Origin of the sequence: Dyella flagellata, from assembly GCF_030160275.1 — a bacterium.
GTDB lineage: Bacteria > Pseudomonadota > Gammaproteobacteria > Xanthomonadales > Rhodanobacteraceae > Dyella_B > Dyella_B flagellata.
Map to the genome: position 1 here is coordinate 56,440 of NZ_BSOA01000050.1, position 57,671 is coordinate 114,110.

38 protein-coding genes, 1 pseudogene and 1 riboswitch (2 of these 40 only partly in view) are annotated in these 57,671 nt (G+C 62.9%); of the genes and pseudogenes, 25 read left to right on the top strand and 14 right to left on the bottom strand.

Going from position 1 to position 57,671, the window contains the following annotated elements; genetic code table 11:
• From glnA to QQJ96_RS21655, 9 genes and pseudogenes are all read left to right on the top strand, one after another.
• Window positions 1-825, top strand: the 3' portion of a protein-coding gene (glnA, locus tag QQJ96_RS21620; RefSeq protein WP_284334110.1) for a type I glutamate--ammonia ligase. The gene continues 585 nt to the left of window position 1, outside the view; 825 of the gene's 1,410 nt are visible here — the last part of the coding sequence; the start codon falls outside the window, past its left edge; its stop codon occupies window positions 823-825.
• Window positions 826-948: 123 nt separating this feature from the next.
• The gene (locus QQJ96_RS21625; protein WP_284334111.1) at window positions 949-2,709 is read left to right on the top strand and encodes an alpha-L-fucosidase; all 1,761 of its coding nucleotides are present in this window, start codon (window positions 949-951) and stop codon (window positions 2,707-2,709) included.
• A 142-nt stretch (window positions 2,710-2,851) separates the two neighbouring features.
• A complete protein-coding gene (locus QQJ96_RS21630) occupies window positions 2,852-3,667 on the top strand; it encodes a sulfotransferase family protein (protein WP_284334112.1) in 816 nt (271 codons plus the stop codon).
• A 70-nt stretch (window positions 3,668-3,737) separates the two neighbouring features.
• A pseudogene (locus QQJ96_RS23635) lies at window positions 3,738-3,875 on the top strand (ESPR-type extended signal peptide-containing protein); the annotation flags it as partial.
• 66 nt (window positions 3,876-3,941) lie between these two features.
• Window positions 3,942-8,588: a hypothetical protein gene (locus QQJ96_RS21635; protein ID WP_284334113.1), complete on the top strand. Its 4,647-nt coding sequence runs from the start codon at window positions 3,942-3,944 to the stop codon at window positions 8,586-8,588.
• Between the two features lie 337 nt (window positions 8,589-8,925).
• Window positions 8,926-10,209: an MFS transporter gene (locus QQJ96_RS21640; RefSeq protein WP_284334114.1), complete on the top strand. Its 1,284-nt coding sequence runs from the start codon at window positions 8,926-8,928 to the stop codon at window positions 10,207-10,209.
• Window positions 10,206-11,204 (top strand): helix-turn-helix domain-containing protein, encoded by a 999-nt coding sequence (locus QQJ96_RS21645; RefSeq protein ID WP_284334115.1) that lies wholly within the window; start codon window positions 10,206-10,208, stop codon window positions 11,202-11,204. The genes QQJ96_RS21640 and QQJ96_RS21645 overlap by 4 nt, the downstream gene beginning before the upstream one ends.
• Before the next feature lie 172 nt (window positions 11,205-11,376).
• Window positions 11,377-12,192: a sulfotransferase family protein gene (locus tag QQJ96_RS21650; protein WP_284334116.1), complete on the top strand. Its 816-nt coding sequence runs from the start codon at window positions 11,377-11,379 to the stop codon at window positions 12,190-12,192.
• Between the two features lie 108 nt (window positions 12,193-12,300).
• Window positions 12,301-18,564, top strand: coding sequence for an ESPR-type extended signal peptide-containing protein (locus QQJ96_RS21655; protein ID WP_284334117.1), 6,264 nt, complete (start codon window positions 12,301-12,303; stop codon window positions 18,562-18,564).
• Between the two features lie 56 nt (window positions 18,565-18,620).
• On the opposite strand, the gene QQJ96_RS21660 is transcribed toward QQJ96_RS21655, so the two are convergent.
• Window positions 18,621-19,103, bottom strand: a complete 483-nt coding sequence (locus tag QQJ96_RS21660) for a GNAT family N-acetyltransferase (protein ID WP_284334118.1) — start codon at window positions 19,101-19,103, stop codon at window positions 18,621-18,623.
• A 152-nt stretch (window positions 19,104-19,255) separates the two neighbouring features.
• Between QQJ96_RS21660 and QQJ96_RS21665 the strand changes: the two genes are divergently transcribed.
• The 4 genes from QQJ96_RS21665 to QQJ96_RS21680 all read left to right on the top strand — a co-directional run bounded on the left by QQJ96_RS21665 (window position 19,256) and on the right by QQJ96_RS21680 (window position 25,295).
• On the top strand, window positions 19,256-20,905 hold the full coding sequence (locus QQJ96_RS21665; RefSeq protein ID WP_284334119.1) for a multicopper oxidase family protein: 1,650 nt from the start codon (window positions 19,256-19,258) through the stop codon (window positions 20,903-20,905).
• Window positions 20,906-21,111: 206 nt separating this feature from the next.
• Window positions 21,112-23,148, top strand: a complete 2,037-nt coding sequence (locus tag QQJ96_RS21670; RefSeq protein WP_284334120.1) for an alkaline phosphatase family protein — start codon at window positions 21,112-21,114, stop codon at window positions 23,146-23,148.
• Window positions 23,149-23,279: 131 nt separating this feature from the next.
• Complete coding sequence (locus QQJ96_RS21675; protein ID WP_284334121.1) at window positions 23,280-23,729, top strand: DUF3617 domain-containing protein; 450 nt, start codon at window positions 23,280-23,282, stop codon at window positions 23,727-23,729.
• 213 nt (window positions 23,730-23,942) lie between these two features.
• Window positions 23,943-25,295 carry a hypothetical protein gene (locus QQJ96_RS21680; RefSeq protein ID WP_284334122.1) on the top strand — a complete coding sequence of 451 codons (1,353 nt, stop codon included), beginning with the start codon at window positions 23,943-23,945 and terminating at the stop codon, window positions 25,293-25,295.
• 60 nt (window positions 25,296-25,355) lie between these two features.
• Here QQJ96_RS21680 and QQJ96_RS21685 read toward each other — a convergent pair whose 3' ends face one another.
• The 5 genes from QQJ96_RS21685 to QQJ96_RS21705 form a co-directional block, all read right to left on the bottom strand.
• Window positions 25,356-25,736 (bottom strand): PDZ domain-containing protein, encoded by a 381-nt coding sequence (locus tag QQJ96_RS21685; protein WP_284334123.1) that lies wholly within the window; start codon window positions 25,734-25,736, stop codon window positions 25,356-25,358.
• 110 nt (window positions 25,737-25,846) lie between these two features.
• Window positions 25,847-29,035 (bottom strand): efflux RND transporter permease subunit, encoded by a 3,189-nt coding sequence (locus QQJ96_RS21690; protein ID WP_284334124.1) that lies wholly within the window; start codon window positions 29,033-29,035, stop codon window positions 25,847-25,849.
• Between the two features lie 200 nt (window positions 29,036-29,235).
• Entirely contained in the window at window positions 29,236-32,418 is a 3,183-nt protein-coding gene (locus QQJ96_RS21695; RefSeq protein ID WP_284334125.1) for an efflux RND transporter permease subunit, read from the bottom strand.
• A 377-nt stretch (window positions 32,419-32,795) separates the two neighbouring features.
• Entirely contained in the window at window positions 32,796-34,694 is a 1,899-nt protein-coding gene (locus tag QQJ96_RS21700; RefSeq protein ID WP_345782722.1) for a TonB-dependent receptor domain-containing protein, read from the bottom strand.
• A 133-nt stretch (window positions 34,695-34,827) separates the two neighbouring features.
• A riboswitch (cobalamin riboswitch) is annotated at window positions 34,828-35,053 on the bottom strand.
• Between the two features lie 121 nt (window positions 35,054-35,174).
• Window positions 35,175-35,927 (bottom strand): GntR family transcriptional regulator, encoded by a 753-nt coding sequence (locus tag QQJ96_RS21705; RefSeq protein WP_284334126.1) that lies wholly within the window; start codon window positions 35,925-35,927, stop codon window positions 35,175-35,177.
• Window positions 35,928-36,118: 191 nt separating this feature from the next.
• On the opposite strand from QQJ96_RS21705, the gene zwf reads away from it, so the two are divergent.
• The 5 genes from zwf (at window position 36,119) to QQJ96_RS21730 (ending at window position 41,863) form a co-directional block, all read left to right on the top strand.
• Entirely contained in the window at window positions 36,119-37,609 is a 1,491-nt protein-coding gene (gene zwf / locus QQJ96_RS21710) for a glucose-6-phosphate dehydrogenase (RefSeq protein WP_284334127.1), read from the top strand.
• Window positions 37,606-38,298: a 6-phosphogluconolactonase gene (gene pgl / locus QQJ96_RS21715; protein ID WP_284334128.1), complete on the top strand. Its 693-nt coding sequence runs from the start codon at window positions 37,606-37,608 to the stop codon at window positions 38,296-38,298. The genes zwf and pgl overlap by 4 nt, the downstream gene beginning before the upstream one ends.
• A gap of 159 nt (window positions 38,299-38,457) precedes the next feature.
• Window positions 38,458-40,266 carry a phosphogluconate dehydratase gene (gene edd / locus QQJ96_RS21720; RefSeq protein ID WP_284334129.1) on the top strand — a complete coding sequence of 603 codons (1,809 nt, stop codon included), beginning with the start codon at window positions 38,458-38,460 and terminating at the stop codon, window positions 40,264-40,266.
• Between the two features lie 26 nt (window positions 40,267-40,292).
• The gene (locus QQJ96_RS21725; protein ID WP_284334130.1) at window positions 40,293-40,943 is read left to right on the top strand and encodes a bifunctional 4-hydroxy-2-oxoglutarate aldolase/2-dehydro-3-deoxy-phosphogluconate aldolase; all 651 of its coding nucleotides are present in this window, start codon (window positions 40,293-40,295) and stop codon (window positions 40,941-40,943) included.
• A gap of 284 nt (window positions 40,944-41,227) precedes the next feature.
• A complete protein-coding gene (locus QQJ96_RS21730) occupies window positions 41,228-41,863 on the top strand; it encodes a hypothetical protein (protein ID WP_284334131.1) in 636 nt (211 codons plus the stop codon).
• 41 nt (window positions 41,864-41,904) lie between these two features.
• On the opposite strand, the gene QQJ96_RS21735 is transcribed toward QQJ96_RS21730, so the two are convergent.
• Both QQJ96_RS21735 and QQJ96_RS21740 read right to left on the bottom strand, forming a co-directional pair.
• Window positions 41,905-42,360: a GNAT family N-acetyltransferase gene (locus QQJ96_RS21735; protein ID WP_284334132.1), complete on the bottom strand. Its 456-nt coding sequence runs from the start codon at window positions 42,358-42,360 to the stop codon at window positions 41,905-41,907.
• Between the two features lies 1 nt (window position 42,361).
• Window positions 42,362-42,754 carry a rhodanese-like domain-containing protein gene (locus tag QQJ96_RS21740; RefSeq protein WP_284334133.1) on the bottom strand — a complete coding sequence of 131 codons (393 nt, stop codon included), beginning with the start codon at window positions 42,752-42,754 and terminating at the stop codon, window positions 42,362-42,364.
• A 79-nt stretch (window positions 42,755-42,833) separates the two neighbouring features.
• Between QQJ96_RS21740 and ftrA the strand changes: the two genes are divergently transcribed.
• Entirely contained in the window at window positions 42,834-43,829 is a 996-nt protein-coding gene (gene ftrA, locus QQJ96_RS21745) for a transcriptional regulator FtrA (protein ID WP_284334134.1), read from the top strand.
• 77 nt (window positions 43,830-43,906) lie between these two features.
• Window positions 43,907-45,487: a S10 family peptidase gene (locus QQJ96_RS21750; RefSeq protein WP_284334135.1), complete on the top strand. Its 1,581-nt coding sequence runs from the start codon at window positions 43,907-43,909 to the stop codon at window positions 45,485-45,487.
• On the opposite strand, the gene QQJ96_RS21755 is transcribed toward QQJ96_RS21750, so the two are convergent.
• Window positions 45,484-46,008, bottom strand: a complete 525-nt coding sequence (locus tag QQJ96_RS21755) for a dihydrofolate reductase family protein (protein ID WP_284334136.1) — start codon at window positions 46,006-46,008, stop codon at window positions 45,484-45,486. The genes QQJ96_RS21750 and QQJ96_RS21755 overlap by 4 nt on opposite strands.
• 91 nt (window positions 46,009-46,099) lie before the next feature.
• On the opposite strand from QQJ96_RS21755, the gene QQJ96_RS21760 reads away from it, so the two are divergent.
• The gene (locus QQJ96_RS21760) at window positions 46,100-46,471 is read left to right on the top strand and encodes a nuclear transport factor 2 family protein (protein WP_284334137.1); all 372 of its coding nucleotides are present in this window, start codon (window positions 46,100-46,102) and stop codon (window positions 46,469-46,471) included.
• Here QQJ96_RS21760 and QQJ96_RS21765 read toward each other — a convergent pair.
• From QQJ96_RS21765 to QQJ96_RS21785, 5 genes are all read right to left on the bottom strand, one after another.
• Window positions 46,459-46,851 carry a VOC family protein gene (locus tag QQJ96_RS21765; RefSeq protein WP_284334138.1) on the bottom strand — a complete coding sequence of 131 codons (393 nt, stop codon included), beginning with the start codon at window positions 46,849-46,851 and terminating at the stop codon, window positions 46,459-46,461. The genes QQJ96_RS21760 and QQJ96_RS21765 overlap by 13 nt on opposite strands.
• Window positions 46,852-46,893: 42 nt before the next feature.
• Window positions 46,894-47,652 carry an AAA family ATPase gene (locus QQJ96_RS21770; protein WP_284334139.1) on the bottom strand — a complete coding sequence of 253 codons (759 nt, stop codon included), beginning with the start codon at window positions 47,650-47,652 and terminating at the stop codon, window positions 46,894-46,896.
• Between the two features lie 615 nt (window positions 47,653-48,267).
• On the bottom strand, window positions 48,268-48,492 hold the full coding sequence (locus QQJ96_RS21775) for an addiction module protein (RefSeq protein ID WP_284334140.1): 225 nt from the start codon (window positions 48,490-48,492) through the stop codon (window positions 48,268-48,270).
• Window positions 48,493-48,518: 26 nt separating this feature from the next.
• Window positions 48,519-52,976, bottom strand: coding sequence for a DEAD/DEAH box helicase (locus QQJ96_RS21780; RefSeq protein WP_284334141.1), 4,458 nt, complete (start codon window positions 52,974-52,976; stop codon window positions 48,519-48,521).
• A gap of 191 nt (window positions 52,977-53,167) precedes the next feature.
• On the bottom strand, window positions 53,168-53,980 hold the full coding sequence (locus QQJ96_RS21785) for an AraC family transcriptional regulator (protein WP_284334142.1): 813 nt from the start codon (window positions 53,978-53,980) through the stop codon (window positions 53,168-53,170).
• 269 nt (window positions 53,981-54,249) lie between these two features.
• Here QQJ96_RS21785 and QQJ96_RS21790 point away from each other — a divergent pair, with 269 nt between their 5' ends.
• The 4 genes from QQJ96_RS21790 to QQJ96_RS21805 form a co-directional block, all read left to right on the top strand.
• A complete protein-coding gene (locus QQJ96_RS21790; RefSeq protein ID WP_284334143.1) occupies window positions 54,250-54,507 on the top strand; it encodes a hypothetical protein in 258 nt (85 codons plus the stop codon).
• Window positions 54,508-54,593: 86 nt separating this feature from the next.
• Window positions 54,594-55,058 (top strand): MarR family winged helix-turn-helix transcriptional regulator, encoded by a 465-nt coding sequence (locus QQJ96_RS21795; RefSeq protein WP_284334144.1) that lies wholly within the window; start codon window positions 54,594-54,596, stop codon window positions 55,056-55,058.
• 151 nt (window positions 55,059-55,209) lie between these two features.
• Window positions 55,210-56,649 (top strand): efflux transporter outer membrane subunit, encoded by a 1,440-nt coding sequence (locus QQJ96_RS21800; RefSeq protein ID WP_284334145.1) that lies wholly within the window; start codon window positions 55,210-55,212, stop codon window positions 56,647-56,649.
• Between the two features lie 23 nt (window positions 56,650-56,672).
• Window positions 56,673-57,671 carry the 5' portion of an HlyD/EmrA/EmrK family protein gene (locus QQJ96_RS21805; protein ID WP_284334146.1) on the top strand. Its footprint extends 231 nt past the window's final position, so only the first 999 of its 1,230 coding nucleotides appear in the window; the start codon lies at window positions 56,673-56,675; the stop codon falls past the right edge of the window.

The following is a 57,671-nucleotide window of genomic DNA, read 5'->3' on the forward strand; positions in this document are numbered from 1 at the left end:
ATGTGCAAGGTGCTGGAGTCGCTTGGCCAGGTGGTGGAAGTGCACCACCACGAAGTGGCCAATGCTGGCCAGTGCGAGATCGGCGTGAAGTTCAACACGCTGGTAACGAAGGCCGACGAGCTGATGACGCTCAAGTACGTGATCAAGAACGTGGCGCACCAGAACGGCAAGACCGTCACCTTCATGCCCAAGCCGATCGTTGGCGACAACGGCAGCGGCATGCACGTGCACCAGTCGCTGAGCAAGGACGGCAAGAACCTGTTCTCCGGCGACCTGTATGGCGGCCTGTCGCAGATCGCGCTGTGGTACATCGGCGGCATCTTCAAGCACGCCAAGGCCATCAACGCGTTCGCGAACTCCACCACCAACAGCTACAAGCGCCTGGTGCCGGGCTTCGAAGCGCCGGTGATGCTGGCCTACTCCGCGCGCAACCGCTCGGCGAGCTGCCGCATTCCGTTCGTGTCCAATCCCAAGGGTCGCCGCATCGAAGTGCGCTTCCCCGATCCGATCCAGTCCGGCTACCTCACCTTCACCGCGCTGATGATGGCTGGCCTCGACGGCATCCTCAACAAGATCGACCCGGGTGCGCCGGCCGACAAGGATCTGTACGACCTGCCGCCGGAAGAAGAAAAGAACATCCCGCAGGTGTGCTCCAGCCTCGACGCCGCGCTGGAAGCGCTGGACAAGGATCGCGACTTCCTCAAGGCCGGCGGCGTGTTCACCGACGACTTCATCGATGCCTACATCGAACTGAAGATGCAGGAAGTGACGCGCTATCGCGCCAGTACGCATCCGCTGGAATTCCAGATGTACTACGCGATCTGATCGCAGGCTTCACGTGATGCATCAAGACGGGCGCTTCGGCGCCCGTCTTCGTTTGCCGCTTTATCCCCAATGATCCGTATTTCGTGGCAAGGTCGCCCCTGCACCCACTTTCAAGGCAGGATCGTGTCGCATAAGCGAATCGCGCTGTGGCTCATGGCTTCCATAGCCTGTTGCTCGCCAAGCCTCTTTGCTGCTTCGCTCGCGATACATCGCCCCCTCGACCAGCCCCAGCCGCCGCCCGGTGCCGGCCCCAGCGCGCAAACCATCAAGGCCTGGCAGGACCGCAAGTTCGGCATGTTCATCCACTTCGGCCTGTATTCCATCGCCGGCGGCATGTGGCACGGCAAGCGCGTGGACAACGGTTATAGCGAGCAGATTCTCGCCAACGCCCCGATTCCCGCGCAGGCTTACGAAGCCCTCGCACAGCAGTTCGATCCAGAGCAATTCGATCCCGATGCCATCGTCGCGCTGGCCAAGGCCGCCGGCATGAAGTTCATCGTGATCACCGCCAAGCACCACGACGGCTTCAATCTGTTCCAGACCGCGCAGACGTCCTACAACAGCGCGGACGGCACGCCTTATCACCGGGACGTCGTGAAGGAACTGGCCGAGGCCTGCGCTCGTGGTGGCCTGAAATTCGGCGTGTATTACTCCACCATCGACTGGCATCACCCGGGTGGCAACACCTACATCGAAGGCAACAGCAATCCGATCACGCCCGGACAGGAAGCCTTCAACGTGGCCCAGTTGAAGGAACTGCTCAGCCATTACGGCCCCATTGCGGAAATCTGGTTCGACATGGGCAAGCCCACGCCTGCGCAAAGCGCCCACTTCGCGCGCACTGTGCATGCGCTACAGCCACAAACGATGATTTCCGGCCGAGTTTGGAACCATTACGGCGACTTCGCCGTGATGGGCGACAACGCGGAGCCCGACGTGGGCATGGAGCTGCCGTGGCAATCGCCCGCCTCCATGTTTCCCGAAACCTGGGGCTATCGCTCGTGGCAGGAACGAAAAGACCTGCCGGGCAAGATCCGCGAGAACATCACGCGCCTGGTGCGCGTGGTCAGCCAGGGCGGCAACTACATCCTCAACATCGGCCCGGAGGGCGATGGCTCGGTCGTGCCCTATGAAGCGCAGGTGCTGCGCGGTATTGGTGAGTGGCTCAAGCGCAATGGCGAAGCCATCTACGGCACGCGCAAGCAGCCGTTCGCAGCCCTGGATTTCGGTTACGCCACGGTGGGTGCGCATGCGCTCTACCTGTTCGTGGCAAAGCTGCCGCCGGATCACTTGCTGCATGTACCCGGTTTGGCCGACACCGCATTCGGCGCCGCCTATCGATTGGGCTCGCCCGGTTCGACCGTGCAAGTGCAGCGCAACGGCCATGACATAAGCATTGCGCTCGACCGTCTTGCCAACCAGCCGATCGGCAACGACGTCGACGCTTTCATGCCCGTCATCGTGCTGCCGCTCAAAGGACCGCTGCGAGTTCGCCCCAACATGATTGCCGCGGGCGCCGATGGCAGCTTCCATTTGCAGCCCGCACAAGCCGAGCACTATCTCAACTACAACGGCGAGGGCTACGAAGCGCCAGCCACGTTGTACAAGCTGAGCTGGCGGCTGGATGCGCAAGCGGCCAGCTACACGCTCACCCTGCACTATCTGCCAGGCAGCGAGCGGATGCAGATGGACTTGTGGGTCGATGGCCAACGCTATCCCCTGGATCTTGCAGCCGCGACAGCCAGCCAGGCAGTGCGCATCCGCCGCATCCGCACCAATCATCCTTACGCCATGCAAGTGGAGCTGACTCCATTGGCGCCGTTCCAGCAAGGCGCTGCGTTGCCGGTGCAGCTGCAGTCGCTAGAGTTGTCGCCGTATCAATAAATGTGCCGGGGCGCTGTGCGGCGTCCCGTATATGGGTCTCTCGTCAGTTGACCTCAGGCATGGATATGCTTTTGAATAGTGAGATAAGCATCACATTTATCCGCGCCGTGAACGGAGCGCAGGCGACTACAGGGGACAGTCGATGGATCGCCGCTTTCACTTCATTTCAGGCCTGCCCAGGTCCGGCTCCACTTTGCTTTCCGCCATATTGAGCCAGAACCCGCGCTTCCACGCGGCGATGAGCGGCCCTTTGGGCGGCGCCTTCAACACTCTGTTGGGCGAACTCAGTGGTCGCAATGAGTATTCGGTATTTATCAGCGACGTGCAGCGCCAGCGCATGCTGCGTAGCTTGTTCGCCGCTTATTACGGCCCTGAATACGGCGCCGAGGTGGTGTTCGATACCAACCGCATCTGGTGCGGCAAGTTGCCTCAGCTCAAAGCGCTGTTCCCCCAGGGCAAGGTGATCGCCTGCGTGCGGCACGTGTCGTGGATCATCGACAGCGTCGAGCAGCTGGTGCGCAAAAACGCGTTTCAGCCCTCCTCCATCTTCAATTACCAGCCCGGCGGTACGGTGTATTCGCGCGCCGAAGGCTTGGCTAACGGCGACGGCCTGGTCGGCCACGCCTATAACGCGCTAAAAGAAGCGTTCTATGGTGATGACACCGCCAACTTGTTGCTGCTGCGGTACGAAACATTGGTGAGCGACCCGGCACGCGCCATTGCGGCGGTGTATGACTTCGTAGGCGAACCCAGGTACGCCCACGACTTCGACAACATAAGCTACCAGGCCGATGAATTCGACCTGCGCGCCGGCACACCTGGGCTGCACACCGTGCGCAAGAAAGTCCAGGCACGCGAACGCAGCAGCGTATTGCCGCCGGATGTGTTCCGCCGTTTCGAGAACGACATGTTCTGGCTGGATCCGGCGCTGAATCCGCGCGGCGTCCTGGTGGTTTGAGCGCAGCGCCTTCGCGCTATCCACTCTCTTTTTTGTGATCGAAAACCGGATTGCCAGCGACCGCGTGCGCATGGCGAACACCGTTCAACAGCTTGCAGGCGTACAGGGAGCCTACGCAGTGAATCGCATCTATCGATTGGTTTGGAATCGTGCCTTCGGCGTCATGCAAGTGGCGTCTGAATTTGCCATTGCCCCTCATGGTGGCGTCTGCGCGAGCGCGGACGATCGCGTTCCTGGGTTGGCCGTGCGACCGTTAGCGCGCGCGCTAGTCGGTATGCTCGCACCAATGTTGCTGCTTGCGTCGCCAGCGGCGTTTGCGGCGGTGGCGCCGCAGCAATACAACGTCACGCAAGCCACGGACGACGGCACCGGCAACACTGTTGGTAGCTTGAGCTGGGCCATCATCCAAAGCAACGCCGCGCCAGGCAGTATCATCGACATCACCCTGGCGTCCGGCAACAGCATCACGGTCAGCGGCAACCTGCCGGCGATCAGCGCGGCTACCACGCTCGAAAGCGCCAGCAACGTAAGCATCAATGCCGCCATCACCGGCACGGCGCCGGCGACGCTGCTGGTGGTGGGCGTGAACAACGCAACCGTCGCGGTTACGGGCATTGATGGCGACTATGGCTCAGCTGCGCTTACATCAGGTGGGGCAGGCAGCCCAGGTCATGCCGGTGGTGTGGCGATTGGCGGTAGCGGCTTTGTCTTGAATAACCAGAGCAAGGTTAGTGGCGGTGTCGGTGGCGCGGGTGGTTACGGCAGTCGGGGCGGCACGTATGGGACTCCGGGTGGCGCCTTTTTCAGGAATGCGATGCCGGGGAATGGTGCCAATGGCGGCGCTGGCGGCACGGGAGCCAGCGGTGGCGCGGGCGTAAGCGGTTCTGCCTTGAGGGTTGCCAATACGGGCATCGTTGTTGGCGGCCTTGGTGGTGCTGGCGGTAGGGGTGGCGCAGGCAGTGGTGGCGGCAAGTACGTGGGCAGCCCGTTCTCCTCCTCTAGTGCTGCGGTGGGAATCGGAGGCACAGCCGGCCTCGGAGGCGCAGGTGCCAATGGCGGTAATGGAGGCAATGGTGGTGCCGGCATCAACACAACTGGTGTGAGTACCCTGGTCAACACTAGTGCGATCAAGGGTGGCATGGGTGGTTACGCCGGCGCGGGTGGCAGGGGTGGGAATGGCGGTCAGATATTGGCGCCACTTAGAGGCGGCATTGTTAGCGGCAACTCGGGCAATACGGGCGAAGCAGGTGGCACAGGTGGCTCAGGCGGCGCTGGCGTAACGGGTGCGTCGTTCAATCTCCAGAACAGCGGCTTGATTGAAGGCGGTTACGGCCGCCAGGGCGGTCACGGCGGCGAGGGTGGTTCGGGCAGCGGGTTCTATTCCCCCATTACATCGGGCAACGCCGGCAGTGGCGGAGCAGGCGGTGCTGCCGGCGCCGGAGGCGTGGGGGGCAATGCGGTTGAAGGAAGCCAGTTCACGTTTAGCAATACTGGAACCGCCAGTGGCGGTAATGGGGGCGGTGGTGGCTACGGTGGGTCGGGAGGTTACGGCGGGAGAGTTGGAGCCGTAAACGACGTTACCGGTAAGGGCGCTAATGCTGGAGCTGGCGCCATTGGCGGAGCCGGTGGCGCAGCAGTAAGCGGCAACTATTTCACGGCAACCAACGACGGTAGCCTCACCGGAGGGGTGGGCGGTTACGGTGGCCACGGCGGCTCAGGTGGTTCTGGTGGCTGGAGTACCTCAAGTCTTGGCGGTATCGCGGGTAACGGGGGCAGCGGTGGCAACGGTGCCGCGGGCGGTCATGGTGGCGCGGGTGTTATCGGTATCGGCTTCACGTTTACCAACAACAAAAACGTCAGCGGTGGCACTGGCGGTGTTGCGGGAATAGCGGGACTGAAGGGATTTGCAGGCGACACCGTCGGAAGCACAGTGGGCGAGAACGGCAATGACGGTGGTAGCGGAATCGGCGGCGCAGGCGGCGATGGCGTCGCAGGCAGCCAATTCATCTTTGCCAACAATGGCACCGATACAGGGGGCGCCGGGGGTCGTGGTAACCATGGGCCCACTGGGGCATGGGGCGGAAGCTACGGAGATGTTGGCAGCATAGGCGGCGTTGGCGGTGCGGCGGTGAACGGCATCAGCGCGACCATCGTCAACACCGGCACCCTCGATGGAGGCGCTGGCGGAACTGGTGGTGCCGGCTTGGCCGGCTTCCGTGCGGGCAGCGCCCCATCTGTCGTCGTCGGCGGCACGGGCGGTATGGGCAGCCAAGGTGGTACAGGTGGCGCGGGAGTGACCGGCACCGGCTTTACAGTCACCAGTAGCCAACACATCAATGGTGGCACCGGTGGCAATGGTGGTTTGGGAGGCAGTGGCGGATGGGGCGGCTACGGGTTAGGTGGCCCCGGGGGGCGCTCAGGCACTGGCGGCGCCGGCGGTGTGGGTGGTGGTGGCGGCATCGGTGTCAGCGGCGCGGGCTTCACGCTCACCAATTCAGGCGCGATCACGGGTGGCACGGGGGGTGTCGGTGGCACGGGCGGAGGCGCTTATAGTTCGACAGGCACCGCCGGCAACGGCGGTAACGGTGGCGCGGGTGGTACGGGCCTTAACGGTTCGGATTTCACGCTGATCAACACCGGCACGATTGCCGGCGGTACCGGTGGTTCGGCAGGTGAATCCGGTCTGACCGTTTTCGGTAGCACGGCGGGGACCATTGGCGTTGAGGGTGCCGGCGGCGTTGGCGTGGTTTCCAATGGCGGCTCGACCATTACCACCGCCGGTAGTATCGCGGGTGGCGTGAGCACCAGCGGAGCGCAAGCCGATGCCATGGACCTCAGTGGTGGCGGCAATAGCCTGGTGCTGGAAGCGGGCTACGCGTTCACCGGCAATGTGGTGAGTCAGAGCGGCAACACCAACGGCGGCGATACCGTCACGCTAGGTGGCAGCAGCAACGCCACCTTCAATCTTGGCAGCCTGGGTGCGGTCGGCAGCAATGCGCCGTTACAGGGGTTTGCCCCGCATCTCAGCAAATCCGGCACCAGCACCTGGACCCTGACCGGCACCGGCAATGCTATCCAGACGTGGACGATCACCAATGGCTCGCTGGTCGGCGACAGCACCAGCATCGTGGGCAATGTCACTTTCGCGCCGATCAGCGGCGGCAGCGCCAGCCTCACCTTCGATCAAGCCACCAATGCTACGTACAACGGTGTGATCAGCGGCAACGGCTCATTGACCAAGAGTGGTGCCGGCACGCTGACCCTGACCGGCAACAACACCTATACCGGTGCCACTACGGTCAATGGCGGCATGTTGCAAGTTGCCAACAACAACACCAGCGGCATGGTGACTGGCAATGTGACGAACAACGGCACCATGGCCTTCGCCCGCACCGACGCTGTCACTTATAACGCCGTGATCAGCGGCAGCGGCAGCGTGGCGCAGATCGGCAGCGGTACGCTGATCCTCGATGGCGTGAATACCTATGCCGGTGGCACCACGGTACAGGCCGGTACGTTGGAAGTAGGCGACAGCGCGCACAGCAACGCATCCATCCAGAACAACGTGACAGTCAATACCAACGGAACGCTGCGTGGTCATGGCAGCATCAATGGCAACGTCACCAGCGATGGCACGGTGTGGCCTGGTGGTTCGGTGGGTGTGCTGACAATCAACGGCAACTACACGCAGAACGCCGATGCCACGCTGCAGATCGATGTGACGCCGACGCAGGCGTCGGAATTGCTGGTGAACGGCAACGCCAACCTCGCCGGCACGCTACATCTGATTTACGCGCCAGGCGCTTACAGTACCAATGGCTACACCTTGGTGCAGGCCAACTCGCTGAGCGGTAAATTCACCGCAACGACTTCCACCGGTGTGCCTAGCAACCTCGACACGCAGGTGGTCTATACACCGACACAAGCCAACCTGTTGATGATGCAAAAGATCGTTGCCCCGGCTGACGGCGGGCTGTACGCCAACCTGCTGCAAAGCGTGAACCTGGTCGGACAGCAGTCGTTAGACACGGTGCTTGGCGCAACGCTGCGGTCTGGCGACACGTCCTGCAACGGGCACGCAGCACATACCAAGACGGTTGCGTCCTCCTGCAACAGCGATCTGTGGGTGCAATACAGCGGCGGCAACCAATCACTAACCGGACTGAATAGTTCGCTGTTCGGGCTGCAAGGCGGCTTTGATCATGCGCTGAACGACGTACTGCATCTGGGCGTGGAAGCAGGATTCAGCCGCATCAATAGCAGCGACTATCAGGGCAGCAACGCCAACGTGGACAGTGTGCACGGTGGCGTTTACGCATACGCGAATGTCGGGCCAGTGGTGTTGTCGGGCACAATCGACGAGACGCACAGCAGTTACAGCGTGTATCGGCAGACAGGCATCGGTCGCAGCGTGGCTCGTCCGGATGGTGATGCCACAGCTGCCGCACTGCAGGCAGCGTGGCCTCTATCAGCGGCGAAGTGGCAGGTGACGCCGGCGATCGGTGCGCTGTATCAGCATCAGAGTCTGAGCCGCTTCAACGAATCCCTTGCCAGCACCAATCCGTTCGCCAACGACTTCGTGCTACAAGCCGCACATAGCACTTACAACACGTTGCAGCCGTACGCACGTGTGCAGTTCTCACGCCCCTTCGTGGCGCAAGGCATCAATTACGTGCCGCAGTTCGATGTGGGCTACCGCTACAACGCGCACAGCGGCAATGCGACGGTGCAGGCCACTAGCCAGGACGGCACGACGTTTGTGATGCCTGGTGAGCCCTTGGGACGCGGCATGGCAACAGTGGGTGCACGCATCACCGCGCAAGCTGGCGCATCGTGGAGCTTGTATCTGGATTACTCGGGTCAGTTTGCCAGCCATCTCAATGACAATGCGTTGAGCATGGGTTTCATCAAGCAGTTCTAAGCAGGAAGCTGCAGTGCCTCGTCACAGCTTATGTGTCGAGGCTCTCCCCTTACGTGGAGCTGACGTCATCGGCGCCATTCCGGCAAGGCGCCGCGCTGCCGCTAAAGCTGCAATCCATGGAATGGTCGCCGAATCGATAAAAAGTCCTACTTGTCGGGTCAGAAGCTGACCTTGAGTGTCCTGGTGTCAGCCGTGATGCGGGGAGCAAGCGTGTCGTCACGCCGGATTAGCCGTGCTCCAGCCACGGCATAAAGTTTGCTAGCACCCGCACCAAAGAAGATGCGACTCCCAAAGCGGAGGCTGCATCACGGTCCACGAGCAGTTGTGCAGGGGAAACATGCAGCGGTCCGCCTCTTCTCCGAACTCGCCCCGCGTGCCGGGGTCGCTGCTTGGTCTGCTTGCATTTGGCCAGTGCATGGCCCTGATCGACCGCAATCTGCCTGCTGTGGCGGCGCCACTGATGAAAGCGGATCTTGCGCTGTCGGACGCCCAGTTCGGACTGCTGCAAGGCTTTTCGTTCGCGCTGCTCTATGCCACAGGCATGTTGCTGAGCTGGCCGCTGGCGTATTCGATGCGGCGCCTGCAACTGCTGGCGGCATGCGCGGCCACGTGGACGAGCGGTATGCTGGTGTTTGCCTTCGGCCATACGTTTGGCGCATTGCTGGTTGGCCGCGCTCTGGTCGGCCTGGGCGAATCGATGTTCGAGCCGCTGGCGCTCGGCCTGGTAGTGGCACATGTCGCTCCCGCATGGCGCGCGCGATCCATGGCGCTGCTCACCGCGGCCTCGGTGGCCGGACGAAGCCTTTCGCTGTTGCTCGGTGGCGCGGTGCTGGCCGGGTTGGCGCGGTGGCTGCCGACGCAGCCGCCTATGCATTGGCGCTTGTTGTTCGTGGTGATGGCGTTACCGAATCTGCTGACGATCGTCTGGCTGCTGCGCAGCGCCGAGCTTGCACTCAACCCCTTCCCGCCGCGGCCCAGGAAGGTGTTCGTTGCGGTGCTGAATGCGTTTGGCGAGCGGCCGCGGGTTCTGGGGGCTTATCTTTGCAGCGCAGCGGCCGCCTTGCTGGTGGCGCGCGCCCTTGGTGCATGGGCGCCATCCGTCTTGCATCGCGAGCAGGGCTTTGCGCCCGCCACCGCCGCGCTCGTGTTCGGTGCCGCCATGCTGATCGCATCGCCATTGGGCGACTTCATTGCCGGCATCCTGGTCGACAAGTTCCGCTCGCCCATGGCCATCCTTACAGCAGCCCTGTTGCTTGCCGCTCCGGCGTTGGGGGCGATGCCTTGGGCCGGGTCGCCGATGGTGGCGTGCGTGCTGCTGACACTGGCTGCAGTGCTTACCGGCGCTGCGGCAGTCGCCGTGTTGTACGGATGGCCGTCGATGCTCGACCCCTCGCTGCGTGATGCGGGCCTGCGCGTATTTCTGGTGTTCATTGTGCTGATCAGCGAAGGGTTGGGGCCATGGCTGGCGGGGACGGTGAGCGATGGTATGGGGACCGGCGCTCATGCGCTGTCTCTGGCGCTTAGCCGAGTATGCATGTTGGCCGCGGCCATGGGCGTTGCAGCGGCCCTGCTCGCACGCGCGGGCCGGCCACGGCCTGCAGTGGAAGAGGCAGCGGGATGAAAGAAATCTTCGAGTTCGACAGCGACGCCTATGCGAGCGATGAGGCGTTCGTGCGATATCGCGACTTGTATGCGAGCGGTACAGATGTAGAGCGCACGGGTGCGCCCTTTTACGCGCGTTCGCGTAGTTGGAAATTGCATCGGATGATGTTGTTCTCGCGGACCTACGGGGGCGTCAGCCATCGGCGCGCCGAACGCGTGGCCAACGATGGATTCGATCACTTCGTACTGCATCATGTGGTCAGTGGCCAATTGTCCAGCGGACCCTACGGAAAACCAGTGGTCGTTACAGCCGGCGAAAGCCTGCTGCTCGACACCCGCGAACCGATGGAAAGCGCGTCCGCCGGCGTCCGCCTGATCACGCTGAACCTGGGACGTGCCAGCATGCGCGCGGCAGCGGGAAGCCTGGAGCATCTACACGGGCGGCGCATTGGTGCACGGGAGGGGGCGCTGCTCGGCGCCATGTTGTGCACGCTGGTGGAGCAGGTGCCGCAATTGCCGGCGGGCGCGCACGCGACGATCACACGCACCTTGATCGACCTGCTGGCGGTGGCGATCAATCCTGCCGGCGCAGGTGCCTCCGCGGAGTTCTACCGGCTTGAACATGTGCGCCTGGACACTGTGCGGCGGCTGATCGAGTCCAGGCTCGAAGCGTCCGACTTTTCCGTGCAGGACATCGTCAACGTCACCGGCATGTCACGCACGGCCCTGTACCGCCAGTTCGAGAATTTTGGCGGCGTGGCCCGCTTTATCCAGAAGTGCCGACTGCAGCGCTTGCGCGAATGGCTGGATGACCGCGCGTTCGACCATGTGGCGCTGGCTGAGCTGGCGCCTAGGCTGGGGTTTTCCGGTGAAAGCCACGCCAGCCGCCTGTTCAAGCAAGCCTTCGGCATCACACCGGGCGCCTATCGCGCCGCCAGCATCCACGGCGCGAAGAACCCCACCGTGGAGCTGATGGTACGCCGCTGGGCGCACAGCCTCACCGAGGTTGCTTGAGTCGGCGCCGGCTTCCTGCACGTGCGTACCGAATCTGGAACGCACAGACATGTCCCTCCCGTTCTCTGGCCCCTAGCATTTGCGCGCCTTCTCACAATGAGAATCGCATCACGTAATTGAACGACGCGCCGCGCCGTGGATGGAGCGTGCGCGAAGCTACAGGGGACAACCGATGGAACGCCGGGTTCATTTCATCTCGGGCCTGCCAAGGTCCGGGTCGACCTTGCTTGCGGCTCTTTTGAGCCAGAACCCGCGCTTTCAGGCGGGCATGAGCGGTCCGCTGGGCGGGGCCTTCAACACCCTCCTGGGCGAACTCAGCGACCGCAACGAGTATTCGGTCTTCATCAGCGACGCGCAGCGTCAACGCATGTTGCGGAGCCTGTTCGACGCTTACTACGGGCCCGAATACGGCGCCGAGGTCGTGTTCGATACCAATCGCGCCTGGTGCAACAAGTTGCCTCAGCTGAAGACACTGTTCCCGCAAGGCAAGGTGATCGCTTGCGTGCGGCACGTGTCGTGGATCATCGACAGCGTCGAGCAGCTGGTGCGCAAAAACGCCTTCCGGCCCTCCTCCATCTTCAACTATCAATCCGGCGGCACTGTGTACTCGCGCGCCGAGGGCTTGGCCAACGGCGAAGGCCTGGTCGGTTATGCCTACAACGCGCTGAAAGAAGCGTTCTACGGCGACGACACCGCCAACCTGATGCTGCTGCGCTACGAAACGCTGGTGAGCAACCCGGCGCGCGCGATCGCCGCCGTCTATAACTTCATCGGCGAGAAGCCCCACGCCCACGACGTCGACAACATCAGTTACCAGGCCGATGAATTCGATCTGCGTGCCGGCACACCGGGCCTGCATACCGTGCGCAGGAAAGTCGAAGCGCGTGAGCGCACCAGCGTGTTGCCGCCGGACGTATTCCACCGCTTCGAGAACGACATGTTCTGGCTGGATCCGGCGCTGAATCCGCGCGGTGTCCTGGTGGTTTGAGCGCGCTGTCCGCTCGTCTTTTTGAATCGAACAACCGCCTCGCCAGCTGCCGCGTGCGCTTGGCGATCGCTGATCAACAACTCGCAGGTCTAACAGGGAGCTTTTGCCGTGAATCGCATCTATCGACTGGTTTTCAATCGTGCCTTGGGTGTCATGCAGGTGGCGTCGGAATTCGCCAGTGCACCGCATGGCGGCGCCTGCGCCGACGCGGCTGACCGCGCACCCGAGTTGACCGTGCGCCTGCTGACGCGCGCGCTGCTCGGCCTATTCGCACCGATGCTGCTGCTCGCATCTTCGAATGCCTTCGCGACCGTGGCACCACCGACGCAATACGTCGTCACGCAAACCACGGATGACGGCACCGGCAGCACGGTCGGTACCTTGAGCTGGGCCATCGTCCAGAGTAACGCCACGCCCGGCAGCATCATCGACATCACCTTGCCGTCAGGCAGCAACAGCATCACCGTCAGCGGCACGCTGCCGACCCTCACAGGGGTTCCCACCATCGAAAGCAGCGGCGACGTAAGCATCAATGCTGCCATCACCAGTACGGCGCTAGTGGCCATCCGAGGTACCGGCGTGGTGACCTTCGCCAACACGGCGAACCAATTGTCCGCAGGCATGCTCCTGGCGCCTTCTTCGTCCGTGACGCTGAATGGCACAGCGGTCTCGCTGAGCAGTCCGGGCACGGGGCTTTCCGGCGCCACGGGAACCGCGGGGACCGCAGGGACGACTGGTGCGCCCGGAACGTCGGGTGGTGTCGGATTCGTTGGTCTCACCGGGCAAGGCTTTAGCGTGACCAACAGCGCCATCATTACAGGTGGCCAAGGTGGTGTCGGTGGTGCTGGGGGGGTTGGCGCGAGTGGTTTTAGCCCCTTCCCCAATCGTGGCCCCGGTGGACCAGGCGGTACGGGGGGTGCAGGAGCGGCTGGCGGGAATGGCAACGCCGGTGTCTATGGCACGGGCTTCAAGTTGAACAATGCAGGCGTGATCGTGGGTGGTGCAGGAGGAACCGGTGGTGCGGGCGGCACCGGCGGCACCGGTGGGACTGGCAAATACGCCAACGGCGGCACCGGCGGTAACGGAGGGGTCGGCGGCACCGGCGGCGCAGGTGGCGTAGCTGTCATCGGCTCGGCCTTCACGCTGACCAATAGTGGTGTGATTAGCGGCGGCGCCGGCGGCACGGGCGGCGCGGCTGGTGTCGCCGGGCCCGGCGGCGGCTTTTCTTTTAGTGGCGCGGCCGGGGCTCCGGGGCAGCCAGGCATCGCCGGCCAGGGAGGCCAAGGTGGCGTTGGCGTCGTATCGACCGGCAACGCGACCATCACCAACAGCGGTACCATCGAAGGTGGCTTGAGTGCCACGGGCCAGCGGACGGATGCCATCGACTTGCTTGGCGGCGGCAACTTGCTGGTGCTTGAGGCCGGCTCGACCATCAACGGCACGGTGCGCAGCACCAGTGGCACGACCAACGGCGGTGACACCCTAGACCTGGGCGGCAGCACCAATGCCACGCTCAGCGGTTCGCTCGGCGACACCGGCAGTGGCCTGCAATACCAGGGCTTTGCCAACTACGAGAAGACCGGCAGCAGTACCTGGACCTTGACGGGTGCGGCCAACCTGGCAGCGGCGTGGTCGGTGCAGGGCGGTGAACTCGATCTGGCGAGTCTTGGCAGCCGATTCAGTGGCGGCTTCACCCTGGCGTCGAGCACGACACTTTTAGTCGGAAAAGGTGGCGTGCCGGTCTGGCTGACAGCCGCCAACGGCAATAACGGACTCACGGGCAGCCGCGGGACCAGCACCACTCCAAGCGGTGCTGGCGGGGTCGGCAGCACCGGCAGCGTGGCGGTGACGGGCACCGGCTTTACGCTTATCACCCAGGCGCACGTCACTGCCGGGACAATCACCGGCGGCATGGGAGGCGGGGGCGGTTTGGGCGGAGTCGGCAGCCTCGGCACGAATGGCAGTGGCGGGTCCTCGCCAGCCACCTCAGGCCAGGCGGGCGGTATGGGTGGCATCGGCGGTAGTGGTGGTGCGGGTGTCAGCGGGTCGGCGATCTCGCTAAACAACTCCAGCGGCATTGCCGGTGGCAACGGCGGCGTTGGTGGGGTGGGTGGCGCTGGCGGCACGGGCGGTTTCGGGTACTACTCCTCGACGGTCACCCCTGCGCCTACCACCTCGGCGGTAGGCGCAGGAGGTGCTGGCGGCACCGGTGGCATGGGTGGCCAGGGTGGTGCGGGTATCAGCGCCACGGGCCCAAGCACGCTGGTGAACACCACCTCGGGTTCCATCGTGGGCGGTATTGGCGGCCGAGGTGCGATCGGCGCTAGCGGCGGTTGGGGCGGCAATTCCATAGGCACCCCCGCGGGCGGTGCTGGCGGGGCCGGTGGTATCGGCGGTGTGGGTGGCACGGGCGGCACGGGTGTCTATGGCGCCCAGTTCACTCTCAACAATTCCGGTCAGGTCACAGGTGGTGCCGGTGGCTACGGCGGTATGGGTGGCCTGGGTGGCAATGGTGGCAATGCGAAGACGGCTGCTGCCGGCAGCAGCGCTCCCGGCGCCACGGGCGGTCTTGGTGGCGCAGGTGGAGCAGGCCTTGGCGGCACGGACTTCACCGCGACGAACAACGGTACATTGGACGGCGGTGTTGGCGGCATAGGTGGGACAGGCGGCTATGGCGGCTTCGGAGGAACCTCCAACACCATCACCAACAGTGCTAGCGGTGCCGCCGGTAACGGCGGCCAGGGTGGCAACGGCGGTGCGGGCGCGACCGGCGCGGGCTTCACGCTGACCAACCATCAGGCCATTGTTGGTGGTGCGGGCGGTGCCGGTGGCAGCGGCAGTTACGGCACGCCTGGGAACCTGAAGGGCAAGGGTGGTGGTACCACTGGCAGGTCGGGCAACGGTGGCACCGGCGGCGCCGGTGGTGCGGGCGTGAGCGGCACCGGCTTCACCTTGACCAATGTAGCCACCATCACCGGTGGCGTGGGTGGCGCCGGCGGCAGCGGTGGCGCGACTTACAATGCCACTTACGCGGCGAGTAGCCCCAATCCAGCTCTCGCCGGCACGGCAGGTAACGGCGGCAATGGTGGCACGGGCGGCGCCGGCGTCAGCGGTGCGGGCTTCACGCTGACCAATACCGGCACGATCACCGGCGGCAGCTTCGGCGCAGCGGGTGTCAAGGGAGCGACGACCACCGGCGATACCGCTGGTACTGATGGTGTCGGCGGAGCGGGCGGTGTGGGTGTTGTCGCCACCGGCGGCGCCACGGTTACCAATGCCGGCACCATCGCCGGCGGCCTGGGCGTCGGCAGCACGCAGGCGGATGCGGTGGACTTCAGCAACGGCGGCAACACGCTGGTGATCGAGTCTGGCGACAGCTTCACCGGTCACGTGGTCAGCACCAGTGGCAACACCAACGGGAGCGATACCCTTGACCTCGGCGGTAGCACCAACGCCAGCTTCGACCTTGGCAGCGTGGGCGCGGTGGGCGGCGGCACGGCCTACCAGGGCTTCAGCCACTTCAGCAAATCCGGTACCAGCACCTGGACGCTGACCGGCACCGGCAGCGCCGGCCAGACTTGGACGATTACCCAAGGCACGCTGACCGGCACCAGCACCAGCATCGTGGGTAACGTCGCCTTCGCCCCGGTCAGCGGCGGTAGCGCAAACCTTAGCTTCAATCAGTCCGCCGACGGCGTGTATGGCGGAGCGATCAGCGGCATCGGCACGCTGACCAAGACCGGTACCGCCACGTTGACCTTGACCGGCACGGGCACCTCCGATCAGTCGTGGACGATCACCAACGGCGCGCTGGTCGGCAACAGCAGCAACATTGTGGGCAACGTCAGCCTCAGCGGCGGAAGCACCCTTACCTTCGATCAGGCCACCGATGGTGCGTATGCTGGTGCAATCAGCGGTATGGGCGTTGTGACCAAGACCGGCAGCGGCAGCTTGACCTTGACCGGCTCAGGCAACGCCAGCCAGGCGTGGACAATCGCCAACGGTACGCTGATCGGCAACAGCACCAGCATTGTGGGCGATGTTGCCTTCCTGCCGGTCACTGGCGGCGTCGTGAACGTTACTTTCAATCAGGCCACCGACGGCGTATACGGCGGCACAACCAGCGGCGTCGGTTCGCTGACCAAGTCCGGCAGCGGCACGTTGACCTTGACCGGGACCGGCAGCATCGGCCAGTCGTGGACGATCGCCAACGGTACGCTGGCCGGCAACACCAACAATATCGTAGGCAACATCACGTTCGCGCCAGTCAGTGGCGGTAGCGCAAACGTCATCTTCAATCAGACCACCGATGGCACGTACACCGCCCTGATGAGTGGCAATGGCTCGCTGACCAAGACCGGCAGCGGCAGCTTGACCCTGATCGGCTCGGGCAGTGCCGGCCAGAGATGGACGATCGCCAACGGCTCGCTGATCGGCGACAACATCAGCATCGTGGGCAATGTCACATTCGCGCCGATCGGCGGCGGCAGCGCCAGCCTCACCTTCGATCAAGCCACCAATGCTACGTACAACGGTGTGATCAGCGGCAACGGCTCATTGACCAAGAGCGGTGCCGGCACGCTGACCCTGACCGGCAACAACACCTATACCGGTGCCACTACGGTCAATGGCGGCATGTTGCAAGTCGCCAACAACAACACCAGCGGCATGCTGACGGGCAACGTGACAAACAACGGCGCCATGGCCTTCGCCCGCACCGACGCTGTCACTTATAACGCCGTGATCAGCGGCAGCGGCAGCGTGGCGCAGATCGGCAGCGGTACGCTGATCCTCGATGGCGTGAATACCTACACCGGCGGTACTACGGTACAGGCGGGCACGTTGGAAGTGGGCGACAGCTCGCACAGCAACGCATCCATCCAGAACAACGTAACAGTCGATACCAGCGGAACGCTGCGTGGTCATGGCAGCATCAATGGCAACGTCACCAGCGACGGCACGGTGTGGCCTGGTGGTTCGGTGGGTGTGCTGACAATCAACGGCAACTACACGCAGAACGCCGATGCCACGCTGCAGATCGATGTGACGCCGACGCAAGCTTCGGAGCTGCTGGTGAACGGCAACGCCAGCCTGGCCGGCACGCTCGCCTTGATCTATGCACCGGGCACCTACACTGCCACTACCTACACCTTGGTGCAGGCCAACGTCCTGAGCGGGCAATTTGCCAACACGACCGCGAGCGGAGCGGTACCGACCGCGCTGAATCCGAAGGTGACGTACACCGCGACCCAGGCGGACCTTGTGTTGGCGGGGACCCCAGCACCGACGCCAACCCCGGCCCCTGCACCAGCGCCTGCACCCGCCCCCGCCCCAGCGCCGACCCCGACCCCAAGTCCCGTACCAACGCCAGCCCCGGCCAAAACGGTCGTAGCGCCGCTGGATGGCCGCCTGTATGCCAACCTGATGCGCAGCGAGAATTTGGTGGGGCAGCAGTCGCTTTCCACGGTGCTCGGTGCCACGCTGCGTAACGGTGATACAGCATGCAATGGCAACGATACGGCGCACGCCAACACCGTCGCCTCCTCGTGCAACAGCGACCTGTGGGTGCAGTACAGCGGCAGCAGCGATGAGCTGACCGGCAGCAATGGTCTGAACAGCACGGCGTTCGGACTGCAAGGCGGTTTCGACCACGCAGTAGGCGATACCGTACATGTGGGCGTAGAAGCCGGCTTTGATCGGATCAACGGCAATGACCACAACGGCGGCAACGGCAGCATCGATACCGTGCACGGTGGCGTGTATGCCTACGCCAACGCAGGTCCAGTGATGTTGTCAGGTGTGCTCGACCAAACGCATAGCAGCTACCGAGTGTACCGCCAAACCGGTATTGGTCATGGCGTAGCCAATCCTGATGGCAGCACTACATCCGCGGCACTGCAGGCCGCCTGGCCACTCGCCGCTGCGCAATGGCGGATCACTCCGGCAGTAGGGGCGCTGTACCAGCACCAGACGCTGGATGCCTTCAGCGAAACCGTGCCTGGCGGCAATCCGCTAGCGCCGGCCTTCGCGGTGCAGGGCTCACATAGTGCTTACAACACCTTGCAGCCCTATGCGCGCGTGCTGTTCTCGCGGACGTTCATGGCCCGGGGCATCAGTTACGTGCCGCAGTTCGAAGTCGGCTATCGCTATGACACGCATAACAGCAATACGCCGGTGGTGCGGGTCGCCAGCCAGGACGGCACCGAGTTCATGCTGCCGGGCGACACGACCGGACGCGGCACGGCAACGATGGGTGCGCGCATTACGGCGCAAGCGGGTGCATCGTGGAGCCTGTATTTGGACTACCAGGGTCAGTTCTCCAGCCATCTGAACGACAACGCACTGAGCGTGGGCTTCAGCAAGAAGTTCTGATGTCGCGTGCAGAACCCCTCTCCCTTCGACAGAGGGGTTCTGCGTCGCACTAGGCGTTACGCCACAAGTGTTCGCTGCATGATCCATTCGCCATTCGGCGCAACGCCGACATGCGCGAACCCCAGCTGCGTGAGAATTCGCTGAGCCCCGCGGCGTTCCAGCTTGCGATTCTCGACCGTCGCCAGCAGGCGCTGTGGAGCGCCCGGCTCTCGCGCAAACGCCATAAAGCCGGCAATCATCCTCTCCATCAGTTGTACGTTCAGCCCCATGCGCCGGTCTCTTGGACGGACGAAGATGCGTACGAAGCCATACGATCGCGCTTGGTCGTCCAGCGCGATCGCCACGGTGCAGATACCGGCGATCTCTCCGGTTTCCTTCGCTTGCAGCACGCACGCCACCTCAAAGGAGCGACGCCAGGCCTCATCGGGGTTGGGCAATGCGCCCTCCTGCAGCCAGAAGGCAACGATCTGGCGGCGCAGGGCCTCGGTCAGATGCCCGAAGACCCATTGAACTTGATAAGGCGGGGTGATGCTGGTCATGGATGCATATTCGTAAACGATCCGCGTTTTATGGCATAAACCCAAGCCAACACGCTACGGTCCTTTGCCATGTTTCTGTCATGCGTCGCCCGTAGTGTCGTTCGAATGGCCTTGTCCAGACTCGATCCGCACCGCCACTCCGTGAGCCAAGCATGACGGTCACACGGCGCGATTTTCTGCGTGGCGCCGGCGTATTCGTCGGCGCTTATGCGCTGGGCGACGCATGGCGCACGGCAAGCGCTTCCACCATGCCGATGGCGATGCCCGCCCGCACCAGCGCAGCGACTTTGGCGGCGCCCAAGGTGCCGTTGATCAATCCGACTTCGTTGGCGCGATTCGTCGATCCGTTGCCTATTCCATCCTTGGCAAGCGTGGCGGAACAGCGCGCCGATCCTACGAATCCCGGCCACACCCTGCCCTGCTATCGAATAGCCATGCGCGCGTGCAAAGTGCAGCTGCACCGCGACATTCCCGCCACGCCGCTGTGGGGCTACGCAGGTCAATTTCCCGGCCCAACGATCGTGGCAAGACGTGGCGAGCCGCTGCTGGTGGAATGGACGAATGCGCTGCCGACGAAGCATTTCCTTCCCATCGATCACACTCTGCATGGCGCGGAGAAAGACCATCCCGAAGTGCGCGCAGTAACGCACGTGCACGGTGCGCGTGTGTCAGCCGAAGCGGATGGCTTCCCAGAAGACTGGTATGCGCCGGGACACTCGACGCTGTATCGCTATGCCAATGGCCAGGATGCGGCCACGTTGTGGTACCACGACCACGCGATGGGCATTACGCGGCTCAATGTCTATGCCGGCCTGTTCGGTGCGTACATCGTGCGTGATGCGCAAGAGCAGGCGCTCAACCTGCCCACGGGCGAATACGACATTCCCCTGATGCTATGCGACCGGCTCGTTGCCCAAGATGGCCAGCTCTACTACCCCGTTTCAGATGATCCCGACGCGCCGTGGGTCATGCAATGCAATGGCAATCTCGTCTTGTGCAACGGCAAGATCTTTCCGTATCTGGAAGTCGAGCCGCGACGCTATCGGTTGCGCTTGATCAACGTCGCCAACACGCGCTTCTTCGATCTTTCCCTATCGCACGATCAGGCCATGCAACAAATCGCCAGCGACCAGGGGTTGCTGGCGGCAGCGCTGGAGCGGGCACGGATCGAGCTGTATCCGGCCGAACGCGCCGAGGTGGTGATCGATTTCGCCAGCTTCGCCGGCAAGTCGCTGCAATTGCGCGATGAGTCGCAAGGTATTCTGGAGTTTCGCGTACGCGATAACGGCCATCGCGATACATCCGCCTTGCCTGCCACGCTGCGCCCGATTCCACGCATCGATCCGGCCAATGCAGCGCGCAATCGCATCCTCACGCTCAACGAAACCGACGATGCCAACGGCAACGCCATGACCATGCTGCTCGATGGCAAGCGCTGGTCCGATCCCATCACCGAGAACCCGCGCCAGAACAGCGTCGAGACCTGGAGCTTCGTCAATCTCACCGGCGATGCGCATCCGATCCATTTGCACCTGGTGCGTTTCCAGGTCGTCGATCGCCGGCCATTCGACCTGTTTGCCTGGAATGCGCATCGCAAGCTGGTGTTCACCGGGCCGCCGCTGCCGCCGGAACCGCAGGAACTTGGCTGGAAAGACACCGTGCGGGCCGACCCCGGCATGGTCACCCGCATCGCCATGCGTTTCGAAGGCGAGCCGGGCCGCTATGTCTGGCATTGCCATTTCCTCGAACACGAGGACAACGAAATGATGCGGCCCTACGAGTTGTTGCCGGCGCATTCGTAAATATCGCGTCAATCCGGCGTGCATCCAGTCACGTTTGTCTTGGCATTGTCATCACGCCATGACGCAGTGTCGCGTTGCTGCCAACGTCGCGTCATGTACGCGGCGCAGACTCTCCGCCGGTCTGTGAAGGCCTTGCACAACGCAGACCGTAATCAGGGGGATTATTCGCGCCGGCTTGCGCCACAGGCCGGCAGGAGACACCAGTTATGCCCACCAAGTTTGGCCGTACCCGGTTGAAACCTTTTGTACTCGGCGCGCTCATCACCAGTCTCGTAGGTGTGGCGAACGCCCAGAACAATGACGCATCCAACGACGCAAAATTCCGCGCCAGCGTACCCACCACTGCCACCCGACCTGTAAGCGGCCAGCCTGGCGGCACCGTTACGCTGTACAGCCCGGATTCGGAACGGGATGCGAGCAACCGCACCCGCACCCCGATCAAGCACGTGATCCTGTTGATCGGCGAAAACCGCACCTTCGATCACGTGTACGGCACCTACACCCCCCCGAAGGGGCAAACCGTCGACAACCTGCTGTCAAAGGGCATCGTCAATGCTGACGGCACGCCTGGTCCGAACGTAGACCTGGCCAAGCAATGGCAGGCTACCCAGAGCGGCGACTTTGAGCTGGCGCCCAAGCGCACCAGTGCTTACACCAATCTGCCGCCGATCAACACCGGCAGCGCGCCCACCCAGGCGTATCTTTCTTCCGCTGCCCAAGCCGAAGCGCTTGAACCAGGCCTGCCGACGACCTATTACCCCTATCTTGCCGAAGGCGGCACAGGCCTGCCCAATGGCGTGGTCGACACGCGCTTCCCGGCCACGCTGCCGAATGCGCCGGTCGATATGCATGCCTCGATCAGCTACAACGACTACGCCAGCAGCCCGGTGCATCGCTTCTTCCAGATGTGGCAGCAGCTGGATTGCGCTGCGAGCCACGCGACCTGGAAAAACCCCAGCGGTTGCCGCGCCGACCTGTTCCCGTGGGTGGAAGTGACCCTGGGCGCCGGCACCAACGGCAAGGCCCAGCCGGTCAATTTTACCGAGCAGAGCACGCATGAAGGTTCCACCGCCATGCAGTTCCTCAACATCGCCCAGGGCGATGCACCGTACTTCAAGCAACTGGCCGAGCAATACGCGCTCAGCGACAACTTTCACCAGTCGGTGATGGGTGGCACCGGCGCCAACCACATCATGCTGGGCTTCGGTGACCTGATCTATTACGCCGACGCCAACGGCGAACCGGCCATGCCGCCGGCCAACCAGGTGGAAAACCCGAATTCGCAAGCGGGTACCAACAACTGGTGGGTGCAGGACGGCTACAGCGGCGGTTCCTACGTGAATTGCGCCGACGACAGCCAGCCTGGCGTAGCCGCTGTACGCAAATACCTGAAGAGCCTGCCGTATCACGCTTTCCGCCACGGCGACTGCAAGAAGGGCGCGTACTACCTGGTGAACAACTACAACCCCGGCTACCTGGGCGATGGCACGCCGGCGCCGCTGGGCCCGCAACAGTTCACCATTCCGCCGACCCGCCAGCAAAACCTCGCCTTGCTGCTGTCGCGCCATCACGTGAGCTGGAAGTACTACGGTGAAGGCTGGGATGCCGGCAAGGAAGACGGCGAAGCCGGCACCTTCTGCAACATCTGCGATCCCTTCCTGTACTCCACGCAAGTCATGACCAATCCGGCTCTGCGTGCGCACAACCAGGACCTCAACAACCTTTACAGCGACATCCAGAACGACACCCTGCCGGCGGTTTCCATCGCCAAGCCGGACGGACTGCTGGACGGCCATCCGGCCTCGTCCAAGCTGGAACTGTTCGAAGGCTATGCGAAGAAGATCATCGACATGGTCAAGGCCAACCCGAAGCTGTGGGACAACACCGCGGTGATGATCACCTTCGATGAAGGCGGTGGCTACTACGACTCCGGCTACGTGCAGCCGGTCGACTTCTTCGGCGATGGCACGCGCATTCCGCTGCTGGTGGTGTCGAAGTACTCCAAGGGTGGCCGCGTGGTGCACACCTACTACGATCACGTGTCGTTCGACAAATTCGTGGAAGCGAACTGGGACCTGGACGAAACCATCTCCCGCCGCAGCCGCGACAACCTGCCGAACCCGATCGCCATGCCGAACAACCCCTACGTACCGGTCAATGCACCGGCCATCGGCGACCTGATGGAAATGTTCCGCTTCCATCGCCATTGGGGCGAAGACGGCGACGACAACGCGCAAAACTGAGCAAGCCCTACAGTTCCCTCCCCTGCTTGCAGGGGAGGGTCAGGGTGGGGTAATGCGAGCGTAGCGAGCGTCCGCAAGCTGTAACAAAACACCTATAAAAATAGAGGCTTCCGCCACCCGCGATTTGAACGATGAGCCTGCTAGCCCGTTCTACCGGTTATCTGAGCCGCTGGTCCAACCCCATCGCCGCCCTGATGCTGATCGGCGCATCCGGCGCCGTCGCCACCAGCGCGCATGCCGACCCCGCCGACTTCCAGGCCATGCCCGGCCTGTGGAAGATCACCCTGCACACGCTCAAGGATGGAAAGCAGCAGGTGAAGTGGAAATGCTTCTACGATGGCGCGGACCCATGGACCACGTTTGCCGATACGGCGGAACCGGATGAGCACTGCCAACGCAGTGGCGAACATCGCACCAGCACGGCGCTGGCGTGGCAGCTCAACTGCGATGCGCATAAAGGAAGCGCGCACATACAACTGGATTCAGCCCAGCACTACGCCGGCAAGCTGACGATGGATGGCCAGCCGATGCTGGAGATGGACGGCGAGCGTTTCGCGGCCTGCACGGGCCCCGCTGACTGAAGTAGGCTGGGATGACAATCCCAGCATCGCCATGCCAGTCATGCTGGGATTGTCATCCCAGCCTACGGGTCCGCCTTCACGTTTCCATCACATTACCGGTTTCAAGTTACCGCGCGATGGGCCGTGGAAGGCCGTCCGGGCCGGCGTCAACCGGACAAAAGTGCGCAGGCGCAACACCTGCGTGAGGATGGATCAACAGAGGGGAAACAACGCATGCTTTTCATGAAAGGCGTGAAAGCCGGTGCCGTGGCGGCACTGGTGATGATCACTGCTAGCGCCAACGCAGGTACGTTTCCGGATTTCGGCTATAAGCCACCGGCGAATCAGTACTCAGGACCGCTGTTTCAGCTGAGCCAGAATTATCCGGCAAGCTTGCCGAAGGGGGCGGTGCCGGAGTTCTTCAAGCTGCTGCCCGCCAAGTTCACCAACGATTTCGAGCAATGGCGGCCGTACGTGGATGCGGTAAAAAAATACTGCCTGGAAGGCAATGTCGAAACCAACTGGGACGTGCAGAAGAACAAGCTCCGGCACTGGTATCACATCCCATGGCAGCACTACGGGCCGGCCGGGCGTGAGGGCATCCATGGGCTCACCAAGGAAGCACCGATCCAGCCTCTGCAGCTTGCGTCCACGCAAACCGCCTCGGGCACGACCTATGCCGTCGGCATCTACAACGACATCGGTGGCTATACGATCGGCCAGGTCTGGAAGAATCCACAGGACCCTGATCCCAGCGTGACCTCCCAGCCCAACAGCTTCCATGACGGCACGGTCGTGTGCAAAGCCCTGTTTGCCGACATTGACGTGAAGACGGTGCCGTTCCTGGCCAACCCGGTGCTGTGGCAGGCCTATGTGACCGATTCCTTCGCTTCGGCCAATCGCCAGATCAAGAACGTCGCCTTGATCCAGATGGATTTCGCCGTACGCGATAGCCGTGTAAAAGGTACCGGCTGGATCTTCGGTACGTTCCAGTACAACGGTGCGATCACCGGCAAGCCTGGCTGGGACAACCTGGTGCCGGTGGGCGTGATGTGGGGCAACGATCCGGAAAACACCAAGAACGACTACACCAACAAGCAGCCCACCGTTACCAAGATCAACCCGACGATCCTGGAATCGGCGATCAATGCCAAGCCCGAACTGCCGCCCACGCACCTGGGCTGGAATGGACGCCTCAACGGTCCGGTGGATAACCCGATGAGTGCCTGCATGAGCTGTCACATGACCGCTGAAAGCCCGCAGCTCGCGGTGTTGAACCCCACCTTCCTGCCGCCGCCCGCCAAGATTCCAGATCCAGGCTCAAAGGAATGGATGCGTTGGTTCCAGAACATAGATGCGGGCGTACCGTTCAATCGCGAGGCGCTCAGCACCGACTACAGCCTGCAGCTGTCTCAGGGCATTGCCAATTTCTACGAGTGGAAATGCAACCAGGGTGGCGTCTTTGTCGATGGCGGCAACGCCTGCGAGAAGGCGGGAAGACTGCATCTGAAGCTGATGAAGTCGGCCACGCCGCCGGCACAAGTGTTCAAGGTGGAACGCGATCCGGCGATCAACGATCTGCATTGATCGCTGGCGTGATCACGCTGCAAACCGGGCTGGCAATCAGCCCGGTTTGTTGTCCGCCTATCAGTTCTTGGCTACCGCCACCATGCTCACGGTGTAGGTATCGCCAGTCGGATGCTTGAGTTTCAATGTCAACGATTGACCTGCATCCTTGTCCATGACGGATCGCATGCCGAACGCGCTTGCTCCGGCAATGGTCTTGCCATCGGCCTCGATGATTTCGTCGCCCACCTTGATGCCTGCCTTGTCGGCCGGCAGTCCGGGCTGAAGATAGCTCACCACGACGCTCTTCAGTTTCGGATTCAGCATGAAACCCTCGGTCTCGACCTTGAATCCGATCCCGAACCGTCCCGGTTGACCCGCGGCGGAGACGCCCAGGCAGGTGAACAACAGCAGCATGAATACCCATGCGCGGACGGCAACGGCTGATTTCGGCTTGTGCATATGAGGCGATTCTCCCTGTCAGGAACTTGATGCGTGAATCGGTAGGCTGGGATGACAATCCCAGCATCGAGGATGCTGCACGTATGGCAATGCTGGGATTACATCCCAGCCTACCCAACCCGCTCCACTTCGGGAACGGCCATCGGCTTACCCAATTGCCGCGACCTGCGCTTCTCTTCGCGCCGTGCCTTGCGTACGGCCTTGCGCACACGCCGGTCGTGCTGCCACAAGTAGATGGCCGGGGTACTGAGCAAAGTCAGTAACTGCGACACGAACAGTCCGCCCAGGATCGCGATACCCAGCGGCTGGCGCATCTCCGAGCCGATGCCAAAGCCGATCGCCAACGGCAAGGCCGCACCCATCGCCACCAATGTAGTCATGGTGATCGGACGAAAACGCACCAGCGCGGCCTCGCGAATCGCCTCCGGCGGGGTGAGGCCGCCTTCGCGTTCGGCGACGAGGGCAAAGTCCACCATCAGGATCGCGTTCTTCTTCACGATGCCGATCAGCATCAGCACGGCGATCACCGACATCGTGCTGACTTGGGTATGCGTGATCAGCATGGCGAGGAAGGCGCCCATGCCCGCGGCTGGCAAGGTAGAAAGAATGGTGAGTGGGTGGATCAGGCTCTCGTAGAGAATGCCAAGCACGATGTACATCGCCAGGATCACGGCCATGAACAGGACCAGCGCATTGGTCGCCGCTTCCATCATTTTCTGGTTGTCGCCGGTGTATTGCTTGACTATGCCGGGCGGCAACTGCGCGGCGTACATGGCCTGGTCAATGTACTTCAGGCCATCGGTCTGGCTGAGGCCTTCGGCCAGGTTGTAGTTGATCGTTGCCGATTCCAGCTGGTTGTAATGCTGCACGTCGATCGGTTCGATGCGCGGACGGATATGCGCCAGGGCCGACAGCGGCACCATCTTGTTTTGTTCGTTGCGCACATACACGTTGAGTAGCGTATTGGGACTGAGCGAATGGGCGTTGTCGGCGATGAGGATCACCTGGTACTGGTTGACGTCGGAGTAGATCACTGAAGCCGGTGTCTGCCCGAATGCATCGGCCAGGGCCTGGTCGATCTGTCCAATATTCACTTGCAATCGCGCCGCCGCGTTGCGGTCGATCTCAAGCAATTGCTGTTTGCCGATGCTGTCGAAGGTGGTGCTTACATCCTTGAACTGCTTCATTTTGCGCATCGCTTGCGCCACGCGCAGCGTGGGATGCTGCAGTGGCTGGCTGGTGGTGCTGGTGAGCGCGAAGGCGTATTGGCCTTTCGCCTTGCTGCCGCCGCTGTCGGTGAAAAAGCCCAGGCTGGTGACGGCGACATTGACGTCGGTCAACTTCTTGTATTGCTCGGTGAGCCGCTTGATCACCTTGTCGGCGGGATCTCGCCGCTGCCCCGGGCCCTCACCGCGCGGCTTGAGGTCGATGAAGAAGGTGGCTTCGTTGCCGACGGCGCCGTTGGTGTTGTTGCCGCCCAGGAAAGAAGCCACGTCGAGCACGGCCGGGTCGGCCAGCATCACGGCCTCCACCGCTTGCGTGCGCTTGCCGAGCAACTCGGGGGAAATGTTCGCGTCCGCCACCATGTCCGCCTGCAGCATGCCGGTATCGCCTTCGGGCATCAGTGCGCCGCCGGCGGTCTTGGTCACCGCCACCGCCAGGCCGACCGTGAGTACCAGCAGAATCAACGGTTGCCAACGCATCATGCGCCGATGCTGCATGGCCCAATCCAGGCCGCGCCGGTAGATGCTGAGCAGCCAGCGATCCAGGCGTTCCACGGCTACTTCGACTTTGCCGGGCGCCGGCCGCGCACCAGTTTCCTCAACCAGGTAGCGGCCGCACAGCGCAGGTGTCAGCGTGAGCGACACGATGGCGGAAATCACGATGGTGGCGATCAGCGTGACCGAGAACTCGCGCATCAACATCACCATCTGGTTGTTGCCGAACACCATCGGCGCGAACACCGCCACCAGCGACAGGGTGATCGAGATCACCGTAAAGCCGATCTCGCGCACGCCGGTCAACGCCGCGTCCAGCGGCTTGGCGCCTTGTTCCATGTGCCGGAAGATGTTCTCGATCACCACGATGGCGTCGTCCACGACGAAGCCGATGCACAGCACCAGTGCAATCAGCGACAGCATATTGAGCGTGAAGCCCAACGAATACATCAGCACGAACGCGCCGGCCAGCGACAGCGGAATGCTGAACATCGCGATGATGGTGGGGCGCAGGCGGCGCAGGAACAGCAGCATCACCAGCGCCACCATCACGACGCTGAGCAGCAGCGCCACTTCCACCTCGTGCAAGGCGGATTTGGTCGACTGGGTCAGGTCGAAGATCGGCGTGATCTGCACGTCGGCGGGCACCAGCCGCTGCAACTTCGGCAAGGTGGCGCGGATTTCCTCCACCACCTGCACCGAATTGGCCTCCGAGCGCTTCATCACCTGCATGATTGCGGCGTGCTGGTTGTTGAACCAGGCGGCCTGGGTGGCATCCTGCTGGCCGTTGCTGAGCTTGGCGACATCGCCAAGATGCACCGGTACCCCTTTTTGATGGGCGATGACCAACGAGGCGAAGTCGGCCGGCGTATGCAGGCCATCGTTGGTGGACACCGTCATTTGTGTCATGCCGTCGCTGAGCACGCCTTGCGGCGAGGCGACGTTGGCCGCGCGCAGCGCGTTGGCCACGTCATTCGCGGTCAGGCCTTTGGCGGTCAGCGCCGCGCCATTCAACGACACTCGCACGGCATGCGGCGAGCCGCCGATCAGCTGCGCCTGCGCCACGCCGGTAATCTGCGCCACGGCCGGACGCATCAGCGTATCGGCCAGATCGTAGAGCTTGTCCGGTGGCATGCTGGTGGAGGTCATCGCAATCAGCAGCACCGGAATCTGCGAGGTATCCGCCTTGAAATACTGCGGCGGAAACAGCGCCATCTCCGGCGGCAGGTCCGGATTTGCCGCGTTGATGGCGGCTTGCACGTCGCGCGCGGCCTGGTCGGCGCTGCGCGACATCTCGAACTGGATCTGGATCAGCGAGCCACCCGAATTGGAATCGGACGTCATCTGCTGGATGCCGGGGATGCGCGCAAGCTGGCGTTCCAGCGGCGCAGTCACGGTCGAAGCCACGGTTTGCGCGCTGGCGCCAGGTAACAAGGCAGTGACTGCCACGGCCGGGAATTGCAGGGACGGGAAGGCGGCGATGCCCAGCACCAGGTAGGCGCAGAAACCCGCCAGCACCAGCCCGATCGCCAGCAGCGAGGTGCCGATGGGGCGGCGGATGATCGGCTCGAAGATGTTCATGCCGGCGCCTGTATCCACGCTTCCATAACGGCCGTGTACACACCGCTTGAACGGCCGTTGCGCTGATGAAAAGTATCCATAGTTACTTCATACGCTGATGCGCATGCGTACAAATGTGCTTGAAGTCGGGCCGTGCCGGAAGGCATGGCATGCTACCGATTCGTCATCCCAGCTTTTGCTGGGATGACGGCCGGGCAAGCTTACTCCACCTCGATGGCCGGAATTTGACGCCCCAACTCCCGCAATCGCCGCTTCTCCTCGCGCCGTGCCTTGCGCGCTGCTTTGCGCAGCCGGTGATCGTACGCCCACAAATAGATAGCGGGCGTGCTCAGCAAAGTGAGCAGCTGCGATACCAGCAGGCCGCCGACGATCGCGATACCCAGCGGTTGGCGCATTTCCGAGCCGATGCCGAAGCCGATCGCCAGCGGTAGCGCGGCACCCATCGCCACCAGCGTGGTCATGGTGATGGGACGGAAACGCACCAAGGCGGCCTGGCGAATCGCATCCGGCGGCGACATGCCGTGCTCGCGCTGCGCCACCAGGGCGAAATCCACCATCAGGATCGCGTTCTTCTTCACGATACCGATCAGCATCAGCACCGCGATGATCACCATCAGCGACAGTGGCGTGTGGGTAACCAGCATCGCCAGGAACGCTCCCATGCCCGCCGCCGGCAGGGTGGAAAGAATGGTCAACGGATGGCCCAGGCTCTCGTACAGGATGCCCAGCACGATGTACATGGCGAGGATGGAGCCAATCAGCAGGATAGTGCCGTTGGATTTCGCTTCCTGCAGCTGCTGGTTGCTACCGGTGAAATCCAGCTTGACTCCGGGTGGCAAGTGCACCGCCACCGAGGCCTGCTCAATCAGCGCAATGCCCTCGCTCTGCTGTACCTTGGGTGCAAGGTTGTAGTTGATGGTGGCCACTTGTTGTTGATTGTGGTGCCGAATGCCCAGCGGGCTGATGGTCGGCTCGATCGAAGCCAGCGCGGACAGCGGAATCATCTGTCCTTGCGTGCTGCGCACGTAAAGGTTGAGCAGCGCCTCGCTGCTCATCGTTTCCGCGCTGGACGAAGTGAGCACCACGCGGTACTGGTTGATGTCGGAGTAGATGACCGACACCTGGTTCTGTCCGAACGAGTTGGTCAACACCGCATCGATGTCGCCGATACTGACGTGCAGACGGCCGGCCTTCTCGCGGTCGATCCTGAGCTGCTGTTCCTTGCCGGTGAGGTCGAAATTGCTGCTGACGTCGGTCAGCTGTGAGATGGTGCGCAGCTTGCGCACCATGTTCAAGGTGATCGGCTGCAATTCCTGGTGGCCGGTGGTGTCGAGGATCTGGAATTCGTACTGGCCTGCATTGTCGCCCGCGCCGCCGCCGTTGAAAAACTGGATGGGGTTGAAGTACGCCTTGAGGCCCGCGATCGGCTCGAATTTTTTCTGCAGCCGTTTGATCACTTCTTTGATGTCGTCGCGACGCTCGCCCGGGCTATCGCCGCGAGGTTTGAGGTCCGCGTACATCGAGGCGGTATTGCCTACGGCAGCGCCGTTACCGTTGTTTTCGCCGCCCAGGATGGTCAGCACGTCGAGCGTGGCGGGGTCATCCTTGAGGATCTTGTTGGCCTGTTCGACGCGCTCGGTCAGCGCGCCGGGCGAAATGTTGGCGTCGGCGCGGAGCATGACGGCAAGTTGCCCGGTATCCTGGTCGGGCATGAAGGTGCCGCCAGCGGTCTTCACCACGGCGATGGCCAGCAGCACGGTAAGGATGAGCAAGGTAAGCGGCTGCCAGCGCATCACCCGGCGATGGTGCATGGCCCAGTCCAGCGCGCGTTCGTAATGGCTGTGTAGCCAGCGATCGAAGCGCAGCAGCGCCTGCTCGATGCGCGAAGGCGGTGTGCCCGATTGCGTTTCGGGTTTCAGGAAGTAGCCGCACAGGGCTGGCGTAAGCGTGAGCGAGACGATCGCCGAGATCACCACCGCCGCCGTCAACGTGACCGAGAACTCGCGCAGCAGGATGATCAGCATGTTGTCGCCGAACAACAGCGGCGCGAACACCGCGATCAGCGACAGCGTAATCGAAATCACCGTGAAGCCGATTTCGCGCACGCCGCGCAACGATGCGTCCAGCGCCGGTTCACCGTGCTCCATGTGGCGCACGATGTTCTCGATCACCACGATCGCATCGTCCACCACGAAGCCGATGCACAGCACCAGCGCCACCAGCGAAAGCGTATTGAGCGTGTAACCGAGCGCCCACATCACCACGAAGGCGCCTGCCAGCGAAAGCGGCACACTCAGCGCGGCGATCAGCATGGGGCGCAATCGGCGCAGAAACACCAGCATCACCAGCGCCACCAGCACGATGCTGATCAGCAGGGCGACCTCAACTTCATGCAGGGCGGACTTGGTGGCCTGGGTGAAGTCGAAGATCGGCGTGATCTGCACGTCCGCCGGCAGATAGCGCTTCAACATCGGCAGCTTGGCGCGCACCGCCTCGGCGGTGGTGACCGCGTTGGCTTCCGGCCGTTTGTTGATCTGCACGCCCACCGTACGCGTACCGTTGAACCAGGCCGCCTGGTACTTGTCCTGCTCGCCGCTGCTTACCTTGGCCACGTCCGACAGGTGTACCGGTACGCCCTTGCGCGTAGCGATCACCAGCTGCGCGAAATCCTGCGGCGTATGCAGCGCATCGTTGGCGGTAACCGTCATCTGCGTCTTGCCGTCGGTCAGCGTGCCCTGCGGCGAGGTCACGTTGGCGGCGATCAGGGCATTGCGGATGTCGTTGGCGGTCAGCCCTCTGGCAGACATCGCGGAGGTATTCATGTCCACGCGCACGGCGTGCGGGGTGCCGCCGAATACCTGCACCTGCGACACGCCCGGGATCTGCGCGAACACGGGGCTGAGCAGAGTATCGGTGAGGTCGTACAGGCGATCGGGCGGCAGGCTGCTGGAGGTCAGCGCCAAATGCAAGATGGGAATCTGCGAGGTATCGCGCTTGAAATAAGCGGGCGGGCTCGGCAGTTGCGGCAGGTCAGGCTGGGCCGCGTTGAGGGCGGTCTGCACGTCTTCGGCGGCCTTGTCCACGTTCACGCCAAAGTCGAAGCGCACAATCACGGTGACGCTGCCTTGGTTCGCGTTGCCGTAGATCTCCTGCACGCCAGGAATGCGACCCAGGTGGCGTTCCAACGGCGCCAGCACCGTGTTGGCCATGGTCTCAGGGCTGGCGCCCGGCTCGGAGGCGACCACGAAGACGCCGGGAAAATCGAACGTCGGCAGGGCGGCCACGCCTAGCATCAGATAGGCGCAGAACCCGGCGATGATCAGCCCGATGGCCAGCAGCGAGGTGCCGATGGGTCGGCGGACGAAGGGCGCGAAAAGATTCATCGGCTCACCCGCGTCCGTGCGTCAGGCAAGCGCAAGCCACGGCCGCAGTCATTCCGCGCGAGGCGTGGCGCAAGCAATAGGAAGGGCGCATTCATGGGCACCTTTATGCCTTGGAGGCCAGAAGCGTAAATGTGCCTGAAGTCCGGCCATGCCGGAAGGCATGGAAGTTCCGTTTCAAGAATTGAGTGGATCTCACACCCGTCGGAAACAGCCAGTTCCGTAGGCTGGGACGCAATCCCAGCACGCATGAGACCGCGAGGAGCTGGGGGATTGCCCAGGAGTGAGGATCGGCTCCGTCAGTGGAAGTCCGTGAACCAATCAACTCAAGTGCCGTAGATCCCTTCCCGCCGGGCAGGAAGGGATCGAACTTCGTTAGTTCAAGGCGCGTAACGCAAGCTTAGATACCAGGTCCGACCCAGCTGGTTGTAGTAATAGACCGTCTCATAATTACGATCGAACACGTTCGCCAGTTTGGCTTCCAGCTGCCAGCCGGGTGCAAACGCATAGCTGGCGCGCAGGTCGGTGGTGGCGTACCCACCCATGCGACGCGTATTGGCGATGTCGTCGTAACGCTTGCTGGCAGCGAAGAAACTGGCCCCTACATTGAACTGACCCAGCTTGCGGTCGAGGTCGACGCGTGCGGTGCGCTGAGCACGCCGCTGCAGCAACTTGCCGTTGTCCGGACCGCCGTCATCGTTCTTCGGCTGCAGCAGCGTGAAGTAGCTCTGCATGCGCCAATCGTCCAGGTTGAAGCCGAACTGGCCTTCAAGGCCGCGGATGCGTGCTCGGCTCATGTTTTGCGGCACGTAGTTACTGTCCAGCACGATCAGGTTGTTGATGGTGGTCTGGTAGGCGTTGACGCCCCAGTTCCAGTGCTGCAACTGCTGGGTTACGCCGATTTCCCCGCTGCGCGAGGTTTCCGGCCGCAGGTTCGGGTTGGCCGTGGGAAAGCCACCGGAGGGTGGGAAATACAAATCATCGAAGGTCGGCGCATGGAAGGCGCTGCCGTAGCTTGCCGACAGCACCAGGCCATGCTCGAAGTGATAGCCCCACGCGGCCGAGCCGGTGTTGTGATTGCCGAACTGGTCGTTGTGATCGTGGCGTGCTGCCAGCTGGATCTCGTTGCGCCCGAATGTGCCCTGGTACTGCAGGAACGTGCCGGTATCGGCGCGTGTGCTGCGCTCGAAGGCGGTGTCGCTGGCGACATGCTCCTGCTGATAATCCACGCCCGCAGTGAGCAGCTGGTTGGCCGCCAGCGTGATGTCGTTCTGCCAGGAAGCCTGGTTGCGGCGCGAATTGAAGTAACCCGTGGCCATACGCGGGTAGTACTGGCCGAAGTAGCTGCCCTGGTAGTAGCTGGCGAGGTCGTCGCGGCTTTGCCCGGCGTTGAGCGTGACCTTCCACGGCGACAGCGGTGTAAAGCTCAGGCGCGCGCCGGCAACGTATTGTTCCTCAAGGCTGTCGTTGCCGCTGTACGGACTGCCGGCAAATTCCGCGTTGCTCTTGCTGCGCAGCCAGTTGAAGGCCAGTTCGGTGCCGTTGTCCCAGCGGTAGCCGAAGTTGGCGAAGCCGTTCCAGTTGCGGTAGGCGTCGTTGCGCGGATCGTCCACGAAGCACGCCACGCCCAGTTCCGCTGAGCCCATGCGGCAATTGGGTATGCCGCCGCTGTAGGTGCCGCCGAGGCTGGCGTTGTACCAAAGATGCACATCGCCGCCGGAGATGCCAGCCTGTCCGCTGACGTACCCATGGCTGCCGCCGGTAACGCTAACGGAAGGCGAGATACCGCCGTTCGGTTGGCCGTGCTTGGTAAAAATCTGCAGTACGCCGCCGATCGCGTCGGAGCCATACAGGCTGGCGCGCGGCCCGCGCACGAGTTCGATGCGATCGATCACACTCACCGGTATCTGCTCCAGCGCGGTCAAGCCGATGCTCACCGAGCCGATGCGCACGCCGTCGATCAGTACCAGCACGTGCGTGGCGTTGGTGCCGCGCAGATAGAAGTCTGTTTGCGCGCCGATGCCGCCGCTTTGCCCGATCGATACGCCTGGCAGGCCGGTAAGCAGGTCGGCTATCGACACCGGCTGCAAACGCTCGATGTCCTCACGCGTGATCACGCTCACCGACGAAAGCGCTTCATTGGCCGTGATGGCAGTGCGCGTGGCGGTGACGATCACCGGCTCCAGCGTGCTGTCCGGGTCATGGGTGGATTGGGCGTAAACCGATGGTGCGGCCAGAGCGAGCAGCAAGGCGGATGCCAGTGCGGATTTCTTCAACACGATGGATGTTTCCCTGCCGCGCGTCCCCGCGCGGCGCAAGCATGAGCGAGCTGGCGCCGGAAGGGCTAGGGCACGGAAAAGCGGGCAGGCGCAAGGCACCGCGGCGCGAACCCCGAGCCTCGCCCACCGCGAGTGCCAGAACCTGTTCCAGGCCGGTCTCCGGACTCGCGAATGCATGCTTCGTTGCATGCCGTCGAACGATGCCTTCCCATGCCTTAGGCACAGTGGCGTGTAATCGTTCGAAATGCTCGCTTACCGTTGCGGGGGCAGTGCCGGCCTTGCTGTGCGAACAGCGTACCGGCTTCCCGTTTCATCCTTCAGGCTTGGGCCTTAAGGACACCTGGAACGGGCGCCACTGTAGCGGCTAAGCCGGCCAAGGACAAATAACCCGCCCTCCCGCACGTAGGCCGGGAGGGCAATCCCAGCATCGGGATCGGCCCGGCAAGCTGGCATTAGCATCCCAGCCTACGGGGTCGCCTCTCAATCCGTCTGCAGCTCCGCCACAAAATCGTAGATATCCCCGCGATACCACGAAGTGGTGAACTCCACCACACGTCCGTCATCGAGGAAGCCACGACGCTCGATATGCAGGCCTGCGCTGCCCGCGCTCACATGCAGCAATCGCGCCTGCCGGGCGCCGAGCAACACGGCACGCAGACGTTGCAAGGCCCGCACCGGGCGACAGTCGTACTTTTCCAGCGCTTCGTACAGCGAATCATGCACCTCGTGGGGATCCGGCAGCACGCTGGCCGGCACCACGCTGCGCTCGATCGCCAGCGGTTCGTCTTCCGCGTAGCGCACGCGGTGCAGGCGTGCCACCAGCACACCGGGCGAAAGATTCAGCGCCATCGATTCTTCCGGCGTCACCTCGCCCACGCTGCGCTCGAAGAATTCCGAACGCGGATGCAGGCCGCGCGCGCGCAGGTCTTCGGTGAAGCTGGTCAGGCGCGACATCGGCTTGATGATGCGCTCGGCCACGAAGGTGCCGGCGCCGTGGCGCTGGGTAAGCAGGCCTTCTTCCACCAGGCCCGCAATGGCCTTGCGTACCGTCACCCGCGACAAGCCCAGGGCTTGCGACAAATCGCGCTCGCTGGGCAGGGTCTGGCCGGGCTCGATGTCGCGATGCTGGATCACGTTGCGAATAGCCCGCCGCAACCGCAGGTAGGCCAGCGGCTGGTGGGTGGTGGCATCGCGGCTTAGACGCCGGTATTCCTCGGCCAGGGCATTCTGCATAGTTGCAAACCATACCAATGACAAACCACTCCCACAACAGGAAGCGGCCGCCCAGGCCCGCGTGGCTTAGGAAAAATTTGCATACGATTGCACTGCACAAAAGACTGGTATTGCCTGGTACGGCATTGGTACCATCGGGCTTCCCCGGCGGCCGCGTCCTGGTGGCTGCCCGCTTTCCATAGAGGTGAGTTGTGACTGCACCTGCACTACCGGTCGAGCTGTTCGATCTGGTGATTTTCGGCGGCACTGGCGACCTGGCCGTGCGCAAATTGCTCCCTGCCCTCTTCCACCGCTTCGTCGACGGACAAATCCAGCCCGGCAGCCGCATCATCGGCGTAGCCCGCGAAGGCCTGGATGACGACGGCTACCGCAACCAGGTTCGCGCCGCGCTCAACGGGGCGGCGGCCAAGCAGGGCGATCGAGTCGATGCCTTCCTCCAGCAGGTGCACTACCGCCCGCTCGACGCCCGCAAGGACGCCGGCTGGGACGACTTCGCCAAGCTGATGGGCGAATGCCCCGATCACGTGCGCGTGTTCTATCTATCCACTTCGCCCGACCTGTTCGTGGATATCTGCGAGCGCCTGGGCGGCTATGGCCTCAACCAGGGCGAGTCGCGCGTAGTGCTGGAAAAGCCGATCGGCCATGACCTGGCCAGCGCCAACCGCATCAACGACGACGTCGGCCGCGTCTTCGCCGAATCGCAAACCTTCCGCATCGACCACTACCTCGGCAAGGAAACGGTGCAGAACCTGCTGGCGCTGCGCTTCGGCAACGCGCTGTTCGAACCGCTATGGAACGCCGGTCATATCGACCACGTGCAGATCACCGTGGCCGAAACCCTGGGCGTGGAAAAGCGGGGCCCCTACTACGACCATGCCGGCGCGCTGCGCGACATGGTGCAGAACCACATGCTGCAGCTGTTGTGCATGGTGGCCATGGAGCCGCCGTCCTCGCTGTCGCCGGACGCGGTGCGCGACGAAAAATTGAAAGTGCTGCACGCGCTCAAGCCGATCAACGAAACCAACGTCGCCCAGCTCACCGTGCGCGGCCAGTATCGGGCCGGCGTAGGCGAAGGGAAGAGCGTGCCTGGCTATATCGAAGACTTGAACAGCACCAGCAAGTCGAAGGTCGAGCACTCCAATACCGAAACCTTCGTGGCGCTCAAGGCGGAAATCGCCAACTGGCGCTGGTCCGGCGTGCCATTTTACCTGCGCACGGGCAAACGCCTGGCCGAGCGCGTCTCGGAAATCGTGGTGGCCTTCAAGCCGGTGCCGCACTCCATCTTTACCGCCTCCGCCGGTCCCCTGGCGCAGAATCGCCTGGTGCTGCGCCTGCAGCCGGACGAAGGCGTCAAGCTGTGGCTCACCATCAAGCATCCGGGCCCAGGCGGCCTGCGTTTGCGTCACGTACCGCTGGACATGAGCTTCGCCGAAGCCTTCGGCGTGCAGCAGCCCGATGCGTACGAGCGCCTGTTGCTTGACGTGGTGCGCGGCAACCCCACCTTGTTCATGCGCCGCGATGAAGTGGAAGCGGCCTGGAACTGGGCCGGTCCGATCCTGGCTGCGTGGGCGGCGGGCGGTGAGGCGCCGCGTCCGTATACCTCCGGCACCTGGGGCCCGAGTGCCGCGGTGGCGCTGATCGAGCGCGACGGCCGCACCTGGGACGAGGATTTCGAACAGTGAGCGAACCGGCCTTGCATGCGTTCGACGATGGACAGGCGCTGGCCAAGGCCCTGTCGGCCAGCATCGCAGGCAACTTGCGCACAGCCATCGAGGCGCGTGGCGAGGCGCTGATCGCCGTTTCCGGCGGCAGCACGCCCAAGCGCTTGTTTGAAGCGCTTTCCAACGAGGTGCTGGACTGGTCGCGCGTCACCGTCACCCTGGTCGACGAGCGCTGGGTGCCCGACACCGACGAGCGTTCCAACGCTCGCTTGGTCGAGCAACTGCTGCTGCAACGCAAAGCGGCGGATGCCGAGTTCGTACCGCTGTACGTGGAAGCGGCCACGCCGGAAGCAGGCATCGGTGAGGTGCGCTCACGGGTGGCAGCGTTGAAGCAGCCGTTCGACGTGATCGTGCTGGGCATGGGGCCGGACGGACATACTGCTTCGTTCTTTCCTGGCGGCGATCGCTTGAGCGAAGCGCTGGATCTGTCCAACACCGCACTGGTGCTGCCGATGCGCGCAGCAGGCGCGGGCGAGCCGCGCATCACCTTCACCTTGCCGGTGCTGCTGAAGGCAAGGACGCTGTATCTGCATATCCAGGGCCAGGACAAGCGCGATTTGCTGGCCGAAGCTGAAAAGCCCGGTAGCGAGCTGCCGATTGCCAGTGTGCTGCGCGCCGAGCGTCCACTGGATGTTTACTGGTGTCCATGATGCGGCAAACGTTGCGGCATCCGCGCACATCCCAGGCCGTCATTCCCGCGAAGGCGGGAATCCATCTTGCCCTGATGCAAACAGCAAAAATGGATTCCCGCCTTCGCGGGAATGACGGCAGCGAGCATCAACGCCGAGCAAGCTCGGCCGGAGTCTGAAATGAGTCTGCACCCCGTCGTTGCCCAAGTCACCGAACGTCTGCGCGAGCGCAGCCGTGACACGCGCAGCGCATATCTTGAGCGCATCAACAACGCCATCATCGACGGCCCCCATCGCGCGCGGCTCTCCTGCGGCAACCTCGCCCACGGTTTTGCCGCCTGCAACACGCAAGACAAAGCTGCCTTGCGTGAAGGCCACACGCCGAATCTCGCGATCGTCACTTCCTACAACGACATGCTTTCGGCGCATCAGCCGTATGAACGCTATCCGGAATTCATGCGCGAAGTGGCGCGCCAGTCCGGGATCACGGCGCAGGTAGCCGGTGGCGTACCGGCGATGTGCGACGGCGTAACGCAGGGACGCGCCGGCATGGAGCTGTCGCTGTTCTCGCGTGACCTGATTGCCATGACCACCGCGGTAGCGTTGTCGCATGACATGTTTGACGGCGCGCTGTACCTGGGGATCTGCGACAAGATCGTGCCGGGCCTGCTGATCGGCGCACTGAGCTTCGGCCACCTGCCTGGCGTGTTCGTGCCCAGCGGCCCGATGCCCAGCGGCATCAGCAACGAGCAAAAATCCAAGGTGCGCCAGGCCTATACGGAAGGCAAGGCCGGCCGCGAGGAGTTGCTGGAAGCGGAAGCCGCCTCGTATCACTCGCCCGGCACCTGTACCTTCTACGGCACGGCCAACTCCAACCAGATGCTGATGGAGATCATGGGCCTGCATCTGCCCGGTGCCAGCTTCGTCGCGCCGGATACGCCACTGCGCGATGCGCTCACCGCCGAAGCAGTGCGCCGTTGCGCGGCGCTGGGCAAGGCGGGCGAGCATTTGCCGATTGGCCACATCATCGATGAGCGCGCCATCGTCAACGGCGTGATTGGCCTGCACGCCACCGGTGGTTCCACCAATCATCTGCTGCACCTGGTGGCGATCGCGCAGGCGGCCGGCATCGCCCTGCGCTGGGAGGATTTCGATGCGCTGTCGTCGGTGGTGCCGCTGCTGGCGCGCGTATATCCGAACGGCTATGCCGACGTGAACCATTTCCACGAAGCCGGCGGCATGGGCTTCCTGATCGATCAGTTGCTCGGTGCGGGTCTGCTGCACGGCGACGCCCGCACCGTCGCCGGTGGCGAACTTTCCACTTATGCCACGGTGCCGGAACTGGAAAGCGGCCAGCTCAGCTGGAAGCCGGTCTCAAAGGAAAGCGGCAATCGTGGTGTGCTGCGCGGTGCCAGCGAACCGTTCCGCCCCGATGGCGGTTTGCGCATGCTCAACGGCAATCTGGGCCGCTCGGTGATCAAAGTATCTTCGGTGCCGGACGATCGCCTGGTCATCGAAGCGCCGGCCGTGGTGTTCCACGACCAGGACGACATCAAGCGCGCCTTCGACCGCGGCGAACTCAATCGCGATTTCGTGGCGGTGGTGCGCTTCCAGGGGCCACGCGCGATCGGCATGCCGGAACTGCACAAGCTGACGCCCACGCTCGCCGTGTTGCAGGATCGCGGCCACCGCATAGCGCTGGTGACCGACGGCCGCATGTCCGGCGCCAGCGGCCGTGTGCCGGCGGCGATTCACGTCACGCCGGAAGCGGATGACGGCGGTCCGATCGCCAGGGTGCGCGACGGCGACATGATTCGCCTGGATGCCGCCAAGGGCACGCTTGACGTGCTCGTCGACGCTGCCGAATTGGAGGCGCGCACGCTGGCAGTCGAAGATCTTTCCCGGCACCAGCACGGCATGGGGCGAGAACTGTTCACGCTGTTCCGGCGTAATGCCGTTGCCGCCGACCTGGGTGCGGGCGTGCTCTAAGACATTGGGTTATCCATCTTTTACGAATGACTATGAACATCGAAGCCAAGCAACAGCAAGTCGAAGCCACCATGCGCCTCGCCCCGGTCATTCCGGTGGTGATCATCGAGGACGCGAAGCACGCCGTGCCGATGGCGCGCGCTTTGGTGGCCGGGGGCATTCCAGCCATCGAAGTGACGCTGCGTACGCCGGCCGCACTTGATGCGATTCGCGCGATTGCCGCGGAAGTGGAGGGAGCGGTAGTCGGTGTTGGCACTGTGCTTAGCGCCAATGATCTGGCCGCGGCTGAAAAGGCCGGCGCGCGTTTTGCCGTTTCGCCGGGCATGTCGCCCAGACTGCTTGCCGCCGCGGACGACAGCACCCTGCCCTTGCTGCCCGGTATCGCCACGGCCAGCGAAGCGATGGCATTGTTGGAGCGCGGCTACCGCCACCTGAAGTTTTTCCCGGCCGTGCCCGCTGGCGGTGCAAAACTGCTCGGTGCGTGGGCCAGCCCGCTGCCCCAGATTCGTTTCTGTCCTACGGGCGGCATCTCCCTCACCACGGCGAAGGATTTTCTCTCGCTGCCCAACGTATTGTGCGTAGGCGGCTCATGGCTTACCCCGGCCGACAAGTTGAAGGCCGGCGACTGGGCCGGTATCGAGCAGTTGGCGCGGGAAGCTGCGGCCCTGCACGGCTGAAGTAACGCTCAGGCTAGGATGCCAATCCCGGCATTCGCAAGCCGCAAGCAAAGCTGGGATTGTCATCCCAGCCTACGTGCCTTGTCGCTCACCCGCGATGGCCGCTCTTGCGCCCAATTTGAGACTTGTCTCATATCGAAACGTCGTGTTCCGAAATAACGTGGCGCCAAAGGTAAAGATATTTATGGCAGTTCCAGGCATTTTTGCGACTCAACGAACCTGCCGACCATGAAGGTAGGTAGATACAACATGTAATCAGATCAGATAAACAACGGGAGGCATATATGACTATATATGGCTTTTGCACGCGCCGCTTCGGAAACTCGTTGCTGGCCGCCTCCGCATTCATGGCGATGAATCCTGCTTGGGCCGCGGAAGATTTCACTTTTAGCGCGAAGTTGTATGCAGGGGACTGTAGTTTCGATATGCGGGATAGTCAGGGACAGCCGCTGCCAAGTGCCGAATACTACACGCTTAACTATAAGCAGGACTCACCGGAGTCGGATAATACCTATTATTGCCCGATTTATGATATTCCCGCCAATTCGCGTCTTGCTGAGTTAAAAACGGAAATACACGACCAAAAGCTGATCGACATGGGGATGGTTCTTTTGGACGCTTACGTCAAGCCAATTCATGCAGATCCAGGCGGCCTGGATAAAGCAGGTATTTTTGCGCAATGCCCTGTAACGGCACAGGGCAATTCGGTGACCTGTGCATATGAGTGGCTCAACTTACTGCCGCATCCTGAGGAGCACCCTTCCTACAGTTCGATCAATTTCAAACGGGGGGAAATACTGCATGGCGAGCTTCGTTTTGCCAAGGCGCACTTTGATTCTTCGCAGGCGCCGCCGCGCATCCGAATTATTGGCTGCGATGCCGAAGATGAGACGGAATTCCCATGCCATGACGTGAACTGAGGCCGCACGTAAGTCGGGATGCTCATCCCGACTTACGCGATTCAAAGCAGCGCCAGCACATAGCGCCGCTTGATCATTTCCCGCGCACCCAGCCTGCGATAGAACCGCGCGGCATCGATGTTCCATTCCGGTGTCTGCCATTGCATATTGCGGCAGCCTCGCTCGCCCGCGAAAGCATGTACGGCATTCCATAACAGACGACCGATGCCGTGACCACGCCACGCATCACGCACGAACAGGCAATCCATGTGCAGGTAAGTCGCCTGGTCCAGGGTGGAGAAATCCAGCGTGGCACTGGCATAGCCAATCGCCGTGTCACCCAACATGGCTATCCACGCGTGTAACAAAGCCGTCGCGCCAAGCGCCCGCGCAAGTTCGTGTGCACTACCTTCGCTCGAAGTATCCAGCCGTTCATAGGCAGCATGCTCGACACATAACGGCAATAGCACGGCGGCATCCGCAGCACTCGCGCGGCGAATTTGTACGGCAGCCTCCACTTCAGCGCTCCAGGCCGAAGCCTTCGTCGATCCAGCCGGTGAGGCCGCCGATCATTTCCTTGACCGGCCGTCCCAGCTGCGCCAGCTTCACTGCAGCCTTGTTCGCGCCATTGCAATGCGGACCGGCGCAATACACTACGAATACGGTCTGCGCTGCGTACTCGGCCAGGCGCTGCTCACTGATGGTGCGCGTCGGCATGTTGATTGCGCCGGGCACATGGCCGGCCGCAAACAGGGTCGGCGTACGTACGTCCAGCAGCACGAAATCCTTCGCTTCATGCCGGGTGGCGTACCACACGTCGGCACAATCGGTTTCGTAGGCGAGCCGTGCTTCGAAATGCGCCAGAGCCTGCGGGCTGGCGGCGGCCGGGATACGGGTGACGACTGTGTTCATGAGCAATGCTCCGCGCTGAGGATGGACACAGTTTGGGCACTGGCGCGCAGGTGCGACATTGGCAAGAATGCCAGGCATCATGAAAAAACCGCCAAAGCGTATCCGCGCCGGGCAAGGGCCGGCCAATCATCGCGTCGTAGCGTTGGTCTACGACGGGTTGTGCACGTTCGAGTACGGCATTGCGGTGGAAATGTTCGGCCTGGCGCGGCCGGAATTCGAACACTGGTATAGCTTCGCCTCCTGTGCGGTAGAACGCGGACCCCTGCGCGCTGCCGGTGGCCTGCGCGTGCATGCGGATGGTGGGCTGGAGCTGCTTGGGCAAGCCGACACCATCATCGTGCCCGGCTGGCGCGGTGCGGATGCCACGCCACCACCAGCACTGCTAGAAGCGCTCCGTGCTGCGCACAAGCGTGGTGCGCGCTTGCTCTCCTTCTGTTCCGGCGTATTCGTGTTGGCGGCGACCGGCCTGTTGGATGGGCGCTCGGCCACCACGCACTGGCGTTATGCCGAAGCGCTGGCGCGCCGCTACCCGGACATCCGGATCGAGCCGGACGTACTGTATGTCGATGAGGGCGATGTACTGACCTCGGCCGGCAGCGCGGCCGCCATCGATCTCTCGCTACACCTGATCCGCCGCGATTACGGCCCGCGCATCGCCAACCAGGTGGCGCGCCGCGCGGTGGTGCCTACGCATCGCGATGGCGGCCAGGCGCAATTCATTCCCGCACCACTGCCCGAGCAAGGTGCCGCCCTCGGCAAGCTGCTGGAATGGATGCGCCGTCATCTGGAGCAGCCGCTGCCCCTGGTCGAACTGGCGCAGCGCGCGCGCATGAGCGAGCGCACCTTCCTACGTCGTTTCGAGGAAGCCACTGGCTGCCCGCCCAAGCAATGGCTCACGCAGGAACGGCTGGTCCGCGCACGCGAACTGTTGGAGGGCACCCAGTGGCCGGTGGAGCGGATCGCCGATGCCTGCGGCTACGGCAGTGCTGATACGCTGCGCCATCACTTCCGCCGCGTGCTGAAAGTGAGCCCGGCCCGCTATCGCGAGCGCTTCGCGCATGCGGCGGCACAGTGACTTCTGGCGTATGAAATCCGCCGCGTCTGCTGCCTAAGCTGGCGATCTCGTTCCGCCCTGCATCCGAAGGATTCCCCATGCGCAAGCTTCCGCTCGTCCTCGCCCTGACCGCGCTGCTGCTCGGCAATGCCGCCGCAGCCGACAAAAAAGACAAGGCGCCGGATGAGCCGAGGCCGGACGCGGCCCTGCTGCATCCCCAGGCATCGGCCAGCGAAGGCTCGGTTGCGGTGGAAGGCCAGCACATCGCCTATAAGGCGGTGGCCGGCACCATCGTCCTGCACGGCAAGGGTGACAAGGAAAACGAGCCCACCGTCAGCATGTTCTACGTTGCTTACTTCAAGAAAGGCGCGGATGCCGGCAAACGCCCCGTCACCTTTATCTACAACGGCGGCCCGGGCTCGGCTACGGTGTGGTTGCACATGGGCGCCTTCGGTCCGCGCCGCGTCGTCACCAAGGACGACAGCCATACGCCGGCCGCGCCCTATCAGCTGGTCAATAATGACTACAGCTTGCTCGATGCTTCCGACCTGGTGTTCATCGATGCGCCTGGCGCCGGTTTCAGTCGCCTGATCGCCGATGACTCGGATGCTTCCAAGCGCGAGCAGCAGATGAAGGATCGCCGCAAGGACATCTACAGCGTCGACGGCGACGGCCATGCCTTTGCGCAGTTCATCACGCAGTTCCTTTCACGCTACGGGCGCTGGAATTCGCCCAAGTACCTGTTCGGCGAGAGCTATGGCACCACGCGCTCGGCCGTGGTTGCCAACGATCTGGAAAACGAGGAAAGCGTTGATCTCAATGGCGTGATCCTGTTGTCGCAGATCCTCAACTTCGATACCAGCATCGATGGCTCCGACCAGAATCCGGGCGTCGACCTGCCCTACGAACTCGCGCTGCCGACCTTCGCCGCCACCGCGTACTACCACCACAAGCTGCCGCAGCAAACCGACGCGCTGGAACCCTTGTTGCAGGAAGTGGAGCAGTTTGCGCTGAGCGACTATGCGCAGGCCCTGATGCAGGGTTCGCGCCTGGACGATACGCGCAAGCAAGCCATCGCCGAAAAACTGCACCAATTCACCGGTCTGCCGGTGGCCTACCTGTTGAAGGCCGACCTGCGTGTCACCGGTGGCATGTTTGAACACGAGCTGCTGACCGACAACGGCGACACCACCGGCCGGCTTGATTCACGCTTCGCCGGCCCATCGCTCGACCCGCTGAGCAAGGAAGCCGAATACGATCCGCAATCGTCCGCGATCAGCTCCGCCTATATCGCCGCCTTCAACGACTACGTGCGCAAGGATCTCAAGTTCGGCCAGGACCAGGTCTACCACGAATTCGCCGACGTCAACGACTGGGGCTTCAAGCACAACGGCCACGACGGCGCGGTCAACGTGATGCCGGACCTGGCCAAGGCGATGAAGACCAACCCGGACCTTAAGGTGTTCCTCAACGGCGGCTATTACGACCTGGCCACGCCGTTCTACGCGGCCGACTACGAGATGCATCACATGCCCGTCCAGCCGACGCTGATGAACAACGTCAGCTATGCGTGGTACCCCTCCGGGCACATGGTGTACGCGCACGAGGATTCACTGAAGCTGTTGCATGACAACGTGGCGCGCTTCATTGCGCAGACCGACAACGTGAAGAAGCATTAGCCAGCCAAGACTTCATACTCGGTCTGCACCAGGCCGCTGGCGTAAGAGCGTGTGGCGACATGTCTTAGCCGAATATCGCGCTCTAGCGTTGCGAACAACGGGATGCCGGCGCCGATCAGCACCGGCACCCGGGTAATGACCAGCCGCTGGATGAGCCCGGCGCGCAGGAATCCCTGGATCGTAGCGCCCCCGTCCACGTAGATGTGGCCAATGCCCAGCTCGCTGAGCTTGGCGACGATGTCCCTCGGCTCACCGGCCATGTGCCGCGCGATGGCGCCGGCGGGCGGTGGGGCAAGCTCGTGTGAACTCAGTACGAAAACCGGCTTTTCAGCGTAAGCCCAGCCGCCGAAGCCCAGCACGGTCTCATAGGTCTTGCGTCCGATCACCAGGGCGTCGACCGTGCTCATGAACTCGTCATAGCCGTGCGGCTCGCCGCCGTCCGCCGGCAGGAAGTCGAGACCGCCGTCGAGCCTGGCCATGAAGCCGTCGACGCTTACGCCCACGAAAACGGATGCTTTCATAGCGCTACCTCCCGGGCCTCGGTAAGCCGATCTTACGCCTGCGCTTAAGTTTCGGCTCCGGTATGCTCTCCCCGTTGTTGGGAGAAACCTCATGCGCGCCCTTATCGAACGCTACATCGACGCCTATAACCGCATCGACGTCGACGCCATGCTCGCTACCATGCATAGCGAAGTGATCTTCGAAAATTACACGGCCGGCGTGCTCAGCGTACGCACCGTAGGCATCCATGAGCTGCGTTATCTGGCTGAAAACTCTAAATATCTGTTCTCGGCGAGGCACCAGAGCATCACCACCTACAGCGAGGCGGCCGGAGTGGCCTACGCGCAGATCCATTTCCAGGGCACCTTCGCCGTCGATCTGCCCAACGGGGTACGCGCCGGGCAGAGCATTGAGCTGGATGGACGCAGCGAATACCGCGAACGCGAGGGCCGGCTGATCTATATCGCCGACTATAGCGATTGATCGGATTCATAGTGGCGAATCTCCAGCAAATGGCCGCTGGGGTCATGGAAATACAGCGTGGCAGCCAGTCCGCGTGCGCCCGCTTCATCGCCAGGGCCGGTATTCGAGCCCACGGTATTGAAAGAAGGTCCGTAGGCCATTCCTGCCGCCTTGATACGCGTGATGACGACCTGGAACTCCTGGCTTGGCAGTGCAAACGCATAATGCTCGGTTGTCTGTGGTGCCCGGGACGACAACAGCATGACCAGCTGCCGATTCACCCTGATTACAGCGAACGGCCCCTCTCTTCCTTCATGAGTGAATCCAAGGATCTGCGTGTAGAAAGCAATACTTGCTTCGACATCTTTCACATCCAGAATGAAGTGATCAAGCAGCACCATGTCGTTCTCCTCAAGCTGCGGGAGTCAGCGGGCACCCATGATTCAATCGGGTGCTCGCTCCATTAAGGCCTTGAGCATCCGCTCTGGATGCATCATGAAAGAACGTGTGACCTGGTAGTGCTCGGTATCCTCATACGCCACGCGAACGATACCTTGTCCGGTGAACTGATAGATCCATGCATCCGGATAGGCCATCAGGATCGGAGAATGCGTGGCGATGATGAATTGCGAGCTGTCGCAGACCAGTTCATGGATTCGTGATAGAGCTGCCAGTTGTCGTTGCGGCGATAATGCCGCTTCCGGTTCGTCAAGCATGTAAAGCCCTTTGCCGCCAAATCGATTGAGCAGCAAGGCCATGAAGGATTCGCCATGCGATTGCTCGTGCAGCGAGCGACCGCCGTAAGAGCCGATGACGGGAGGCCCAAAACTCGGCTCGCTGTCCAGGCGCTCGATTTCCGTGGCCACGTTGAAGAAACTCTCGGCACGCAAGAAAAAGCCATCTCTCGGGCGCTTGATACCCTTGGCTATTCGTAGAAATTCATGCAGCTCCGAATGAGAAAGACGTGTTCCGAAGCTAAAATTCTTGGTGCCACCCTCGGCATTGAAGCCCATGGATATCGCGATGGCTTCGAGCAAGGTCGACTTTCCCGATCCATTTTCGCCGACAAAGAAGGTCACCTTGGGGTGAACTTCCAGTTGCTCCAGCCAACTGACGGCGGGCAGAGAAAACGGATATTGTTTGAATGACTCAACTTTGTCGCGTTTCAAGGCGATGCGGCTGATGTATTGCTCCGAAAGCATGTGTCCACTCCCTTGAATCGCTGAGCCAGTGAGATGCCTATGGCATGCAAACACGGCACATGGCGTAGGGCCAGCTACGAAGTGTTACTCGTCCCCTACAAGTCTTAGCCCCTCGTCGGCGCACCATTCGTGCAGCGCCTGTTTAGTAGCCTGATTTTCGTAGTCGTACCATTGTTGCAGTTGACCTTTTTGCTCGAGCAGGTCCTTGAAGCGGGCATAGGCGCCACGTGAGCGGAAAAAGTCGTAGACGAGTTCGCATGAATCGGGAAGACATTCTTCCGCTCAGTAATGCCTGGATTCGGTTTCCGTTGTCACTACAGGCCAAAATGAGGCGGATCTTGTTGCTTTGGCTGCGCGCTCAAATCAGAGTCTTGCAACCCAATATGTTGGCCGGCGACGATTGCCGAAATAACACCGTAATAGGAAAGCGCCGGAGATGCGCTCGGCGGATTTGCCCGGGGCCAACAAGCGGAAATCTTTGCGGTCCTTCTGCCATGGTAACCAAGAGCTTTTCGAATTCGGCCAAATAGCCTGAACCAAGGCCTCTTTGGCGTGATTCGTAGTAGGCGACGTGATCCAGGTGCTCGATCTCCGCCGCAGGATGAAACCAGATACTCACCGCAACAACGCGCGAGCTTTGGCCGAAACGGTGTCCGAGCTCGTCAGCGCGACTGATTGGGTATCGATGTGCTCACTGCGGCGTAGCGCTTCCTGTGCCCATAGCTGCTCGACTTCCGAAGGTGAAAGTGATTCGAGGCTTTCGATCAGGTCAAAGGCCAATTGCGCCCTCTCTTGGGAGGAGAGGCTGAGCGCTTCATTTTCGAGAGATTTCAGATCCATAGCTCACCACTGAATAAAGCCGGAAATTAACGATGGACGTATGTTACATCGCTGGTGCCGTCCGGTTCCTGGCGCCTCAATAGGGCGTTGTACCAGCGCCGTTGCTGCGCCAGATCGCCCTCGATCAGCCACTGCGGTTTGTTGGCAACCAGGGCGGCCACCGGCACGCCGTCTTCGTAGAGCACGCGAGTGCCGGCCAGGGCGGGTAGGCGATCGCCGGCCAGGACGGTGCCGACCAGGTTCAGAGGGTCGCTGCCGCAGAGGGTGACGCGGAGTTGTTCGTCGGGCCGCTGACGGATGCCACGCAACTGGGCAATGGCTTCGGGCAGGGCGAATTGCTCGCCGACCAGGCCTTCCACGAAACGGCCGCCGCGGATTTCGCCGCGGGCCTCCAGACGATGATAGACGCGTAGCAACTCGCGCCACGAAGGCAGCCAGGGAGCTTCTCGTTCGAGCAGTTTCCAGAAGATGACGCCGTAGCGGCGCAGCAGCACGCGCGCTATATGTTCGATGGGATCGTCGGGAGCAGCGTCCCGCGAAACTGGCGCTGGCGAGCTGGTGGCAAGCTTGCGTACCAACGACCAGCGGCCCGCATCCTCGATTTCGCTCAGGACATGCCGGCGCACGCGGCGATGGCGAGGCGACTCGCGTTTGGCCGCGGGCGTGAGCAAGGCGCGCAAGCCGGCAAAGCTGTCGGAGCTTACCCGGCCGGCCGAAACCAGTTCGCCGAGTGCGTCCTCCAGTTCGGTACGCAGCAGATGTGCCGCGTCGAGCAATTCATCGAAGAACAGCGCACCGTGTGCGGCCAAGGCATCGGCAACAGCTTGCGCGCGGGATGAAAGCAGCGGCTCCTGCTCCTGGTTGCGATCGGCCATGGCGGTCCATAACGCCAACTGCCGGCGTGGTAGCAGCACGATGGGAGTGGCGCGCACCGGGCCGCCACTGCCGCCGCCGCTGCGCAGGCGGTTCCAGCCGATGCGGCCGGCGCGGCACAGTTCGTCCAGCCAGCGGCTGGAGTAATCCTCGATGCGGCTGGCCAACAGCTCGCTTTCCCAGGCGCCGGCAGCGGCCTCGTAGCCTTCGAACTGGCCGAGCAGCGCGTTCAATGCATCCGGGCCACGCAGCTTTGCCGCTGGCGTGGCGTGCTGCCATTGGAGCAGGAAGCGCATCAGGTCACGGCGGCTGACCGGCTCGATTTCACGCCGCAGGCGGCCGATGGTGTAGCGATGGATGCGTGCGAGCAGATGGCGTTCGCACCATTCGGTTTCGCTCGTGTCCGGCGAGAAGCGGCCCTGCATCACGTAGCCTTCGGATTGCAGGCGGATCAGGGCGAGGTCGATGTCGCTGCTTTCCACCTGCATGGAAACGGCAAGCGCAGTGACCGTGCAGGGGCCGAGGCCGGTGAGTCGGCCGCGCACGAGTTCCAGCAGGGCGTCTTCGCGGGCCCAGGTTTGCGCGGCGTATTCGGCGGGTGCTGCGATCGGCGGATGCAGCGCGGTGTGTTCGTGCACCGCTTGCCATATCGGCAGTTTCTCCGCGCAGATCCATACGCCAGGGGAAGCACCGAAGAGCGTCGCGCGATGAACCTTGGCGAGCTTGTTGAGCCAATCCAGCCATCCTTCCTGGGCGCGGGCTTCTTCAGCGGTGATGAAGCCCAATACATTGAGTGCCTCATGCATTTCGTCCGCACTGCGCACCTGCGGCCACGCTTCGCCGCGCACGGCCGCGATCGCTTCCGGATCCAGCTTGGCCAGGTCGTCGGTGTCCTCGATGCCGTTCCAATGGCGTGTCTGCACCGCGCGCGTACGGCGTTCTTCCAAGGGTGCATCGTCGAGGAAGGCGTAGGGCGCCGCATTGAGCACTTCGCTGGCGAGCGGGCTGGGCGCCGTGAGGTCGCGGGCGACGACGGTGATGGCGCCGGACTCCATTTTTTTCAGCACTTCCAGCCAGCCATCCACGTCCATCGCTTCACGCAGGCAGTCGTGCAGGGTCTGGTTGACCAGCGGATGATCGGGAACCTGACGCTCGCCCACGATGTTTTCCAGGCAGGCGACCTGGTCGGGGAACACGGTGGCGAGCAGATCCTCGCTCTTCATGCGCTGCAACGGCGCGGGCACTTTCTTGCCGCCCGCATAGCGGGGCAAGGCCAACGCGGTTACCGCGTTCCAGCGCCAGCGCACCGGAAACAGCGGCGCGTCCAGCAGCGCCTGCACCAACACATGCTCGGCAGTGTTGCTGTGCAGGTAACGCGCCACCTCGATCAACGGAAAGCTGTGGCTGGTGGAAAGCGACAGCACGATCGCGTTTTCCGTCGCGGCGGCCTGCAGCTCGAAATTGAATTGCCGGCAGAAGCGCTTGCGCAGCGCCAGGCCCCATGCCTTGTTGATGCGGCTGCCCCAGGGTGTGTGGATCACCAGCTGGGTGCCGCCGGATTCGTCAAAAAAGCGCTCGAATACCAGGGTGGTCTGGGTGGGCATCACACCCAGCGCGGCCTTGGCCTTGGCCAGGTATTCCACCAGTTGCTGGGCGGCCGATTCGCTCAGCCGCAGCGTTTCGCGCAGCCAGTCGAAGGCCGCCTGCACACCGCCGGTATCAACGCGAGCGACAATTTCTTCGCGCAGGCGCGACACGCCTACTGACAATTCATTGCTGCGCCCTGGCGCCTCCCCCAGCCAGAACGGAATGCTTGGGGGCGCGCCTTGCGCATCTTCCACGCGCAGACGGTCGCGCTCCACGCGCATGATGCGATAGCTGGTATTGCCTAGTTGGAAGATGTCGCCGGCCATGCTCTCGATCGCGAAATCCTCGTTCACCGTGCCGACGATGGTCGCCTGCGGTTCCAGCACCACCAGATAGTCGGCGGTATCGGGAATGGTGCCGCCGGAAGTGACAGCGGTAAGCCGCGCGCCTCGTCTTGCGCGCAGCGCATGATGCACGGCATCGCGATGGATATAGGCGGCCCGCGGGCCGCGCCGCGTGCTGAAGCCTTCGGCCAGCATGCGCACCACGCCAACGAAGGTTTCGCGTGGCAATGTGCGATATGGATATGCACGGCGCACCAGGTCGAACAGCGCGTCTTCATCCCATTCCGCGCAGGCGACTTCGGCCACGATCTGTTGGGCCAGCACATCCAGCGGTTGCGGCGGCTGGATCAGGGTGTCGAGTTCGCCACGGCGCACGCAATCGAGCATGGCCGCGCATTCGACCAGGTCGTCGCGGCTGGTCGGAAACAGGCGTGCCTTCGGCGTGCCGCTCACCGCGTGGCCGGAACGGCCGGCACGTTGCAGGAAGGCGGCGATGGAGCGCGGCGAGGAAAGCTGGCACACCAGATCCACGTCGCCGATGTCGATGCCCAGCTCCAGCGAGGCGGTGGCGACCAGCACTTTCAGTTCGCCACGCTTGAGGCGTTGCTCGGCATCCAGGCGTTGTTCCTTGGCCAGGCTGCCGTGATGCGCGGCCACCGCTTCGTGGCCCATGCGCTCGGACAGATGTCGCGCCAGGCGTTCGGCCATGCGCCGCGTGTTGACGAATACCAGGGTGGTGCGGTGCTGTTCGACGAGCTGGGTGAGCTGGTTGTAGACCAGCCCCCAGGCGTCGTTGGACATCACCGCTTCCAGCGGCACCGGCGGAACTTCGATGGCCAGGTCGCGCGCGCGGGTGTGGCCGACATCGATGATGGCGCAGGCTGTTTCCCGCTCCTCGTTGGGCGGCGCGCTGGAATCGGAGGGAGCAATTGCGAAGAGGTCTGCCGTGACCGGCTGTTGCAGCGTTTCCGGCGCGGCCGAGCCTTCGTCTCGAAGAGGCGAAGGAGCGATTCCAGTGCCCTCGCCCACCAGGAATTTCGCCACGTCTTCAATCGGCTTCTGCGTCGCCGACAAACCGATTCGCTGCAGCGGCCGCTGGCACAAGGCCTCCAGCCGCTCCAGCGTAACGGCCAGGTGCGCGCCACGCTTGCTCGTCGCCACCGCGTGGATTTCATCCACGATTACGCTGCGCACGCTCTTGAGCATTTCGCGTCCGGACAGCGAGCCCATCAGCACGTACAGCGATTCCGGCGTGGTCACCAGGATATGCGGCGGCGCCTTGCGCATCAGGTTACGCTCGGCTTGCGGGGTGTCGCCGGTGCGTACGGCAGTGCGAATAGGTGCTCCTGGCAAGCCCAGCTTTTCCAGTTCGACGCCGATGCCTTCCAGCGGCGCTTCGAGATTGATGTGGATGTCGTTGGACAGTGCCTTCAACGGCGACACGTACACCACGCGTGTTTCATCCGGCAGCGTGCCGCCTCGCGCCACGCTTTCCCGCACCAGCTGATCGATAGCGGCAAGGAAGGCGGTAAGTGTCTTGCCCGAGCCGGTCGGCGCCGCGACCAGCGTGTGCCGCCCTGCCCTGATCGCCGGCCAGGCGGCAGCCTGCGCCGAGGTCGGCGCCGGAAACGTGTTACCGAACCAGCTGGCAACCGCGGGATGGAAGTTTTGCAGAGGCATCGTGGTAACCCGTGATCGCACGGGCGCAAGGTCCTCGGGATCATGACATAGGGGTGAAACGGCCGCGTAAAAGCGTGCGCTCCCTGCCCTGACCTTGTCGCGTAGGCTGGAATGGCAATCCCAGCCTATGCAGGCCGCCAGAAAGCTGGGATTGCCATCCCAGCCTACCTGCGTCTCACAGCATGAGACTGCTACGCCGCTGCGCGCTGCCCGAAGTACCGCGCCGGCGGATGGCCGAAGCAGCGGCGGAACATGGCGATGAAGGCGCTGGTGCTGGCGTAGCCCAGGCCGTCCGCAACCGTAGCGACGGGCAGGCCTTCGGCCAGTTGCTCCAGCCCTTTGGTCAGCCTTGCCTGCTGGCGCCACTGCGCAAAGCTCAAGGCGGTTTCGGCGCGAAACAGGCGGCTGAGCGTGCGCGCGGAAAGCCCGGCCCAGGCGGCCCAGTCTTCCAGGCTGCGATTGTCGTGGGGCTGTTCCAGCACGGCCTGGGCGATGCGCAGCAGACGCCGGTCCATCGGCATCGGCAGATGCAAGGGTTCAAGCGGTGAATCGCGGATCTCTTCGAGCAGCACCGTCATCACCCGTTCCTGCCGCTCATTGAGTTCGTCGCTCCAGGTCCAGGAGCTGGCGCGATGGACCAGTTCGCGCATCAGCGCGTTGACGCCGATCACCCCCGGTCGCGGGGGAAGGCAATGGGCGCTGTCCGGATGCAAAAACACGCCCCAGCCGGTCAGCGGGCCATTGATGGTGACCTTGTGCATCTCGCCCGGCGGCATCCACCCGGCGCGGTGTGGTGGCAACAGCCACGAGCCGTGCGCGGTATGCATGTGCACCAGGCCGCTTTCCACGCAGAAAAATTGTCCGCGCGCGTGGCTGTGCCAGTCGTAGCTCTGGGTGTCCGGCTTGTATTCGCTGAAGGCTTCGCCGTCATCCCAATAGGCGATGAGGGCAGGGCCGTCGAGGCGCTCGATCAGCTGATAAAGCTCCTGCTTGGTCCGTTGCATGGCCGAATCTCGACATTTTTTGGCCAAATGACGTTATCAGCTTGTCATGTGCCTTGCCTATCCTTGGCTCTGCTGACCAGTAGACAGCATGGGTCAGCCGCGCCGCTGCCGCCGCTCGCGGCTTTTTTTCTCGACGAACTACTCCAGGGGTTGCCGATGACCGTGCCAACAGGTGCTGTCCGGAAGGCCTGGTGCGCCCGATGTCTGTCACGGCATGCCTTGTTCGTCCGTCTTTATGAGCGATCCGCTGTACCCGAAAAGGAAAGACCATGTCCCCCCTGCAACTGGTTTCCCTGAAGTCCGAGGTGTCCCGATCCCCGCTCGAGACCTTCGTTGCCTGCGCCCATCAAATGCTCGATCCGGCCACGCCTGAAGCGGTGCGGCGCGCGATGGAGCCACGCCTGCTGGCGCAATTGCCGGCGCTGCGGGCGCTGGGCGTGTTCGAGCTGTTCGAGCTGCGTGACCCGGCCTTGAAAACCTGGCTGGCCGACGAGCTGGCCGAACTGTTGGCGTCCGGTCGGGAATAATTCATGTCTGTCCATTTGCTGTAACAAAAGGTGTCCAACATATATTTGCCTTGACAAATATTTTTGAGGCAATAGAATACGCGTCCATGAATACCGGACCGCTCGTTACTCCCGCCAACCAGGAAAGCCTCGGCCTGCTGATCAACCTGGTCCGGGTCGAGTTGGTGCGCAGCATCGAGGCGGAAATCGCCGCCAAGGGCCTGGACCTTCGCTACATCCAGTTCGTGATGCTCAAGCGGCTGGCCATGCTGGGGCCGATGTCGGCCACGGAACTGGCTCGCTCGGTGGAACTGGATGGCGGCGCCATGACCCGCCAGCTCGACCAACTGGAGGGCAAGGGCTATTTGCGCCGCCGCCCGCATGAACAGGACCGTCGAGCCCTGCGCATCGAACTCACCGAGGCCGGCAACGCGCTGTGGCAGCAATTGACGGGTTGTAGTGACCGCGTGCTGGAAGCAGCGCAGCGGTCATTGGACGAGATCGAGCGGGAACGCTTGCATGACTACTTGAGTCGCGTGCTGCAAGCCTTGCGCGACAAGAACAAGAGCTGACGGATCCAAGGGGGATCCATGCCACATCGGGCACGAAAGCTGCCCGTTGCTACGCCGCCAGCCGGTACACGCCGGTTTTGGCGATTCGGGAAGACCAGGGACGCTTCCCGATGGACCGCTTCATTCACTTCAAACTTCGAGATTGAAAGCCATGCGTCTGCAAACTCTTGCGGCTGCTGTCGGACTCAGCTTCGCCCTGGCCGGTTGCGCGACCAGCGGCGGCCTGCACCCCAATGGCAGGTTGACCGAGCCCTCCTCGCTCAAGGCTGATCGCAGCCTGGCGAACGTGCAGGTATCGGATGCGGCCTGGCCGAAGGAGGATTGGTGGACTGGCCTGGGCGATGCCCAGCTCAGCGCCCTGATCGCCGAGGCCCTGCGTGACAACCCCGGCCTGGCCGAAGCCGACGCGCGTGCGCGTCAGGCGCAGGCCGCGGCCGGCGCCGCCGATGCTTCGCGCAAACCGAGCTTGAACGTCGGCGGTAGCTTCGGCGAAGCGCGCATTCCCACCTCCATTCCCGTATTCGGCACCGGCCATGTCGGCGCGCTGAAATACGCGGACGCCAGTTTCAAGTGGAACGTCGACCTGTGGGGCGGCCAGCGCGCGACCTGGGAAGCGGCTCTGGGCCAGCAGCGTGCGGCGGATGTAGACGCTCGGGCCGCGCGTATCGAGCTATCCACCAATGTCGCGCGTGCCTACGTGCAGCTTGGGTATGCCTACGCGCAACAGGACGTCGCCGCCGCCGAACTGAAGCGCGCCGGCGAAGCACGTGACCTCACGCGCCAACGCGTGGCCGCCGGCATCGACAACCAGATGCAGTTGAAGCAAAGCGATTCGGAAGTGGCCAGCGCGCAAGGGCAGAAGGCGCAAGCCGATCGCAGCGTCGATGCGGCGCACACGGCTTTGTCGGTGTTGCTGGGCAAAGGTCCCGATCGCGGCCTCGAAATCGCCCGGCCGCAGTTGCTGCCGCCGGCGGCGCTGGCGGTGCCGGCGAACCTGCCGGTGGAATTGGTCGGTCATCGCGCCGACCTCGTGGCGGCACGCTGGCGCGTGGAAGCGGCAAGCAAGGACATCAAGGCGGCCAAGACCGAGTTCCTGCCCAACCTGAACATCGGTGCGATGGCGGGCCTGATCAATCTCGGCGGGGCCAACCTGTTCTCGTTGCAGAACCGCTTCTACGAAGTGGCGCCGGCGATCAGCCTGCCGCTGTTCGATGGTGGTCGCCGCCGCGCCAACTTGAACAGCAAGGATGCGCAGTACGACCTCGCGGTCGCGCAATACAACAAGACGCTGGTGTCCGCGGTGAACGAAGTGGCCGACGACTACGACGCCGTCGCTTGGATGCAGGAGCAAATCCAGGCGCAGCAGCGTGCGCTGGATGCGGCGAACGATGCGTGGAAGCTTTCCGAGCAGCGCTACAAGGCCGGCATCGGCAACTACCTGGAAGCGCTCAGCGTACGCCAGGAGCTGCTCGCCGCCGAACAGCGCATGGCCGCCCTGCGCGCCCAGCAATCCGATCTCAACGTACAACTGATCCAGGCGCTCGGCGGCGGTTTCCGTCCGCAGGCCGAAGCCGAACTTTCCTCCCGGTAATTCAACGTTTCTGAGGCACCCCCATGTCCAGTCCGAATCCCAATACTGCCGACACGTCCGCCGTGCAGGCACCGCCGGCCAATAACCGGCGTGGCGTCCTGTTGCGGCTGCTGCTGGCGGTGATCGTGCTTGCCGCCATTGCGTGGACGGTTTGGTATTTCCTTGTCGGCCGCTGGTACGAGAGTACCGACGATGCCTACGTCAACGGCAACATCGTGCAGATCACGCCGCGTATCGCCGGCACCGTCATCAGCATCGGCGGTGATGACGGCGATCTGGTGAAGCAGGGCGACGTCATGGTGCGGCTGGACCGCTCCGATGCCGACGTCGAGTTGCAGCGCGCTGCCGCGAATCTCGCCAACACGGTGCGCCGGGTGCGCGGCCTGTACAGCACCGTTACCGGTGCGCAAGCGCAGGTCGCGGTAGAGAAGATTGCGCTGGAAAAAGCGCAGGCCGACTACAACCGCCGCCGCGATCTCGCCAAGAGCGGCGCGATTTCCGCCGAAGAGTTGGCGCACGCTCGCGATGCGCTCACCTCGGCACAAAGCGCTTTGGCGACCTCGCAACAGCAATTGCAGACCAACAGTGTGCTGGTGGACGACACCGTTGTCGCCTCGCATCCCGACGTGAAGGCTGCTGCCGCGCAGTATCGCGCCGCTTATCTGGATGACGTGCGCACCGTGATGATTGCGCCGGTGACCGGCTATGTTGCCAAGCGCACCGTGCAAGTGGGACAGCGCGTCCAGCCGGGTGCAGCGCTGATGGCAGTGGTGCCGCTGCACCAAGTGTGGGTGGACGCCAACTTCAAGGAAACCCAGCTCACGCATATGCGGATCGGCCAGACGGTCGAAGTCACCTCCGACGTCTACGGCAGCTCGGTGAAATACAAGGGCCAGGTGGAAAGCCTTGGCGTGGGTACCGGCAGTGCGTTCTCGCTGCTGCCGGCACAGAACGCTACCGGCAACTGGATCAAGATCGTGCAGCGCATACCGGTGCGCGTGGTATTCACCGATCCCTCGCAG

Coding starts and splice junctions, on each gene's coding strand:
- ftrA (WP_284334134.1), top strand. CDS start 42,834: ATGAAAAAACCGCCAAAGCGTATCCGCGCCGGGCAAGGGCCGGCCAAT.
- QQJ96_RS21705 (WP_284334126.1), bottom strand. CDS start 35,927: ATGCAGAATGCCCTGGCCGAGGAATACCGGCGTCTAAGCCGCGATGCC.
- QQJ96_RS21780 (WP_284334141.1), bottom strand. CDS start 52,976: ATGCCTCTGCAAAACTTCCATCCCGCGGTTGCCAGCTGGTTCGGTAAC.
- QQJ96_RS21630 (WP_284334112.1), top strand. CDS start 2,852: ATGGATCGCCGCTTTCACTTCATTTCAGGCCTGCCCAGGTCCGGCTCC.
- QQJ96_RS21770 (WP_284334139.1), bottom strand. CDS start 47,652: ATGCTTTCGGAGCAATACATCAGCCGCATCGCCTTGAAACGCGACAAA.
- QQJ96_RS21785 (WP_284334142.1), bottom strand. CDS start 53,980: ATGCAACGGACCAAGCAGGAGCTTTATCAGCTGATCGAGCGCCTCGAC.
- QQJ96_RS21695 (WP_284334125.1), bottom strand. CDS start 32,418: ATGAATCTTTTCGCGCCCTTCGTCCGCCGACCCATCGGCACCTCGCTG.
- QQJ96_RS21690 (WP_284334124.1), bottom strand. CDS start 29,035: ATGAACATCTTCGAGCCGATCATCCGCCGCCCCATCGGCACCTCGCTG.
- QQJ96_RS21725 (WP_284334130.1), top strand. CDS start 40,293: ATGACTATGAACATCGAAGCCAAGCAACAGCAAGTCGAAGCCACCATG.
- QQJ96_RS21685 (WP_284334123.1), bottom strand. CDS start 25,736: ATGCACAAGCCGAAATCAGCCGTTGCCGTCCGCGCATGGGTATTCATG.
- QQJ96_RS21635 (WP_284334113.1), top strand. CDS start 3,942: ATGCTCGCACCAATGTTGCTGCTTGCGTCGCCAGCGGCGTTTGCGGCG.
- QQJ96_RS21795 (WP_284334144.1), top strand. CDS start 54,594: ATGAATACCGGACCGCTCGTTACTCCCGCCAACCAGGAAAGCCTCGGC.
- QQJ96_RS21680 (WP_284334122.1), top strand. CDS start 23,943: ATGCTTTTCATGAAAGGCGTGAAAGCCGGTGCCGTGGCGGCACTGGTG.
- QQJ96_RS21760 (WP_284334137.1), top strand. CDS start 46,100: ATGCGCGCCCTTATCGAACGCTACATCGACGCCTATAACCGCATCGAC.
- QQJ96_RS21665 (WP_284334119.1), top strand. CDS start 19,256: ATGACGGTCACACGGCGCGATTTTCTGCGTGGCGCCGGCGTATTCGTC.
- QQJ96_RS21640 (WP_284334114.1), top strand. CDS start 8,926: ATGCAGCGGTCCGCCTCTTCTCCGAACTCGCCCCGCGTGCCGGGGTCG.
- QQJ96_RS21730 (WP_284334131.1), top strand. CDS start 41,228: ATGACTATATATGGCTTTTGCACGCGCCGCTTCGGAAACTCGTTGCTG.
- QQJ96_RS21790 (WP_284334143.1), top strand. CDS start 54,250: ATGTCCCCCCTGCAACTGGTTTCCCTGAAGTCCGAGGTGTCCCGATCC.
- QQJ96_RS21675 (WP_284334121.1), top strand. CDS start 23,280: ATGAGCCTGCTAGCCCGTTCTACCGGTTATCTGAGCCGCTGGTCCAAC.
- QQJ96_RS21670 (WP_284334120.1), top strand. CDS start 21,112: ATGCCCACCAAGTTTGGCCGTACCCGGTTGAAACCTTTTGTACTCGGC.
- QQJ96_RS21755 (WP_284334136.1), bottom strand. CDS start 46,008: ATGAAAGCATCCGTTTTCGTGGGCGTAAGCGTCGACGGCTTCATGGCC.
- QQJ96_RS21645 (WP_284334115.1), top strand. CDS start 10,206: ATGAAAGAAATCTTCGAGTTCGACAGCGACGCCTATGCGAGCGATGAG.
- QQJ96_RS21750 (WP_284334135.1), top strand. CDS start 43,907: ATGCGCAAGCTTCCGCTCGTCCTCGCCCTGACCGCGCTGCTGCTCGGC.
- QQJ96_RS21775 (WP_284334140.1), bottom strand. CDS start 48,492: ATGGATCTGAAATCTCTCGAAAATGAAGCGCTCAGCCTCTCCTCCCAA.
- edd (WP_284334129.1), top strand. CDS start 38,458: ATGAGTCTGCACCCCGTCGTTGCCCAAGTCACCGAACGTCTGCGCGAG.
- QQJ96_RS21740 (WP_284334133.1), bottom strand. CDS start 42,754: ATGAACACAGTCGTCACCCGTATCCCGGCCGCCGCCAGCCCGCAGGCT.
- QQJ96_RS21800 (WP_284334145.1), top strand. CDS start 55,210: ATGCGTCTGCAAACTCTTGCGGCTGCTGTCGGACTCAGCTTCGCCCTG.
- QQJ96_RS21660 (WP_284334118.1), bottom strand. CDS start 19,103: ATGACCAGCATCACCCCGCCTTATCAAGTTCAATGGGTCTTCGGGCAT.
- QQJ96_RS21650 (WP_284334116.1), top strand. CDS start 11,377: ATGGAACGCCGGGTTCATTTCATCTCGGGCCTGCCAAGGTCCGGGTCG.
- QQJ96_RS21765 (WP_284334138.1), bottom strand. CDS start 46,851: ATGGTGCTGCTTGATCACTTCATTCTGGATGTGAAAGATGTCGAAGCA.